The organism is Nocardioides sp. R-C-SC26 (genome assembly GCF_021246465.1).
In the GTDB taxonomy this organism is placed as follows: domain Bacteria; phylum Actinomycetota; class Actinomycetes; order Propionibacteriales; family Nocardioidaceae; genus Nocardioides.
On record NZ_JAHRHK010000005.1, the window covers coordinates 1 to 42,948 of the forward strand.

The 42,948-nt window shown below is 71.4% G+C and carries 42 protein-coding genes; 18 read left to right on the plus strand and 24 right to left on the minus strand.

The features are described from left to right. The first annotated feature begins 143 nt into the window (after positions 1 to 143). A complete protein-coding gene (locus tag KSO97_RS05925; RefSeq protein ID WP_232677135.1) occupies positions 144 to 1,652 on the plus strand; it encodes an SDR family NAD(P)-dependent oxidoreductase in 1,509 nt (502 codons plus the stop codon). A 76-nt stretch (positions 1,653 to 1,728) separates the two neighbouring features. After that, positions 1,729 to 2,061 (plus strand): hypothetical protein, encoded by a 333-nt coding sequence (locus tag KSO97_RS05930; protein WP_232677137.1) that lies wholly within the window; start codon positions 1,729 to 1,731, stop codon positions 2,059 to 2,061. A gap of 29 nt (positions 2,062 to 2,090) precedes the next feature. Here the strand turns inward: KSO97_RS05930 and KSO97_RS05935 are convergent, their stop codons facing one another. The 4 genes from KSO97_RS05935 to KSO97_RS18230 form a co-directional block, all read right to left on the minus strand. Further along, positions 2,091 to 3,803 (minus strand): DUF429 domain-containing protein, encoded by a 1,713-nt coding sequence (locus tag KSO97_RS05935; protein WP_232677138.1) that lies wholly within the window; start codon positions 3,801 to 3,803, stop codon positions 2,091 to 2,093. A gap of 377 nt (positions 3,804 to 4,180) precedes the next feature. Next, positions 4,181 to 5,599 (minus strand): metallophosphoesterase family protein, encoded by a 1,419-nt coding sequence (locus KSO97_RS05940; protein ID WP_232677140.1) that lies wholly within the window; start codon positions 5,597 to 5,599, stop codon positions 4,181 to 4,183. A 159-nt stretch (positions 5,600 to 5,758) separates the two neighbouring features. Next, a complete protein-coding gene (locus tag KSO97_RS05945) occupies positions 5,759 to 6,682 on the minus strand; it encodes a pseudouridine-5'-phosphate glycosidase (RefSeq protein WP_232677141.1) in 924 nt (307 codons plus the stop codon). Then, positions 6,679 to 7,548, minus strand: coding sequence for a PfkB family carbohydrate kinase (locus KSO97_RS18230; protein ID WP_232677143.1), 870 nt, complete (start codon positions 7,546 to 7,548; stop codon positions 6,679 to 6,681). Before KSO97_RS18230 ends, KSO97_RS05945 begins: the two co-directional genes overlap by 4 nt. A 156-nt stretch (positions 7,549 to 7,704) precedes the next feature. Here KSO97_RS18230 and KSO97_RS05955 point away from each other — a divergent pair, with 156 nt between their 5' ends. Both KSO97_RS05955 and KSO97_RS05960 read left to right on the plus strand, forming a co-directional pair. Next, positions 7,705 to 8,682, plus strand: coding sequence for an ATP-binding cassette domain-containing protein (locus KSO97_RS05955; protein WP_232677145.1), 978 nt, complete (start codon positions 7,705 to 7,707; stop codon positions 8,680 to 8,682). Beyond that, entirely contained in the window at positions 8,682 to 9,485 is an 804-nt protein-coding gene (locus KSO97_RS05960; RefSeq protein ID WP_232677147.1) for an ABC transporter permease, read from the plus strand. Before KSO97_RS05955 ends, KSO97_RS05960 begins: the two co-directional genes overlap by 1 nt. A gap of 213 nt (positions 9,486 to 9,698) precedes the next feature. Here the strand turns inward: KSO97_RS05960 and KSO97_RS05965 are convergent, their stop codons facing one another. From KSO97_RS05965 to KSO97_RS05990, 6 genes are all read right to left on the minus strand, one after another. Beyond that, complete coding sequence (locus tag KSO97_RS05965; RefSeq protein WP_232677149.1) at positions 9,699 to 10,268, minus strand: cytochrome P450; 570 nt, start codon at positions 10,266 to 10,268, stop codon at positions 9,699 to 9,701. 928 nt (positions 10,269 to 11,196) lie between these two features. Beyond that, positions 11,197 to 11,727, minus strand: a complete 531-nt coding sequence (locus KSO97_RS05970) for a Dps family protein (protein ID WP_232677150.1) — start codon at positions 11,725 to 11,727, stop codon at positions 11,197 to 11,199. Positions 11,728 to 11,856: 129 nt separating this feature from the next. Continuing rightward, on the minus strand, positions 11,857 to 12,885 hold the full coding sequence (gene tsaD / locus KSO97_RS05975; protein ID WP_232677151.1) for a tRNA (adenosine(37)-N6)-threonylcarbamoyltransferase complex transferase subunit TsaD: 1,029 nt from the start codon (positions 12,883 to 12,885) through the stop codon (positions 11,857 to 11,859). 113 nt (positions 12,886 to 12,998) lie between these two features. Continuing rightward, positions 12,999 to 13,298: a GNAT family N-acetyltransferase gene (locus tag KSO97_RS05980; protein ID WP_232677153.1), complete on the minus strand. Its 300-nt coding sequence runs from the start codon at positions 13,296 to 13,298 to the stop codon at positions 12,999 to 13,001. Continuing rightward, complete coding sequence (locus tag KSO97_RS05985; RefSeq protein WP_232677155.1) at positions 13,295 to 13,924, minus strand: CE1759 family FMN reductase; 630 nt, start codon at positions 13,922 to 13,924, stop codon at positions 13,295 to 13,297. Before KSO97_RS05985 ends, KSO97_RS05980 begins: the two co-directional genes overlap by 4 nt. Beyond that, a complete protein-coding gene (locus tag KSO97_RS05990; RefSeq protein ID WP_232677158.1) occupies positions 13,921 to 15,045 on the minus strand; it encodes an LLM class flavin-dependent oxidoreductase in 1,125 nt (374 codons plus the stop codon). The genes KSO97_RS05985 and KSO97_RS05990 overlap by 4 nt, the downstream gene beginning before the upstream one ends. A gap of 51 nt (positions 15,046 to 15,096) precedes the next feature. On the opposite strand from KSO97_RS05990, the gene KSO97_RS05995 reads away from it, so the two are divergent. After that, entirely contained in the window at positions 15,097 to 15,447 is a 351-nt protein-coding gene (locus KSO97_RS05995; RefSeq protein WP_232677161.1) for a helix-turn-helix domain-containing protein, read from the plus strand. 94 nt (positions 15,448 to 15,541) lie between these two features. After that, complete coding sequence (locus KSO97_RS06000) at positions 15,542 to 16,348, plus strand: sulfite exporter TauE/SafE family protein (RefSeq protein WP_232677165.1); 807 nt, start codon at positions 15,542 to 15,544, stop codon at positions 16,346 to 16,348. A 13-nt stretch (positions 16,349 to 16,361) separates the two neighbouring features. On the opposite strand, the gene KSO97_RS06005 is transcribed toward KSO97_RS06000, so the two are convergent. Beyond that, positions 16,362 to 16,994, minus strand: coding sequence for a TetR/AcrR family transcriptional regulator (locus tag KSO97_RS06005; protein ID WP_232677166.1), 633 nt, complete (start codon positions 16,992 to 16,994; stop codon positions 16,362 to 16,364). A 68-nt stretch (positions 16,995 to 17,062) separates the two neighbouring features. On the opposite strand from KSO97_RS06005, the gene KSO97_RS06010 reads away from it, so the two are divergent. The 3 genes from KSO97_RS06010 (at position 17,063) to leuE (ending at position 19,743) form a co-directional block, all read left to right on the plus strand. Beyond that, on the plus strand, positions 17,063 to 17,971 hold the full coding sequence (locus KSO97_RS06010) for a triacylglycerol lipase (RefSeq protein ID WP_232677168.1): 909 nt from the start codon (positions 17,063 to 17,065) through the stop codon (positions 17,969 to 17,971). Positions 17,972 to 18,014: 43 nt separating this feature from the next. Next, entirely contained in the window at positions 18,015 to 18,902 is an 888-nt protein-coding gene (locus tag KSO97_RS06015; protein ID WP_232677170.1) for a triacylglycerol lipase, read from the plus strand. A gap of 130 nt (positions 18,903 to 19,032) precedes the next feature. Then, entirely contained in the window at positions 19,033 to 19,743 is a 711-nt protein-coding gene (gene leuE, locus KSO97_RS06020; RefSeq protein WP_232677173.1) for a leucine efflux protein LeuE, read from the plus strand. Between the two features lie 13 nt (positions 19,744 to 19,756). On the opposite strand, the gene KSO97_RS06025 is transcribed toward leuE, so the two are convergent. After that, a complete protein-coding gene (locus KSO97_RS06025; RefSeq protein WP_232677175.1) occupies positions 19,757 to 20,092 on the minus strand; it encodes a YnfA family protein in 336 nt (111 codons plus the stop codon). A 56-nt stretch (positions 20,093 to 20,148) separates the two neighbouring features. Here KSO97_RS06025 and KSO97_RS06030 point away from each other — a divergent pair, with 56 nt between their 5' ends. Further along, the gene (locus KSO97_RS06030) at positions 20,149 to 20,934 is read left to right on the plus strand and encodes an SDR family oxidoreductase (RefSeq protein ID WP_232677178.1); all 786 of its coding nucleotides are present in this window, start codon (positions 20,149 to 20,151) and stop codon (positions 20,932 to 20,934) included. 34 nt (positions 20,935 to 20,968) lie between these two features. On the opposite strand, the gene KSO97_RS06035 is transcribed toward KSO97_RS06030, so the two are convergent. From KSO97_RS06035 to KSO97_RS06050, 4 genes are all read right to left on the minus strand, one after another. After that, positions 20,969 to 21,184, minus strand: coding sequence for an amphi-Trp domain-containing protein (locus KSO97_RS06035; protein ID WP_232677181.1), 216 nt, complete (start codon positions 21,182 to 21,184; stop codon positions 20,969 to 20,971). 83 nt (positions 21,185 to 21,267) lie between these two features. After that, a complete protein-coding gene (locus tag KSO97_RS06040; RefSeq protein WP_232677183.1) occupies positions 21,268 to 22,485 on the minus strand; it encodes an MFS transporter in 1,218 nt (405 codons plus the stop codon). Between the two features lie 51 nt (positions 22,486 to 22,536). Further along, positions 22,537 to 23,169, minus strand: coding sequence for a hypothetical protein (locus tag KSO97_RS06045; RefSeq protein WP_232677186.1), 633 nt, complete (start codon positions 23,167 to 23,169; stop codon positions 22,537 to 22,539). After that, positions 23,166 to 23,786: a TetR/AcrR family transcriptional regulator gene (locus KSO97_RS06050; protein WP_232677188.1), complete on the minus strand. Its 621-nt coding sequence runs from the start codon at positions 23,784 to 23,786 to the stop codon at positions 23,166 to 23,168. Before KSO97_RS06050 ends, KSO97_RS06045 begins: the two co-directional genes overlap by 4 nt. A 107-nt stretch (positions 23,787 to 23,893) precedes the next feature. On the opposite strand from KSO97_RS06050, the gene KSO97_RS06055 reads away from it, so the two are divergent. Then, entirely contained in the window at positions 23,894 to 24,748 is an 855-nt protein-coding gene (locus KSO97_RS06055) for an SDR family oxidoreductase (RefSeq protein ID WP_232677189.1), read from the plus strand. Positions 24,749 to 24,758: 10 nt separating this feature from the next. Here the strand turns inward: KSO97_RS06055 and dnaB are convergent, their stop codons facing one another. After that, positions 24,759 to 26,132, minus strand: a complete 1,374-nt coding sequence (gene dnaB, locus KSO97_RS06060; RefSeq protein WP_374198471.1) for a replicative DNA helicase — start codon at positions 26,130 to 26,132, stop codon at positions 24,759 to 24,761. A 719-nt stretch (positions 26,133 to 26,851) separates the two neighbouring features. On the opposite strand from dnaB, the gene KSO97_RS06065 reads away from it, so the two are divergent. Next, complete coding sequence (locus tag KSO97_RS06065) at positions 26,852 to 28,165, plus strand: MATE family efflux transporter (protein ID WP_232677371.1); 1,314 nt, start codon at positions 26,852 to 26,854, stop codon at positions 28,163 to 28,165. A 233-nt stretch (positions 28,166 to 28,398) separates the two neighbouring features. On the opposite strand, the gene rplI is transcribed toward KSO97_RS06065, so the two are convergent. The 4 genes from rplI to rpsF all read right to left on the minus strand — a co-directional run bounded on the left by rplI (position 28,399) and on the right by rpsF (position 30,189). Beyond that, a complete protein-coding gene (rplI, locus tag KSO97_RS06070) occupies positions 28,399 to 28,845 on the minus strand; it encodes a 50S ribosomal protein L9 (RefSeq protein ID WP_232677190.1) in 447 nt (148 codons plus the stop codon). A gap of 14 nt (positions 28,846 to 28,859) precedes the next feature. After that, on the minus strand, positions 28,860 to 29,096 hold the full coding sequence (gene rpsR / locus KSO97_RS06075; protein WP_232677191.1) for a 30S ribosomal protein S18: 237 nt from the start codon (positions 29,094 to 29,096) through the stop codon (positions 28,860 to 28,862). An 88-nt stretch (positions 29,097 to 29,184) separates the two neighbouring features. After that, entirely contained in the window at positions 29,185 to 29,742 is a 558-nt protein-coding gene (locus KSO97_RS06080) for a single-stranded DNA-binding protein (RefSeq protein ID WP_232677192.1), read from the minus strand. A gap of 156 nt (positions 29,743 to 29,898) precedes the next feature. Beyond that, entirely contained in the window at positions 29,899 to 30,189 is a 291-nt protein-coding gene (gene rpsF / locus KSO97_RS06085; protein ID WP_232677193.1) for a 30S ribosomal protein S6, read from the minus strand. A 253-nt stretch (positions 30,190 to 30,442) separates the two neighbouring features. Between rpsF and KSO97_RS06090 the strand changes: the two genes are divergently transcribed. Then, the gene (locus KSO97_RS06090; RefSeq protein WP_232677194.1) at positions 30,443 to 31,240 is read left to right on the plus strand and encodes a hypothetical protein; all 798 of its coding nucleotides are present in this window, start codon (positions 30,443 to 30,445) and stop codon (positions 31,238 to 31,240) included. Positions 31,241 to 31,394: 154 nt separating this feature from the next. On the opposite strand, the gene KSO97_RS06095 is transcribed toward KSO97_RS06090, so the two are convergent. Continuing rightward, positions 31,395 to 33,494 carry an FHA domain-containing protein gene (locus KSO97_RS06095; protein WP_232677195.1) on the minus strand — a complete coding sequence of 700 codons (2,100 nt, stop codon included), beginning with the start codon at positions 33,492 to 33,494 and terminating at the stop codon, positions 31,395 to 31,397. 294 nt (positions 33,495 to 33,788) lie between these two features. Between KSO97_RS06095 and KSO97_RS06100 the strand changes: the two genes are divergently transcribed. The 3 genes from KSO97_RS06100 (at position 33,789) to KSO97_RS06110 (ending at position 37,090) form a co-directional block, all read left to right on the plus strand. Beyond that, complete coding sequence (locus KSO97_RS06100; protein WP_232677196.1) at positions 33,789 to 34,589, plus strand: deoxyribonuclease IV; 801 nt, start codon at positions 33,789 to 33,791, stop codon at positions 34,587 to 34,589. 188 nt (positions 34,590 to 34,777) lie between these two features. Then, entirely contained in the window at positions 34,778 to 35,941 is a 1,164-nt protein-coding gene (locus tag KSO97_RS06105) for a peptidoglycan bridge formation glycyltransferase FemA/FemB family protein (protein ID WP_232677373.1), read from the plus strand. A 93-nt stretch (positions 35,942 to 36,034) separates the two neighbouring features. After that, positions 36,035 to 37,090: an alanine racemase gene (locus KSO97_RS06110; RefSeq protein WP_232677197.1), complete on the plus strand. Its 1,056-nt coding sequence runs from the start codon at positions 36,035 to 36,037 to the stop codon at positions 37,088 to 37,090. Here KSO97_RS06110 and KSO97_RS06115 read toward each other — a convergent pair. Beyond that, positions 37,080 to 38,582: a hypothetical protein gene (locus KSO97_RS06115; RefSeq protein ID WP_232677198.1), complete on the minus strand. Its 1,503-nt coding sequence runs from the start codon at positions 38,580 to 38,582 to the stop codon at positions 37,080 to 37,082. The genes KSO97_RS06110 and KSO97_RS06115 overlap by 11 nt on opposite strands. Beyond that, a complete protein-coding gene (locus KSO97_RS06120) occupies positions 38,579 to 40,960 on the minus strand; it encodes a transglycosylase domain-containing protein (protein ID WP_232677199.1) in 2,382 nt (793 codons plus the stop codon). Before KSO97_RS06120 ends, KSO97_RS06115 begins: the two co-directional genes overlap by 4 nt. Before the next feature lie 204 nt (positions 40,961 to 41,164). Between KSO97_RS06120 and KSO97_RS06125 the strand changes: the two genes are divergently transcribed. Together KSO97_RS06125 and KSO97_RS06130 are read left to right on the plus strand one after the other, a co-directional pair. Further along, positions 41,165 to 41,725 (plus strand): PadR family transcriptional regulator, encoded by a 561-nt coding sequence (locus tag KSO97_RS06125; protein ID WP_232677200.1) that lies wholly within the window; start codon positions 41,165 to 41,167, stop codon positions 41,723 to 41,725. Positions 41,726 to 41,788: 63 nt separating this feature from the next. Then, positions 41,789 to 42,874, plus strand: coding sequence for an inositol-3-phosphate synthase (locus tag KSO97_RS06130; RefSeq protein WP_232677201.1), 1,086 nt, complete (start codon positions 41,789 to 41,791; stop codon positions 42,872 to 42,874). Positions 42,875 to 42,948 lie beyond the last annotated feature (74 nt).

A 42,948-nucleotide genomic window follows, 5' to 3' on the forward strand; every position in this document is an offset into this window, starting at 1 on the left:
GGCGGTGAGCTGCTGAGGTTCCGGCTGCGGCGTTTCCTCAGCAGGTCACCGCGCCGCCCCGGCGTCGCCAGGGAATCCTCAGCAGGTCACCGCTCGCCCGGCCGCGAGCGGGACGACGGCGCACACGCGACTACGATCAGCCGGTGGCTGACGAGTTCCCCGGCATCGACCCCGCCGACCTCGCGACGACGATCCGGGTACTCGGGTCGCTGCACGAGGTGCCGGAGGACCACCCGGACCACATCGCCGTCAAGCGAGCCGCCTCGCACATGTACAAGGCGATCAAGCGCGACCGGCGCACCGCCAAGCGAGAGGCCGAACTGGCCCACGACCGGGCGATCACCGAGGCCACCGCGACCGGCTCGCCGATGCGCATCGACGACGAGACCGAGGGGATCCTGCTCTCCACCCCGACGTCCGGACATTTCGCCGGCGAGCTGATCAACCCGCGCGGCTGCTACATCTGCAAGCGCGACTACACCCTGGTCGACGCGTTCTACCACTGGCTGTGCCCCGAGTGCGCCGCGATGTCCCACGCCAAGCGCGACCAGGGCACCGACCTCTCGGGACGGCGCGCACTGCTCACCGGCGGTCGCGCCAAGATCGGCATGTACATCGCACTGCGTCTGCTGCGCGACGGCGCACACCTGACCATCACCACCCGCTTCCCCCATGACGCCGTGCGGCGGTTCTCCTCCCTGCCCGACAGCGAGGACTGGCTGCACCGCCTCAAGGTCGTCGGCATCGACCTGCGCGACCCCACCCAGGTCGTGGCGCTCGCCGACGACGTCGCGGCGGCCGGGCCACTCGACGTCCTGATCAACAACGCCTGCCAGACCGTCCGGCGCTCGCCGGGTGCGTACGCGCCGCTGGTGGCCGGGGAGTCCGAGCCCCTGCCCGACCAGATCTCCGGGCGCGACCTTCCCGAGATGGTGCGCTTCGACCGCATCTCCGAGGCCCACCCCGCCGCGATCGCCGGCGTCCTGCGCCAGGACGCCGTCGCTCGCCACGACGGCGAGACCCTCGAGCACGCGCGGGCCGAGCACACCGCTGCGACGCTCACCGCCCTCGCGCTGCGCGCGGGCAGCGCCAGCCTGGAGGCGCACCTCGACGGCACCGCCGTCGACGCCGGTGGCCTGCTGCCCGACCTGCAGACCACCAACTCCTGGACCCAGACCGTCTCCGAGGTCGACCCGCTGGAGCTGCTCGAGGTGCAGCTGTGCAACTCCGTAGCGCCGTTCCTGCTGGTCTCGCGGCTGCGGCCGGCGATGGCCGCCGCGGCCCGTCAGGCGCCGTCCGGGCGCGCGCACGTGGTGAACGTGTCGGCGATGGAGGGCCAGTTCGCGCGTCGCTACAAGGGTGCCGGGCACCCGCACACCAACATGGCGAAGGCCGCGCTCAACATGCTGACCCGCACGTCCGCGGGTGAGATGTTCGAGACCGACCGGATCCTGATGAACGCCGTCGACACCGGCTGGATCACCGACGAGCGTCCCCACCAGGACAAGCTCCGGATCGCCGCCGAGGGCTGGCACGCCCCGCTGGACCTCGTCGACGGCGCCGCGCGCGTCTACGACCCGGTGGTGCTCGGCGAGCGGGGCGAAGACCTGCACGGCCACTTCCTCAAGGACTACCGACCCAGCCCGTGGTGAGGCGGCGGGAGCACGTCGTCTAGTCCGCCTCGACGGTGAGTGCGCCCGCAACTCCGCGCGCTGTCAGGATGCGACCGTGTCCGAGACCTCCAGCACCGGCGACCGCGTCGTCTCGATCGTGCTGATCATCGGCCTGGTGCTCACCTGGGCGCTGGGCTCGTTCCTGGCCTTCTTCTTCCTGGTCTTCCTCGACTACTGCCCCGAGGCGACGTGCAGCGTGGACGGCGCAGTCACCGCATCGCTGGGCACGATCGCCGGCACGGCACCGGTCACGGTCGTGACGGTGGTCGCCACGATCGTGCAGCTCGCGCGCGGACGACGTGCCTGGCTGGTGGCGTTGCTCGGCGAGCTGGTGCTGATCGGCGGGTTCGTGGCGGGCTTCGTCGCCTACTCGGCCGCGGTCAGCTGACTCATCAGGCTCAGAGGTCGCGCGATCTCCTAGCGTGGCCCGACCTCACCGGCGGGTGCGAGTCGCTCCAACCGCGCGGCGAGCGCGTCCCTGCGGTGCGCGTTCCCGTGGAGCCGGACGTACCGCTCGCCGAAGACCCACAGCAGCGCGTCGTCCACCCGGCGCACGGCGCCCGGCGGATGCCGGTAGTCCATCCGGCTCGAGATGGCCGTGTGGTCGGCCCGGGCCAGCGCGTCGGCGACCTCGCCGAACGAGGTCAGGCCCAGCTCGAGGAGGAGCCCGGAGATCCAGCCGTAGTGGTCCCCGCGCGACCACGCCGCGTCGGGGAACTGCCCGGCCAGGAAGGCGCCTAGCTCGCGGGGGTCCAGACGCGGGTCGTCGTCGTCGGAGTCGGCGACGGTCGGCGCCAGGCCCTTGAGCCGGTCGCGGATGTGGGAGAACTCGCGGTCCGCGAGCTCGATCAGCCCGGCCGCGAGGGTGAAGCGGCGGTCGAACTCCGAGGCGTGCTCGGGCGGCACGCTGCCCTTGTAGCGGATGTCGTGCTCGAACTCGGCCCACGCATGCTGGAGAACGGTGCGCACCTGCACCGACACGGTCCGCCCGGGCAGGAGGTCGAACTCCTCGCGACCCTGGCGAGCGGGGTCCAGGCCGACGAGCAGGTGACGGCTGGCGTAGCCGAAACGACCCTCGCGCGCGGTGAGGCGGCCCAGGTCGCGGTCGAGCGTGACGACGACCTGGTCGGCCAGCAGATCGGCGACCATCGCGACGTCGTCGGTGGTGTAGGTGATGACCCGGACGCCGAGCTGGTCGGTGATTTCGCGCAGGGGGTCGGTGTAGAGCGGGACGCCGTCGCGGGTGCGCACGGCCTTCTCCGCGAACGAGGCGACCGACTTCGTCCGCCCGGTGACCGAGAGATAGTTGATGCCGGCGTCGTCGAGCAGGCCGCGCACCAGGTCGACGGCCTGGGGTCCGGCGAGGACGAGCTCGGTGTGCTGCTCGGAGTAGGCGCGCACCGCAGCCGCCGTCCGGTCGACGCCGCGGCCGAGGGTCGGCGTCACGATCTGGCCGGTCTCGGCATCGCCGTAGACCGTGACGTCGTCGGGACGGGTGGCGGCGAGGAAGGCGACGTAGGCGCAGACGACGGCGTCGACCTGGTCCTCCACGTGCCGGAGCGCAGCCTTGGTGGCGGCTGTCTCCACGCTCGCACGCTGCACCTGCCAGGTCTCGTCGACGACCACCAGGGTCTCGACCAGGCCCATCAGGATCAGCAGCTGCTCCCGCAGCAGCTCCAGGTCGCGGCCCGACTTGTGCTTGTAGCGCAGCACCTTCGGCAGCGCGAACAGCGCCACCGTGGCCGCGTGCGGGTAGACCTCGACTGCGCGCCGCCGTCCCTGCAGGGGCTGGTCGATGGGGAGGTCGAACCGTGCCGCGACGCGCGCGCCGCGCGAGCCCTCGCTGAACTCCGGCTTGTTCAGGTTGGTCGGGTGCGTGCCGGCGTTGAATCGACGGAAGTCCTTGCTGAGCGCCTTCTCCGCCGGCCGCGAACCGGTCTGGTTGCGCACGATCAGCGGCGCGTCGATGCCGACGACGCAGTCACCGGCAGTGTGCTCGCTCAGCGCGGCGACGATCTCGTCGTCGGTGCGGACCGCGCTGAGATGGATCAGTCGTGCGTCCTCATCAAGGACAGCGAGACCCGTGGGGTTGCGCTCACCCCAGGCCAGGTCGATCCCCACGTAGCGCACGTGCGCATGGTGTCAGCGATGGCAGCGGGCGGGAAGCAGGGTGCCCGACCCGTGGCGCCCGGCGGTGATGCACGGCGTCGGGTCGTCGGGTCGGATCTCGTCGGGTCTGGGCGAGTCCGGGTCGGGTCGGTCGGGTCCGGGCAGGCTCGTCGTCCGACTCGCTGGTCGCCGAGTGGGACCGACCCGACGTTTCTCCCGGCTGCGGCGCCGTCCGTCGGCGTGTCGCGGGAGCTTCGCCCCTCCGCCGAGGAGATTCACCGGGTAGCCGGTGGAACTCCTCACCGAGCGGACAAAACTGGACCTTGCCCGACGAAACTTCGCCCCCCGGGTCCAGTTTCACCGGGTAGCCGGTGAATCTCCCCCCGCCAGCCCACGCCTCATCCGCGCCGCAACGTCACCCTGTCGATCACGGCGCCGGAGCCGTCGAGGGCGACGAGCTTCATGGTGGCGACGCCGTTGCGGCGGGGCGTGACGTCGAGGAACGCGATGGAGTGGGTGTGGTCGACGACCGCGGAGTACGTCGTCAGCTCGGGCACGCGCAGTCCGCCCTCGACCGTCACGTAGGACGCCGGGAGGCCGCCGGTCGGGTAGACGGCCTGGCCGGCGCCACCCGCCGTCAGGTAGGTCGTGCCCCGGCGCGAGTCGACGACGGCACCGCGCGGAGCCTCCTTGACGGGCGCGCCGTCGCGCATCAGGTGGGTGCGCTCGTAGCAGTGGTTGTGGCCGTTGACGACGAGGTCGACGGTGTACCGGTCGAAGAGCCGCTCCCAGCGGTCGCGGTTGCCGCCGTCCGAGCCGTGCACGAGGTTGGTGCAGTACATGCAGTTGTGGAAGCCGACCACGATGAAGTCGAGGTCGGGGGTGGCACGCATCTGCTTGAGCGTCCGCTCCAGCCAGCGGTCCTGCGTCGCGCCGAGGTAGTTGCGGTTGCGGTCGATCTCGTAGCTGGCGTCGTTGCCGTCGAGCGCGATGAACCCGACGTTGCCGTAGACGAACGAGTACGTCGTGGGCGCGCCCTTCGCGCCGGTGCGGGGGGTGGCGAAGCGCGCGAGGTAGCCGTCGTAGCCGAGCTCGCCGTTGCCCTCCTCCATCTCGTGGTTGCCGACGGTGGTCATCCACGGCGAGCGGGCCGCGGTTCCCTGGATCATCGCCAGCCAGCGGTCCCACTCCGCGAAGTCCTGCGTCGCGCCGCCACCGAGCCCGGTGCCGCCCGCGGAGTCGGCGTAGCAGAGGTCCCCGACGATGAAGGAGAGGTCCGGGTCCATCTTCTGGATCAGTCGGGCGTTGCGGCTCGCCGCGGCGTTGACGCCCATGTCGCCGAACGCGGCGAACCGGAACGGCTTCGGCGTGCGGGGCGCGGTCGTGAACGTGCCGCTCTGCGCCGGGCCGCCGTCGTGGGTGATCCGATAGCGGTAGCGGGTGCCCGGCTTCAGGCCCGCGACGCGTCCGTGGTGGTAGACCGAGGCGACGCCGCGCGACGAGCGCGATCGCAGCGGGACGTCGAGCCCCAGACCGCGGTCGGGCCCGATCTCCAGCCGCGGACGACGCACCGACTTCGGCGTCGACCACGACACCGTCATCGACGTCCGGGGATCGTCGCCGTACATGAGGTGGACGCCGACGGGTCGCGCTGCCGAGGCGGCCGGCGGCACCCACAGCAGCGGGGAGGCTGCCCCTGCGAGGCCGGCGGTCACGCCTCCGGCCAGGACGCCGCGGCGGGTGGCTGACGACGGTGTGTTCGCGGCAGAGTCGACGGCGGCCGGCCCGGCGCCGATGCGAGCGGGAGAGGGAGTCACGCGCGGAGCGTGGCACGGATCGATGAACCGCGGGCGAACTCCGGACGATCCGGTGCCCGAACTGGGCGTACGAAACCGGACCTTGGACGAGGAAGTCTCGCCCGCCAGGGTCCGGTTCTCTCGGCCGGCCGACAAAACCGGACGACCGGCCGAACAGCCTCAGCTCCCGGCGAGCGACGCGGCGACGGCGGCCCCGAAGCGGGCGTTGCTCTTCACCAGCGCGATGTTGGCGCGCAGGCTCTCGCCGTCGGTGAGCTCCACGATGCGGCGCAGGAGATAGGGCGTGACGTCCTTGCCGGTGATGCCGAGACGGTCGAGATCGGCGAGCGCGTCGGCGATGACGACGCCGATCTGCTCGGCCGGGATCTCCTCGGCAGCGTCGATCGGGTTCGCCACCACGATGCCGCCGCGCAGCCCCAGCGCACGTGCCGCGCGCACGACGTCGGCGGCGGCCTCGGCGGAGTCGACGCGCGCCGGGGAGGCGAAGCCGCTGCTGCGGGAGTAGAAGGCGGGGAACTCGTCGCTGCCGTGCACGACCACCGGCACGCCACCGGTCTCGAGCACCTCCAGCGTCAGACCGATGTCGAGGATGCTCTTCACGCCTGCGCTGACGACGGTCACGGCGGTGGTGGAGAGCTCGGTCAGGTCTGCGGAGATGTCGAAGGTCTCCGCAGCGCCGCGGTGCACACCGCCGAGGCCGCCGGTCACGAACACCTCGATGCCGGCGAGCGCCGCCAACCGCATCGTCGCCGCGACGGTCGTCGCGCCGTGGGCGCCTCGCGCCATCAGCACGGGCAGATCACGCACGCTGGCCTTGCTCACTCCCGCGTCGCTGGCGAGGAGCTCGAGGGCATCGCCGTCCAGACCCACCCGCGGCACGCCGTCCAGGACGGCGATGGTGGCGGGCACAGCGCCCGCGTCGCGCACGATCTGCTCGACCTCGAGCGCCATCTCGACGTTGCGCGGGTAGGGCATGCCGTGGCTGATGATCGTGCTCTCCAGCGCCACCACCGGGCGGCCCTGCGCGAGCGCCTCCTGCACGGGCGGCGCCACCTGCACCGGCGGCGTCGTCGCAGCGTTCACAGCATGCTCCGCACGAGCTCGACGCTGAGGTCGGGGCGTACCGCCTGCGGGCAGGCGACGGTCAGCGCTGCGGCGCCGTGCGCGAATCGCACGGCCTCCTCGACGTCGGCGCCGGCCAGGCTGGCGTGACAGAACGCGGCCAGCATCGCGTCACCCGCACCCGTGACGTCGACGACGCCCGGCGGCGGCGGCGCGATCGCCGGCGACTCGTGCACGGACGAGCCGCGGATCAGCCTCGACCCGCCGGTACCGCGCCGCTCCCAGACCATGTCGGCACCGACCTCGCCGATCAGGCCGACTGCGGCGAGCTCGGCCGTGCCGGCCGAGAGCAGGCCCAGACGGCGTCCCGGGGCGAGCGAGGCGAGCACGGCGGTCTTCGGCACGCTCACCGGGTCGATCGCCACGGGCACGTCGCCGGCGGCGTCCCAGGCGGCCGCCATCACCTCCGGCGCGAGGTTGCCGTCGAGCACGACCCACGACGCCGTCGCGATCAGGTCGGCGGCCGCTGCGACGTCGTCGGTCGTGAGGTGGGCGCGCATGTCGGAGACTCCGCCGGCCAGTTCGCCGTCGTGGTCGAGCAGCGCGACATAGGTCCCCGTCGGCGCCTCGACCGTGCGGACGTGGCTCAGGTCGACGCCGGCCTGACCGGTCGCGGCGAGCGCGATCTCGGCGAACCGGTCGGCACCCACCGCACCGACGAGATGGGTCGCGGTGCCCAGGCGGGCCAGGTTCTCGGCGATGTTGCGACCCACGCCGCCGGGCGTCATCGTGACGCCGCCCGGGTTGCTGGTCGCCGGGACGCTCGGCGCGGACGGCCGCGCACAGACGTCGACGTTGATGCCGCCGACCACCACCACATGAGCCACGCCCCCAGCCTGCCACGTGGTGCCGACATGGTGGCGAGCCGGATCCGGTGCGTGACCGGATGTGGCTCACCGCGATGAATTCGGTTGTCGGCGGCCGTCTGTACCGTCACCGTTGCCCTGAACCGGGGCAGGCGGCGAGTGCGCGAAAGGGACGACATGGGTGTGGACACCTTCATGATCCGGGCCGAGGGCCTGGTCAAGCGATACAAGGAGGTCGAGGCGCTCAGCGGGCTCGACCTCGCGGTACCCGAGGGCACCGTGCTGGCGCTGCTCGGGCCGAACGGGGCGGGCAAGACGACGGCGGTGCGCTGCCTCACGACGCTGCTCCGTCCCGATGCCGGCCGCGCGGAGATCAACGGCATCGACGTCCTGGGCGACCCCCAGGCGGTGCGGCGCAACATCGGCCTGTCGGGGCAGTACGCCGCGGTCGATGAGCACCTGACCGGCTTCGAGAACCTCACCATGGTGGGTCGGCTCTACGGATTCGGAAAGCAGCGCGCCCGCGAGCGCGCGCGGCAGCTGCTCGAGCGGTTCGACCTGGCCGACGCCGGCGACCGGCCGTCGAAGACGTACTCCGGTGGCATGCGCCGGCGTCTCGACCTCGCCGGCGCGCTCGTCGCCGAGCCTCCCGTGCTGATCCTCGACGAGCCGACGACGGGCCTCGACCCGCGCAGCCGTCAGCAGATGTGGGACGTCATCCGCGAGCTAGTCGCCGGCGGCTCGACCCTGCTGCTCACCACCCAGTACCTGGAGGAGGCCGACCGCCTCGCCGACGACATCGTCGTCATCGACCACGGGCGGGCCATCGCCCGTGGCACCGCCGACCAGCTCAAGGCCCAGACCGGCGGCGAGCGGGTCGAGGTCGTGGTCGGCTCGGTCGACGACGTCGACCGCGTCCGCTCGATCGTCGCCGCCGTGGCCCACGGCGAGGTCGGCGTGGACGAGCGCACGGTGCTGGCCGCCGTCGACGGCGGGCCGGCGTCGCTCGCCCGTGTCCTGGAGGAGCTCCAGCGCGAGCAGATCCACGTGCTCGACATCGGGCTGCGGCGACCCACGCTCGACGACGTCTTCTTGACGCTCACCGGCCGTTCGGCCGAGGAGCAGTCGTCCACGACCACGGAGGAGGTGGCCTGATGGCGCTCCCACACGCCCTCACCGACGGCTGGGTCGTCGCCCAGCGCAACCTGATCAAGATCAAGCGGGTGCCCGAGGTGCTCGTCTTCGTGCTGATCAGCCCGATCATGTTCGTGCTGCTCTTCGCCTACGTCTTCGGCGGCGCGATCGACGTGCCCGGCAACGTGGACTACAAGGAGTTCCTGGTCGGCGGCATCTTCGCCCAGACCGTCGTGTTCGGCGCGACCTTCACCGGCGCCGGCCTCGCCGAGGACATGCAGAAGGGCATCATCGACCGATTCCGGTCCCTGCCGATGTCACCCGCCGCAGTGCTGGTCGGGCGCACGACGTCCGACGTGGTCTACAACGTGCTGTCGCTGATCATCATGGCGCTCACCGGGCTGATCGTCGGCTGGCGCGTGCGTGAAGGCGTCCTCGACATGCTGGCCGGCTTCGCACTCCTGCTGGTCTTCGCCTACGCGATCAGCTGGGTGATGGCCTGGGTGGGCCTGCTCGTGCCGAGTGTCGAGGTGATCAACAACGCCTCGTTCATCGTGATCATGCCGCTGACGTTCGTCTCGAACGCGTTCGTGCCGACCGAGTCGTTCGGTGGCGTGCTGCGCACGTTCGTGGAGTGGAACCCGGTCTCGACGCTCACGCAGGCCTGCCGCGAGCTGTTCGGCAACACCAACCCGGCCGTGCCCACCTCCGACGCCTGGTCCATGCAGAACCCGGTGGTCTACACCCTCGGCTGGATCGTCCTGATCCTGCTGGTGTTCGTGCCGCTCTCGGTGCGCCAGTACCGGCTCTCGACGTCGAAGTAGGAGGTCGCGCAGCCGGCACCTGCCCGATCCGTGCGATCTCTTGAAAGTCCCGGGGTTTCGAGACGCTCGCTGGCGCTCGCTCCTCAACCACCGGCGCGCCCGGTGGTTGAGGAGGTCGCCCCGACGAACGGGCGTGGGCCGTTCGAGACGGTGGTTGAGGAGGTCGCCCCCGAGGAACGAGGGGGCGGCCGTCTCGAAACCGATCCGCCGGCGTCAGCCCGCGGCCACCACGTCCCGGTCGCGGCCGTACAGGTGCACCGGCAGCTCCTCGACGCCGTACACGGCCGAGAGCTTGCGGAAGTCCAGGTCGGAGCGATCCGCGGTGACCTGGAGGTCGGGGAAGCGCTGAGCCAGACCGCGCAGCGCGATCCGCAGCTCCATCCGGGCCAGCTCTGCCCCGACGCAGCGGTGCATGCCGTGGCCGAAGGCCAGATGACGCGTGGGCTCGCGTGCAGGATCGAAGCGGTCGCCGTCGACGGCGATCTTCTCGTCGCGGTTCGCACCCAGCAGTGAGATGCCGACGGCGTCGCCGGTCTTGATCTGCTGGCCACCGAGCTCGTGGTCGCGGGTCGCGAACCGCAGGAAGGCCAGCTGGACGACGGTGAGGTGTCGCAGGAGCTCCTCGACCACCCGGTCGACCGACTCCGGCTCGTCGCGGAGCATCCGCACCGCCTCGGGGTTCTCGGCCAGCAGGTAGGCACCGAGCGCCAGCATCGAGGCCGAGGTCTCGTACCCCCCGAGGAAGACGCCGTCGGCGATGCCGCCGAGCACGAGGTCGCTCAACTCGTCGCCGTGCTCGGCGAGCAGTCCGCCGATCAGGCCGTCGCCGGGCTCGGCCCGCTGAGCGGCGACGGCCTTGATCAGGAAGTCGCGGGTGTGGGCGGGGGGGGCCGCGGGGGGGGGGCCCCCCCGCCGGCGCGCNGCGGGGCGAAGCCCGGGGCGGGAGGGGGGGGGGGGGGGGGGGCGCCGCCGGGGGCCCCGGCTCCGCCCTGAGTGAGATCGAAGCGGGCGACACCGAGCTCGAAGAAGCGCTCACGGTCCTCGACGGGGAGCCCCAGCAGTTCGCAGATGACCTGGAAAGGCACCGGGAAGGCGAACTCCTTGACCAGGTCGATCTCGGGCCCGGCCTCCACCATCGCGTCGAGCCGCTCGTTGACGACGCGCTCGATCTCCGGTTCGAGGCGAGCCAGCCGCCGCATGGTGAACTCCGGCGTGAGGTAGCGGCGCAGCTCGGTGTGCAGGGGCGGGTCGGTCATGCCGAGGCCGCCGATCTTCTCCTCGTCGCTGCGGCCCTCCTGCGAGACGAACTGACCCAGGTCGTTGGAGTAGGTGCTGTCGGCGAGTGCGGCGCGCGCCTCGTCATAGCCACTGACCAGCCAGATGTTGCGTCCGAAGAGGGTGGCGAGCTTCTTGACCGGCTCCTCCTCGCGGGCCTTGGCCATCGCGGGGAGAGGGTCGAGACCGTCGCGCTTGAGCGGCATCGTCACCGCGTCGGGGAGGAACCGCATCTTCCGGAGGTCGATGCCGTCCTTCATCGTGCGTTCGAGCAGCATCTTGCCCACGCGCGACTTGAGCGCGCTGAGGATCGCCATGCACGTATTGCACCAGATTCCGTCGGCGCCCCGACATCAGGAACGCCCCCGAGGTTCCTCTCGGGGGCGTTCGCGAGGTCGCGCCGTCCAGCGCGGGCCACCGGGGCCCGGGCCGTGGATCAGACGACGACCTGCGCCGGTGCGCTGGCGTTGGCGGTGCGGTTCTCGGCGTCGATCATCCAGGCGAACTTCTCCACGCTCTCCAGGATCGCGTGCAGCATGTCGGCCGTGGTGGGGTCCTCGGCATCGACGTCGTCGTGGATGCGGCGAGCGGTGGCTGCCACGCCGTAGAGCGCGGAGACGATCAGGTCGACGGTGTCGGCGGTGTCGACCTCGGTCGCGGGGAACTGCGGGAGGCTGGTCTGGTGCGCGACGGTCGCGGAGCGCGCGTCCGGAACGACGTAGACCGCCCGCATCCGCTCGGCGACGTCGTCGGCGAAGTCCCGCGCGGCGTCGATGACCTCGTCGAGTGCGAGGTGGAGGTCGCGGAAGTTCGTGCCCACGACGTTCCAGTGCGCCTGCTTGCCGGTCAGGTGCAGGTCGGTCAGGTCGACGAGGAGCTGCTGCAGATGAGCGGCGACCTGCTCGGACGCGCGATAGGCCGGGTGTGCGCTGTGCACGGTCCTGTGACGGGTGACGGTCTCGGTCATGTCGGATTCCTTTCCCTCGGTCCCCTCGACTCAACCACGTTTTCTTGAGTCGTTCCAGAAAGGGAAGGCTGGCCTCAGCGCCCTCCGCGTTGACCCGTCTTCAACTAGAGACGGGTCAACGCAGAGCGGTCATCCCAAGCGGGCGAGTTCGAGCGGGATCGAGGAGCGCGCACCCAGGTCGGGCACCGACGGCGTCGCGCCGTCGCGCACGAGGAGGTCGCCGATCGCGGCGATCATGGCGCCGTTGTCGGTGCACAGGCGCATCGGCGGCACCCGCAGCTCGATGCCGGCCGCCGCGCAGCGCTCCTCGGCCAGACTGCGCACCCGGCTGTTCGCGGCGACGCCACCGACGATCACCAGGGTGTCGACACCCTCCTGCCGGCAGGCGCGCAACGCCTTGGTGACGACGGTGTCGGCCACGCACTCCTGGAAGGAGGCGGCGATGTCGGCCGTGGTGATGCCCGGATCCTGCGGGCCGGCGACATACCGGGCGACCGCGGACTTCAGGCCGGAGAAGGAGAAGCCGAGCGCCGGATCGCGTTGGCCCATCAACGGGCGGGTGAAGCGGATCGCGCGCGGATCGCCGTCGCGGGAGGTGGCGTCGATCGACGGACCGCCGGGGTAGGGCAGCCCGAGGAGTCGCGCCACCTTGTCGAAGGCCTCGCCGGCGGCGTCGTCGAGGGTGTCGGAGAGGTGCACGATCGGGGTGCGCACCAGGTCGCGCACCGAGAGCAGCGAGGTGTGCCCGCCGCTGACAATCAGCACGATGCTCCGCTCGGGGAGCGGGCCGTGCACCAGGGTGTCGGCCGCGGCATGCCCCGCGAGATGGTGCACGCCGTACAGCGGGACGCCGAGCGCGAGCGCCGCCGCCTTGCCCGCCGCGACGCCGACGTGGAGCGCCGTGGCCAGTCCCGGCCCTGCGGTGACGGCCACGGCACCGACGTCGGACCAGTCGAGCCGGGCGGCGTCCAGAGCCTGTCGCATCGTCGGCACGATCGACTGCACGTGCGCGCGGGCCGCGATCTCGGGCACGACTCCGCCGAAGCGGACGTGCTCGTCGATGCTGGAGGCGAGCGCGTCGCCGAGCAGCACGCCGTCCTTGACGAAGCCGACACCGGTCTCGTCGCAGGAGGTCTCGATGCCCATCACGACGGTCATGGCGTCATCCTCCCAAAGCCCGGCCGGGGATACCGAACGTGTTTTGGCAGGCGACACGCCGACGACACGCCGGGAGGAACCTGCCAAAACCCGTTTGGTATCCCCTCTGAGCTCTACCCGAGGACGAGGTCGGCGTACTCGGGGTTCTTCTCGATGAAACCGGCGACGGCCGGGCACAGCGGCCGCACCATGGAGCCGGCGGCGCGGGTGGCGTCGAGAGCGTCGGCGATGACGCGCTTGGACAGCCCACGTCCGCCGAACTCCTCGGCGACCTCGGTGTGCGGGAAGGTCCGCACCGCGACGCCGTCCGCGACCGCGTCGGTGTACTCGGTGAAGCCGGCCAGGACGCCGTCGACATGGACCTCGAAGCGTCCCTGCTCGGCGTTGTCGGTGGTCGTGATCTGCTCGCTCATCGCGGCAACAGCTCCTCGAAGGGGGTGAAGGCCAGGCTGTCCGCCGCGACGGCGGACCGCGTGGGTCGGGACGTCGAGCCTGACACGGCCCGGGCCAGCTCCGCCGCACCCCGACGCACGCGCGCGCTGAGCGAGGCGGTGCCCGGGCCGCCGAAGTCGGCCGTCGCCGCGTAGATCGCCGTCGGCACCGGTACCGCCTTGAGGTAGGTGAACAGCGGCCGCAGGGCGTGCTCGAGCATCAGCGAGTGGCGCTCGGTGCCGCCGGTGGCCGCCAGCAGTACCGGTGTCTGATCGAGGGCCCCGAGCTCGAGCACGTCGAAGAACGACTTGAACAGCCCGCTGTAGGAGCCACTGAACGTCGGGGTCACCACCACGACCGCATCGGCCTCTGCCAGGGCGCGCTGATCCTCGGCCAGCGCGCCGGCCGCGAACCCGGTGAGCAGCGCGTCGGCGATGGCGTGGGCGTGCTCGCGCACCTCCACGATCCGCACCTCGGCGCTCCGACCGGCCGAGGCGAACTCCTCGACGACGGCGTCGGCCAGCTCGTCGGCCAGCAACCGGGTCGAGGACGGCGCGCGGAGCCCGGCCGTCACCACCACGACGCGGCTCGGGTCGATGTCGGTCATGCGAGGACCTCCTCCGTCTGCGTCTGGGTCGGGACCGTCGCGATCGCCGCGGCGAGGCGGTTGCCGTGGGTGGGGGCGTCCGGCACGTGCGCGGGCCGCAGTTTGGCGAACTCCTCGCGCAGCACCGGCACGACCTTCTCACCGAGCAGGTCGAGCTGCTCGAGCACGGTCTTCAGCGGCAGGCCTGCGTGGTCGAGCAGGAAGAGCTGACGCTGGTAGTCGCCCACGTAGTCGAGGAACCCGAGCGTGCGCTCGATGACCTGCTCGGGGCTGCCGACGGTCAGCGGGGTCTCGCGGGAGAACTCCTCCAACGACGGGCCGTGCCCGTACACCGGTGCGTTGTCGAAGTAGGGCCGGAACTCTCGCACGGCGTCCTGGCTGTTCTCCCGCATGAAGACCTGCCCGCCGAGACCGACGATGGCCTGGTCGTAGCTGCCGTGCCCGTAGTGCTCGTAGCGACGGCGGTACAGGTCGACCATCTGCTTGGTGTGCGACGGCGGCCAGAAGATGTGGTTGTGGAAGAAGCCGTCGCCGTAGTAGGCGGCCTGCTCGGCGATCTCGGGGCTGCGGATCGAGCCGTGCCACACGAACGGCGGCACGTCGTCCAGCGGCCGGGGGGTCGCGGTGAAACCGTGCAGCGGGGTACGGAAGCGACCCTCCCAGTTCACGACGTCCTCGCGCCAGAGCCGGTGCAGCAGGGCGTAGTTCTCGATGGCGAGGTTGACGCCCTCGCGGATGTCCTTGCCGAACCAGGGGTAGACCGGGCCGGTGTTGCCGCGGCCGAGCATGAGGTCCATCCGGCCGTCGAGCAGGTGCTGCAGCGTGCCGTAGTCCTCGGCGATGCGCACCGGGTCGGTGGTCGTGATGAGCGTGGTGGACGTCGAGAGCATGATCCGCTCGGTCTGCGCACCGATATAGGCCATCGTCGTGGTGGGCGAGGACGCGACGAACGGCGGGTTGTGGTGCTGGCCGACGGCGACGACGTCGAGTCCGACCTCCTCGGCCTTCTTCGCGATCTCGACCTGCGCCTTGATCCGCTCGTGCTCGGTCGGCGTGCGGCCCGTCGTCGGGTCGGGGGTGACGTCCCCGACGCTGAAGATGCCGAACTGCGTGCCAGACATGTGATCCGCTCCTTCGTTGCTCTGAACTCCGATGCTACTATTAACAACATAGTGACTGAGACATTCCCGACCGGCATGGGTTCGACCGGAGGCACCTGCGGCAGCGCCGAGAGCGCCCTGCGGTTGCTCGGGCGCGCGTGGGCGGGCGCCGTCGTCGAGGCGATGCTCGGCGGGGCGGAACGGTTCAGCGACATCCGGCGCGCGATTCCCGGCATCACCGACGCCGTGCTGACCGCACGGCTGCGCGAGCTGTGCGAGCGGGACTTCGCCGTCCGCGACGTCGAGGCCGGCCCGCCGACGGTGGTCACCTACCGGCTCACCGATGCCGGTCGCGACATCGGACCGGTGCTCGAGGCGCTCACCGTCTTCGCCGGGCGGCACGCCACCCTGCTGGCGCGCTGATCCCTGCCGAGGCGCCCGGGGTCGTGCGCCTGAGGACGGCACCCCGGTCGCCCTGGGGAACACGACCTCGCCTCGGGTCGGCAGGATGGGCGCCGTGGAGCTCCTCGACCTGGCCGCCTTCGCGGCCGGTCTCGTGCTGGCCACCGTGACAGCGCCGGTCGGCGTCTCCGGGGCCGTGTTCCTGCTGCCCTTCCAGGTCTCGGTGCTCCACGTGCCGAGCCCGCAGGTCACGCCGACGAATCTGCTCTACAACGTCGTGGCCGCGCCGGGAGCTCTCGCGCGCTATCTGCGCGGACGACGTGTGGATGCGCGGTTGGCCGCCCTTCTCACCGCCGGAGCGCTCCCCGCGATCGCGCTCGGCGCCACGATCCGGGTCTACCTGGTGCCGGACGCCGATCTCTTCCGCGTGATCGCCGCGGGCGTACTCGTGCCCATCGGCGTGCTGCTGCTCGGAGGGGCACAGCGTCGGCGACAGCGGACCGCGCCCCGCCACGTGCGGGCCCGCATCGTGCTGCTCATCGCCTTCGGAGCGGGTCTCGCCGGTGGCGTCTACGGCATCGGCGGCGGCAGCCTGGTCGGGCCGGCCCTGGTCGGGCTGGGCATGAGCATCACCCGCGTCGGACCGGCCGCGCTCACCTCGACCTGGCTGACGTCGCTCGGCGGGGTCGGCGTCTTCCTCCTGCTGGACGCCGTGGGCGCCGGGCGTGCCGACGCCGCCCTGGCCGCGCCCGACTGGTCGCTCGGGCTGGCCGCCGGACTCGGCGGCCTCATCGGCGGATGGCTGGGGGCACGCCTGCACGGCGTCCTGCCCGAGATCGCGCTCGAGCGGTTGCTCGGCGCGGCCGCGCTCTCCATCGGCGCTCTCTACCTGATGCAGGCGCTGGACGTCGTCGGCGGCTGACGCCGGGCGCACCTCACCTCGCGGCGACGCGAGCGCCCAGCCCACCCCACAGGACGCCGGTCGCCTGACGCACGACGTCGGCGCGCGCGACGTCGGGGTGGCGCACCCACCAGCGGCCGAGCTGCTCCAGCGCCCCGGACACCAGGTGTGCCATCACCTCGATCTCGGGCGTGCTGGCGTCCTCGGCCAGGTGCGTCCGCAGCAGGGAGGCGATCAGTGCGACGGTGTGGAACCGAGCCGCGCTCAACTGCTCTCCGAGGTCGCCGACCATCGGCGTCGAGGAGCCGTAGAGGATCCGCCAGCGTCGTGGCTCGGCCTCCAGGTAGGCGAAGAAGGCATCGATGCCGGCGCGCAGCTGCTCTTCGGGCGAGCTGTGGGCGAGGGCCGCGGCGCCGAACCGCTCCTCGAGCTGGTGTCTCACCCGCTCGACGACAGCGAGGTAGGTGCCCTCCTTGCCCCCGAGGCGGGCATACACGATCGGGCGGGTGACGCCGGCGATGCGGGCGATGTCCTCGATGGAGGTCTCGGCATAGCCGCGTTCGGCGAAGAGCCGCTCGGCGATGTCGAGGAGCTGTTCGGTGCGCTGCTCGGCCGAGAGTCGACGCCGGGGCGTCGCTCTCACGTCGGAATCGGCTGCAGCGGGCACGTTGACAACGTAACAGCACGTAACTTACGTTCCGTAACATTCATCGCCGACGTCGTCGAGGAGTTCGCATGCGCCGCCACGCCGTGCTCGCGCCCGCCCTCACCTGCCTGCTGGCCGCAGCGATGGGCCTCGCGGGCACCCTCCGCGCCGACGCGACGACGAGCGACACTGCCGTGACCTCTAGGCCCGCCGCCGCTGGCGCGCCGTCGGGCGGTCTCAACGACTGGTCCTGCCGGCCCTCCGTCGACCGCCCAAGGCCGGTGATCCTGCTGCACGGACTGGTGTCGAACAAGGATCAGAACTGGGTGATGCACGGGCCCGCGCTCGCGGACGCCGGGTACTGCGCGTTCTCCCTGACCTACGGAGCGACCCCACTCACCCGCCCCCGCAACGGCGGCGGATGGGCACCGGTCGAGCGCTCCTCCCGTGAGATCGGCCGGTTCATCGACCGGGTCATCGCCCGGACCGGAGCGCGCAAGGTCGACCTGGTCGGTCACTCCGAGGGCGGCTTCCAGGCGCTCTACGTCACCAAGGTGGTGGGCTACGCCCCCAAGGTCGGCCGCCTGGTCGCGCTCGCGCCGCCCACCCACGGCACGTCGTTCGCGCACATCGTCACGCTCGGCCGCGTGCTTGGCGGCCAGGAGACGGTCGACTTCTTCACCGACACCGCCGGGTGCTTCGCCTGCACCGACCTGGTCACGGGAAGCGAGACCGTGGCGCGCCTGACGCGAGGTCCGATCGCCCAGCGCGGCGTCGTCTACACCGTCATCGCCACCCGCAGGGACGCGCTGATCACGCCGACGTCGTCGAGCTTCATCCGTGAGCGCGGGGTGCGCAACTACTACGTGCAGGACGCCTGCCCGCTCGACCCGGTCGGTCACATCGGCATCGCGCAGGACCCTGGCCTGACCAGCATGATCCTCAACGGCCTCGACCCGACCCACCCCGTGACCTGCGGCTTCGGGCCGCCGATCTGACCTGCACCGACCCGTCCCGTCCGCTCGAACCGAAGGAGCCGCCATGGCCCGCAGGAACCACCTCACCGCACTCCTGACCTCCGTGGTCGTGGCACTCGCGACCGCCGTCGCGCTGCTCGGGCCCGCCGCGCCGTCACGCGCCGCAGACCCCGCCACGGTCAGCTCGGGGCTCGACGACTGGATGTGTCGGCCCTCGGCCGACCATCCGCGGCCCGTCGTCCTGATCCACGGCCTCGGCGCGAACGCCGAGTCCAACTGGGCGCTGCACGGGCCGGCCCTGGCCAAGGCCGGGTACTGCGCGTTCAGCCTCACCTACGGCCAGACGTCGGTCACCCGCTGGTGGGGCGGCGGCGGCTTCGCCCCGGTCGACGACTCCGCGCGTGAGATCGGCGCCTTCATCGACCGCGTGCTCGCCGAGACCGGTGCCGCCCAGGTCGACCTCGTCGGCCACTCCGAGGGCGCGTTCCAGTCGCTCTACGTCCCGAAGGTCACCGGCTACGCGGCGAAGGTCGGGCGGGTGGTCGCCCTCGCGCCTCCGACCCACGGCACGACGTTCGCCGGCATCGTCTCGCTGGGACGCCTGGTGGGCGGTCAGCGTCTGGTGAACTTCTTCACCGACGGCGCGGGCTGCTTCGCCTGCACCGATCTGATCAAGGGCGGCCCCGCGGTGGCACGGCTCGTCGACGGTCCGATCGCGCAGCCGGGCGTCACCTACACCATCATCTCGAGCAAGTACGACGCCATCGTCACTCCGGTCTCCACCGGCTTCGTGCGCGAGCCCGGCGTCACCAACTACTACGTGCAGGACAAGTGCCGCTTCGATCCGGTCGGGCACGTCGGCATCGCGGTCGACACCGGCGTCACCAGCATGATCCTCAACGGCCTGGACCCGAGCGTCCCCGTGCGCTGCGGCTTCGGACCGCCGTTCTGACCCGTCCCGAATCCCGACCTCCGCACCGCTCGCCGTCCCCGGAATCCCGGGGACGGCGAGCGGATCTGCGTNTCCCGCACCCCCGGGGTCGGGGGGGACGGCGAGCGGATCTGCGTGGGACGATCTCGGGGTGCTGGGCATCACCGACCTGTCGACCTATCTGGTCGGCCTCGTGCTGATCATCTTGCTGCCCGGACCGAACTCCCTCTACGTGCTGTCGGTGGCAGCGCGACGCGGCGTGCGCGACGGCTACACCGCCGCGCTCGGCGTCTTCACCGGCGACGCCGTGCTCATGATCCTCGCGGCCGGCGGCGCCGCATCGCTGCTGAAGACCAACGACGTGGCGTTCGCGGTCGTGAAGTTCCTCGGCGCCGGCTACCTCGGTTGGCTCGCGCTGTCGCTGCTCCGCGCAGCCCTCGCGACCTGGCGAGCGCGTCATACCGCCGTCGCCGATGTCGTCGACGCGATCGAGTCCGACGACGTCGTGGCGCAGGCTGCCGCGGCCGCGCGCGGCGCCGGCCGGTCGGCGCACGTGGACCGCGAGCGCCCCTACCGTCGGGCACTCGTGATCAGCCTGCTGAACCCGAAGGCGATCTTGTTCTTCATCGCGTTCTTCGTGCAGTTCGTCGATCCGGCCTACGCCCACCCCGCTCTGACATTCCTGGTGCTCGGCACGATGCTGCAGATCGCCAGCGCTCTCTACCTCAGCGCGCTGATCTTCGGGGGCACCCGCCTCGCGGCGGTGTTCCGACGTCGGCGCGGGCTCACCGCCGCCGCCACGGCCGGCGTCGGCGCGGTGTTCCTCGGGTTCGCCGTGAAGCTCTCCCTCTCCCACGCGTGACGAGGCGTCAGCCTCACGCGCCGCGCGGGGCGTACATGATCACCGCCACCCCGACCAGGCAGATCAACGCTCCCGTGACGTCGTAGCGGTCGGGCTTGAACCCGTCGGCGACCATGCCCCAGGCCAGAGACCCAACCACGAACACCCCGCCGTAGGCGGCGAGGATGCGCCCGAAGTTCGCGTCGGGCTGCAGCGTGGCGACGAAGCCGTAGATGCCGAGGGCGACCACACCGAGCCCGATCCAGAGCCAACCGCGGTGCTCCCGCACCCCCTGCCAGACCAGCCACGCGCCGCCGATCTCGGCGATCGCCGCCGCGACGAACAGGGCGATGGAGCGCGCGGTGTCCATGGCGGGATCATCGCAGTCGCGACGGGCGCCCCTCCTCTCGCCGTAGCGTCAGCCCCATGAGCTGCCCCTCCACCGACCCCTCCACCAGCGCCGGCCGACCCGTCGCCGTCGTCACCGGGGCGGCGGGGTCGATCGGGTCACGGCTCGTCGAGCGGTTCGGCGAAGCCGGTTACGACGTCGTCGGACTGGACCTCGCCGGCGCCGTCGAGGCCGTGGGAGACGCGGCGGCCCGCGCCCGCATGCTCGCGTGCGACATCACCGACGTCGCCTCCGTACGACAGGCGACCGATGCGGTGCTCGCGCGGCACGGCCGGATCGACGTGCTGGTCAACAACGCCGGCATCTCCGCGATCGGGGCGTTCACCGATCACGACGTCGCGGTGCACCGGCGGGTGATGGAGGTCGACTACCTCGCGGTCGTCGCCTGTACGCAGGCGATGTTGCCGGCGCTTCGCGAGGCCCACGGGCGGGTGGTGCTCATCGGCTCGGTGACCGGTTTCGCGCCGGTGCTCGGTCGGCCCGCCTACGTCGCCGCGAAGCACGCGGCGACCGGTCTCTTCGAGGCGCTGCGCCCCGAGCTGGCGCCCGACGTCGGTGTGACCGTCGTCCACCCGACGTTCGTGACCGGCGGCATGGGCGAGGCCGCGGACCGCGCGGCCGGCACCGCGCGGGCGACGACCGGCGCCGAGATCACGCCCGACGACGTCGCCCGCGCCGTCGTCGCGGGAGTGACGCGTGGCCGCGACCGCGTGCTCGTCGGGCGCACAGCTCGTCTGGCGTGGGTCATCTCGCGCCACGCGCCCGGTCTCTACGTGCGGATGATGAAGCGGCGCCTGCGCTGAACGGGCCTTCCGGCGGGTCGGGACCTGCCGGAGGTCACCAGGTCAGTTCGATCTCCAGCTCGTTCTCCTCGCCGAGTTCGATCTCGACCTTGAGCTCGACCTCGGCGGGGATGTCGACGGTGATGCGGTGGCCGTTGCGCTCGAACGCGACCTCGTTGTGGCGTGACAGCGCGTCGGCCAACGCCCGCAGCCTGGCGGCCGCCTGCTCCCGCGACATCCGCTGGGTGTCTGCGATCTCGAACAGTTCCATCGCACGCTCCTCGACGAGGTTTCGAGGACGGCCATGTCCGACCTCGCCCACAATCTAACGAGACGGGCCACGGGCGGCAGGTGCTACGGCCGGGCTCGGTCGACCAGGCGGGTGTGCGCGATGAGGGCCGCGACCAGTCCGGCGACGAACGGGATCAGCATCGCCGCGCGCAACGACGTCAGGTCGGAGAGCCAGCCCACGGCGGGTGAGGTGGCGAGGAAGCCGATCCGCATCAGCCAGCCGAGCAGCGCGATGCCGGTGCCCTCGGGGAGTCCGGGGACGGCGGCTGCCGCGGCGAAGGCGGCCGGCACGAGCGTCGCGCACCCGAAGCCCGCCAGAGCGAAGCCGGCCAGAGCGAGCGGGTAGACCGGCGCGGCGACGATCAGCAGCGCCCCCGCGGCGATGACCAACCCCCCGGCGCGGGCGATGCTGCCTCTGCCCCAGCGGTCGGTCATCGGGTCGCCGAGAAGCCGGCCGACGAACTGCGCGCCGAGCGCGACGGTGAGCCCCAGTCCGGCGACGACGGTGGGCGCGCCGGCCTCCCGGCCGAGATAGAGCGCGGCCCAGTTGTTGGCGACGTCCTCGACGAGGGTGCCGCAGATCGCCAGCAGCACGAGCGGCAGGAGGAGGCGCCATGCCAGTCCACGCCGTCGCGGGGCCACGCCGACGGCGTCGGCATGGCGGTGCTGCTGCTCCTCGGCAGCACGCAACTCCGCTCGGACCGGAGCCGGCACGATCGCGAGGCGGCAGGCGAGCAGTGCGACGACGGCCCACACCGCACCGTTGACGACCATCTGCAGGCCGAGGTCGACCTCAGCGGCAGCGGCGCCCGCCCCGATCGCGCCACCGGTGGCGGCGCCGACCGACCACAGGGCGTGGAAGGAGTTCATCACCGAGCGCCCTCGCCACTGCTCGACGACGACGGCCTGCACGTTCTGGGCGGCGTCCACGATCGCATCGAACGCACCGGCCAGCACGAGGGCCGCGGCGAAGAGCCACACGACGTCGCTGAGGCCGGCGAACGCCATGGCGAGGGCGAGCGCTGCCGAGCCGATCGCGTTGGTGCGCAGCGTTCCGAGGCGTCGGATGACGCGGCCCCCGAAGCCCGCGGCGAGCATCGCGCCGGCCGGGAAGGCCACCACCAGCAGCCCGAACTGGCTGTTGCTGAGCTCGAAGGCGGACTTGATCTCGGGATAGCGCGGCAGCAGCGTGCTGAACAGGACACCGTTGGTGAAGAACATCAGCGCCACACCCGCCCGCGCCCGGCCCGGCGTCGCGGAGGTGCGGGGCGCGCTGTCCACCACGGAAACCTACTCCGGCCGCGGTGCGTCCTCAGAGGCGCGAGCCCCTGCTCAGCCGTCGGGCCCGGTCGCGCGCGACGTCAGGCGGGCCACGACGTCGCGCGGCTCGTCGACCCACAGCCCGACGCGGCCCGCACTCAGCATTCCCCGCGAGGTGCTCACCACCTGAGCGCCGCCGAGGATCAGCTCGACGTTCGTGCGCACGTTCACCCCGACCAGGAGGAGGTCGTCCTCCTGGTGCAGCGACGTCATCAGGCCCTCGTACTCGTGCTCGACCGCGCGGGACCGGACGACGACGTCGAGCGGCACCCGCACCCAGGTGCGGCTTCCGTTGCGGATCAGGAGATAGTCGTCTGTCAGCAGATGCGGGCGCGCCCGCGAGGCCGCCAGCTGACCGAGCATCCAGAGCACGCCCCACACGCCCAGCACGAGCACCGGCACGCGGATCGCGTGCGCCCACCCGGCGTCGATCGAGCGGAGCACCACCTCGACGACGACCACCTCGGTGGCCGATCCGATGATCCAGAGCCAGAGCATCGGCCCGGAGAGCTGGGCGTAGCCGAGGGGGGTCGCCTCCGGCGGCACATCGGGGCGTCGCGCGATCCACCGCGCCAGGGAGCGGTAGAGCGCCAGTTCCTGGCCGATCTCGAAGGCCACCCGACTCGCCACCTGCCTCAGGTTCATCGCCGCCCCCTCCTCGGTGCCGGTGTCAGGTTCAGGTCGATCTGGCGCTGGAGCACACCGCGCGCCGTCGTCTCGTCGAGGTTGCCGCTGAGCATCTGGACGGCGAGGCCGTCGACCAGCGCGACCAACGCGGTCGCTACCTCCTCGCGCGTGGCGGTCGCCTCGGCCTCCGCGTCGAGGGCGGCGCGTGCCTGGTCGGCCACGAAGTCCCGGAGCGCGGCGTTGCTCGCCTCGAGCTCGCGGGCGACGTCGGGCCGCGAGGCGGCGTAGGCCATGAAGGCCAGCGCGACGCGCGCGTCGTCACCCGAGTCCTCCCCTGTCGAGGGCAGGAGGGTCGCCAGGACGGCGCCGACCATGTCGCGCGGGCCGGGGGCTTCGCCCAGGGCCGCCACCGCGGCCTCCATCCGCACCGCGATGCGCGCGCTCGCCGTCGCCATCGCGAAGCGCACCATGGCGTCCTTGGAGGGGAAGTAGTGCTGCACCAGTCCCGCGGTGACGCCTGCCTCGGCCGCGACGCGTCGCAGACTGATCGACTCGAGTCCGTCGCGGGCCGCCACGCGCAGCAGGGCTCCGGCGACGAGTTCGCGGCGTTCGTGCGCGTCGACCTGCTTGGGCATGACCCGACCGTGTGGCATTGCGACTGCAATGTCAAAAGGAGTCGGCGACGTCCATGCCATCTCGGGCACGATGAGGAGGTCGGGTCCGACTGATCGAAGGAGTGTCGATGACTGCCCAGAGCCCCCTCGCCGTGACGGGCTCCACCGGCGCGATCGGCGGCCTGGTGGCTCGAGGCCTCGCCGCGGCCGGGGTTCATCAGCGGCTCCTGGTGCGCGACGCCGCTCGCGCACCGCAGCTGGAGGGCGCCGACGTCGTCGAAGCGGCCTACGGCGACACCGCCGCAGCGCACCGGGCGCTGGAGGGCGTGAGCGTGTTGTTCATGGTCTCGGCGTCGGAGTCGGCCGACCGGGTGAAGCAGCACGTCGGGTTCGTGGACGCCGCGGCGGCCGCCGGCGTGGGGCACATCGTCTACACCTCGTTCGTGGGCGCGGCACCCGATGCGGTGTTCACCCTGGCGCGCGACCACTTCGCCACCGAGGAGCGGATCAGGGCCAGCGGCATGGCGTACACCCTCCTGCGCGACAACCTCTACCTCGACTTCCTCCCGAGCCTCGCCGGCGAGGACGGCGTGATCCGCGGCCCCGCCGGGAGCGGCCGTGTCGCCGCGGTCGCGCGCGCCGACGTCGGGCGCTGCGCGGCCGCCGTCCTGCTGGACCCCGCGGCTCACCGCGACGCCGCGTACGAGCTCACCGGCCCCGAGGCGCTCTCCATGGCCGACGTCGCCGCGATCGTGGGCGAGCAGCAGGGCCGCGCCGTCAGCTACCACGACGAGACGATCGAGGAGGCCTACGCCTCCCGCCTGCAGTGGCCCGCCCCCGACTGGCAGTACGACGCCTGGGTGTCGACCTACACCTCGATCGCCGCGGGCGAGCTCTCCGCCGTCAGCGACGACGTCCGGCGGCTGACGGGGCGGTCACCGGTCGGCCTCCGCGAGCTGCTGGTGGCGGAGGGCGGCGCCTGACGCCGTCCGCTCAGTGCGCCATGTCGACGAAGCGCGAGTAGTGGCCCTGGAAGGCCACGGTGATGTCGCGGGTGGCGCCGTTGCGGTGCTTGGCGACGATGAGGTCGGCCTCCCCGGGGCGGGTCGACTCCTTCTCGTAGACGTCCTCGCGGTGGAGCAGGATCACCATGTCGGCGTCCTGCTCGAGGGATCCCGATTCACGCAGGTCGCTCATCATCGGCTTCTTGTCGGCGCGCTGCTCGGGGCCACGGTTGAGCTGGGACAGGGCGATGATCGGCACCTCGAGCTCCTTGGCGAGCAGCTTGATCTGCCGGGAGAACTCCGAGACCTCGAGCTGGCGCGACTCGACCTTCTTGCCCGAGCTCATCAGCTGCATGTAGTCGATGACGATCAGGCGCAGGTCGTGGCGCTGCTTGAGGCGGCGGGCCTTGGCCCGGATCTCCATCATCGTCATGTTCGGGCTGTCGTCGATGAACATCGGCGCGCTGGACACCTTCGCCATGTGGCGGGCGAGCTTGTCCCAGTCCTCGTTCGACATGTTGCCGTTGCGGATGTGGTTGAGCGGCACCTTCGCCTCGGCCGAGAGCAGTCGCATCGCGATCTCCGAGCGCGACATCTCCAGGCTGAAGAAGACGCTCGACATGTTGTTGGCGATGGAGGCGGAACGGCAGAAGTCCAGAGCGAGCGTCGACTTACCCATCGCGGGGCGAGCCGCGACGATGATCATCTGACCCGCGTGCAGGCCGTTCGTGAGCTCGTCGAAGTCGGCGAAGCCGGTCGGGACGCCGTAGATGCCGGCCTCGCGGTTGCCGATCGCCTCGATCTCGTCGAGGACGCCCTCCATGATGTCGCTGAGCGGCGCGTAGTCCTCCGCCGCGCGGCGATCGGTGATCGCGAAGACCTCCGCCTGCGCGCGGTCGACGATGGCGTCGACCTGACCCTCGCCGGCGAAGCCGATCTGGGTGATCCGCATGCCCGCGTCGACCAGCCGTCGCAGGATCGCCTTCTCGCGCACGATCTCGGCGTAGAACTCGGCGTTCGCCGCGATCGGCACGTTGGCGGCGAGCGTGTGCAGGTAGGCCGCCCCGCCTACGCGCTGCAGCTGGCCCGTGCGCTGCAGCTCGGCGGAGACCGTGACCATGTCGACCGGCTCGCTGCGGCCGAAGAGGTCGATGATGGCGTCGAAGACGGTCTCGTGGCTCGGGCGATAGAAGTCGACCCCGCGCAGCACGTTGGAGACCTCGCCGATGGCGTCCTTGGAGATCAGCATCGCGCCGAGGACCGACTGCTCGGCGGCCATGTCCTGCGGGGGCGTACGGTCACCATCGCGGCGTGGCGCCGCACCCGGCTCGAAGGGAGACGGGCCGTCGCCCCAGGCCTGCATCTGGGCCTCGAACGGCGGCTCGAAGGGAGGCTCGGTGAATCCGTGTTGATCGGACTCGGTGACACTCACGGCTGCTCCCCGGGACGGGCGGTGGGTTCGGCTCGGGCACTGATGTGCTCGAGGCTAGGTCGGGCCACCGACAGAATCGCCGGCGGTTCTCGACCCCGCCAGGCGGCTCTCGACGACCCGGATGCCGGCGTCGTCGCACTCGCGCGATCGATCGATCCGACGCCGCAACGTACGAGGCGGGAGGGCCGCGACGAAAGGGGCCCATCCACAGCGCGCTCGAGGACCTGGGGATATTCGGCCCCGGACCGTGGACGACACGCCAAGCGGTGTGCACAGCCTGGGGAGTGGACTGTGGACGAGTGTCGTCCCACGCGTCACAGTAGACCGCTGACCTGGGGTTTTGTCGCTCCACACCTGTGGATAGAAAACTCCCGACAGGTTTCTCGGTTCTCGTGGCGTTCACGCGGGTGTTGCGTGCCGGTTTATCGACAAAGCGTGGTCCCCATCGGGTTCTCCACAGATGCAGAGCTTTGTCCACAGGGTGCCGCGCGTGACTCTTGCGTGACGTCGGCGCAAACGGGCCGGCCTCGATGACGGGTCCGGTGAGCGGCCGGCACGACCCGGTTCGGCGCAGGCCGGCGCGACCGGACGCCGGGCGCGCGGAACGACGGCGGTTCTGCCGGGCGCCCGACCGTGAGACCGACCGGGAGATCGGGCGGTTGGCGTTGCCGGCGTTCCTCGCGCTCGTCGCCGAGCCCCTGTTCCTCCTCAGCGATGCCGCCGTCGTCGGACATCTCGGCACGACCGAGCTCGCCGGCCTCGGCATCGCCGCCGTGGTGCTGCAGACCGTCGTCGGTCTCTGCGTGTTCCTCGCCTACGGCACGACCGCTGTCGTCGCCCGCCGCCTCGGCGCCGACGACCTGGCCGGCGCGCTACGGCAGGGCGTCGACGGACTCTGGCTCGCCGTCGTGATCGGGCTGGCCGCCACCGCCGCGACCATCGTGGCGGCGCCTCGCCTCACCGCCGCCTTCGGTGCGGAGGAGCCGGTACGGGCGGATGCCGAGCAGTACCTCGTCGTGGCGGCGCTCGGCTACATCCCGCTCCTGCTGATGCTCGCCGCGACCGGCGTCCTGCGCGGGCTCCAGGACACCCGGACCCCGTTGGTGGTCGCCGTCGCGGGCAACCTGCTGAACATCGTCTTGAACGTGGTGCTCGTCCACGGCGTCGGCGGCTTCGCCGGCATCGGGCTGGTGGGCTCCGCGCTGGGCTCCCTCGTCGCGCAGGTCGCGAGCGCTGCTGCCCTGGTCGTCGTCGTCGCGCGGGCAGCCCGACGCCACGCTGCGGCGCTTCGACCTCGGTGGAGCGGTGTGCGCGGCGCCGCCCGGGCGGGAGTGCCGCTCATCGTGCGCACCCTGACGCTGCGGGCCGCGATCGTGATCACGCTGTTCGCCGTCACGATCGGGGAGAGAGGCGACTCCACCGCCATCGCCACCCACCAGCTCGCCGTCACGATCTGGACATTCCTGGCGTTCGTGCTGGACGCCATCGCGATCGCCGGACAGGCGATCACCGGCCGCTCGCTCGGCGCGGGCGACCTGGTCGCCACGCGGCGCACCACGACGCGGATGACGCAATGGGGGCTCGCGGCAGGCGTGCTCACCGGTGTCGGGTTGGCGGCGTCGGCACCATGGGTCGGCGCACTTTTCACCACCGACGACGCCGTGCGCGCCGCGCTCGTGCCCGTGCTCGTCGTCGCGGCGCTCGGGCAGCCGATCGCGGGCGTGGTCTTCGTGCTCGACGGCGTGCTGATCGGTGCGGGCGACGGCCGCTACCTCGCCGTCGCCGGGCTGACGGTGCTCGGCCTCACCGCACCCGCCCTCGCAGCGACGGTCTGGCTCGGCGGCGGGCTGGTCGCGGTGTGGGGCGTGTTCGTCCTCGCGTTCATGGGCGGTCGGCTCGTCACGTTGGCCACGCGTGCTCGGAGCGAGACGTGGATGCGTGCCGGCGCGACGCTGGACGACTGAGCGTCGCGACCTGCTCTCCGGGTCTCGCGCCGGTCGCAGAGCGACCTCCTCGACCACCAGTGGACCGTGGGCGATTCCGGTGGTTGAGGAGCCTGGTCCTAAGGAACGAGGGGCCGGACGTCACGACCATCAGCGACGTGACGTGCGAGGCACCGGGTCGCCAGGCCGGGAAATGCGCCGACGACCGCCCCCGGTAGTCCGGGAGCGGCCGTCGTCAGCCGGAGGTCGAGACCTCAGGCAGGGATCACGTTGAGCGACACGGCGACGGAGACGTCGTCGTGCAGCTTCACCGAGACGGCGTGGACGCCGAGCGACTTGATCGGGTTCGCGACCACGACCGAGCGCTTGTCGATCGACTCGCCGGCCACCTCGCCGAGAGCATCGGCGATGTCGGTGACGGTGACGGAGCCGAACAGACGACCCTCGGCACCCGCGCGGACCTTCAGGTCGACCGGCGCGGACTCCAGCTTCGCCTTGATCTGGTCGGCGTGGGCCTGGTCGCGCACGGCCTTCTTGGTGCGCGAGGCCTTGATCGAGTCGACCTGCTTCTGGCCGCCGCGGGTCCAGCGGACCGCGACGCCACGGGGCACGAGGTAGTTACGGCCGTAGCCGTCCTTGACCTCGACGACGTCACCGGGCGAACCGAGGCCGTCGACCTCCTGGGTGAGGATGAGCTTCATCGTCGTATCCCCTCTCAGCGACCGGTCGAGGTGTAAGGGAGCAGCGCGAGCTCGCGCGCGTTCTTCACCGCGATGGCCACGTCGCGCTGGTGCTGGACGCAGTTGCCGGTGACCCGACGGGCGCGGATCTTGCCGCGGTCGGAGATGAACTTGCGGAGCAGCGTGGCGTCCTTGTAGTCGACGCCGGTCGCCTTCTCCTTGCAGAACTGGCAAACCTTCTTCTTCGGCTTGCGCATCACTGCCTTGGCCATTGTGGTGCTTCCTCTCTAGAAGCCCGGCCCCGAGTGGTTACGGAGCCGGAATGGTGCAGGTGGATGGATGGATGTGGAGCTGAACCGGTCAGAACGGGGGCTCGTCGCCGACCCCGGGAGCGCCCCACGGGTCACGAGCGGCACCGCCGCCCTGACCGCCGGGCTCGCCGCCGGACTGGCTCGGCGCCGGCGTGGCCCACGGGTCGTTGGCCGGGGCGGCGGAGTACCCACCGCCCTGACCTCCCTGGCCACCCTGGCCGCCGTACCCGCCGCCGCCCGAGCGCTGGGCACGCTGCACCTTGGCGGTGGCGTACTTCAGCGACGGGCCGACTTCCTCGACCTCGAGCTCGAAGACGGTGCGCTTCTCCCCCTGGGGGGTCTCGTACGAGCGCTGCTTCAAGCGGCCCTGGACGACGACACGCATGCCCTTCTGCAGCGACTCCGCCACATTCTCGGCCGCCTGGCGCCACACCGAGCAGGAGAGGAACAGCGCTTCGCCGTCCTTCCAGTCGTTGGTCTGGCGGTCGAAGGTGCGCGGCGTCGACGCGATGCGGAAGTTGGCCACCGCAGCCCCCGACGGCGTGAAACGCAGTTCGGGGTCGTCGACGAGGTTGCCGACCACGGTGATGACGGTCTCGCCTGCCATGTCGTCTCCTGGAGTTCTGATCCGGATATGTCGGACACCATGCTGTCGCGCGGTACCGACATTGGGACAGCGGCTGTCCACAGACGCCGCCCCGGGGACGGCGTCGGACGCCGTCGTGAGTCCTCAGGGGCTAGACGCCCTGAGCACCCCGGTCGCTCAGTGAGCGTCGGGGCGCAGCACCTTGGTGCGGAGCACGGACTCGTTGAGGGTGAGCTGGCGGTCGAACTCCTTGACCGTGGCCGGCTCGGCCGTGAGGTTGATGATGGCGTAGATGCCCTCGGCGTTCTTCTTGACCTCGTAGGCCAGGCGACGACGACCCCACACGTCGATGTTCTCGACGGTACCGCCGTCCTTGCGGATGACGTTGAGGTACTTGTCGAGCGACGGCTGAACCGTGCGCTCCTCCAGGCTGGGGTCGAGGATGACCACGACTTCGTATGCGCGCAAAGCGGTCTCCACCTCCTTCGGACTCGGCGGCCACGGTCTCTCCGTGGCAGGAGGGCCTTGCAGTTGCCCCCCGCCGGGATTCCATCGGCGGATCCGGCGTGGTGGGGACCCTTCAACCTACCAGCGTGCTAGGACACGCGGGGAATTCGCGTGACGGCCACCGCTGATCCCCAGACGACGCCGACCGCAGACCCCTCGGCCGACCTGGGGACGGCGGGCGCGGGGCGAGCGGTGGCGCTCCTACCGTGCCCGGATGCGAGGTCGCCGTGGCCTGCTCGAAGGCCGCTACCGGATCGGGCAGCCCGTCGGCGCCGGAGGTGGGGGCGTGGTCTGGCGGGCGCGCGAGGTCGGCGCCGGTGCGGGCTACGCCTTCGACGTGGCGATCACCGTGCGCGAACCGACGTCCACCGGGTTCGTGGCGCGGACGACACTCCCGCGGCACCCCCACGTGCTGACGCCGCGCTGGTGCTCTCCCGACGGCAGGTTCGAGGTGTGCGACCTGGTGCGGGGCGGCAGTCTCGCCGCCCTGCGCGCCCATGGCGCCCTGAGCGACCAGGTGGTGCGCTGTCTGCTCGACCAAGTACTGCAGGCGCTCGGTGCGCTGCACGCCGTCGGGCTGGTGCACGGCGACATCAAGCCGAGCAACCTGCTGCTCGATCCGACCGAGACCAGGCCACGGCTGCGTGTGGCCGACTTCGACACCCTGTGCTTCGCGGGCCCGTCGGCGCCGGGGCTCCCCGGCTCGTCAACCGCCGGCACGCGGGCCTTCCTCGCGCCGGAGCGACGCGCGGGACTGCCCGTGCTGCCGGCGCACGACGTCTACGCGGCGGGCGTGACCGCGCGGGCAGTCGGGCGCCGCCGGGCCGGGCCGCTCGACACCGTGCTCGACGCGATGACGCGGGTCGATGCCGCCCGCCGTCCGAGCCCCGTCGAAGCGCTCGACCGGCTCCGGTCGCTGCCCGCCGCACCGCCCGCGCCCTGGCCGGTCGTGCCCGACCGGTTCGCCGACCCAGGCGGCCGGCGGTGGCGGTGGCCGTGGCGGTGGCGGTGACCAAGCCCTCGCCTGGGCCGCGAGCCATCCACCCGGGTGAATCTCCCGGATTCGGGCCCGAATGCGGCCGGGTTCCGCCAGTTCCTCCCGGTCAATGGGGAGAAACACCGGGTACCCGGTGTTTCTCCTCCATCCCCGACGAAGCTCCCGCCACCTACTGGAACAACACCGGGTTCTGGGCGACCGGCTCGGCGACACCGCCGAGGGAGACGGCGGCGATCAGACCCTCGATGCTGTCCGCGATCGCGAAGCTGGCCCAGATGCAGGTGGCGTCGGGGCCGCTGGACCAGGTGTCGCTGAGGGAGTCGATCCGGGTCTGGCCGTCGAGGGTGTAGAAGTCGACCGTGAGCGTCACGCCGTCGGGCACGCCCTCGACGACGAACTCGGCCGACACGGTCTGACCGGGTGCGACGTTGGCGAGGATCATCGGCTCGTCGAGCGAGCTCGAACCCGCGCACTCGCCCTCGGTTCCCGATGGCACCCAGCCGGCCGAGGTGACCGCGCCACCCACCTGGCCCTCGGGCACCGACGGCACCTCGTCCACGTACGGCGAGACGTAGGAGGGATCGCCTCCGTCGTCGGCGATGTCGAGCACCGCCTCCGCCAGGTTCACCGGCACGATCAGCGCCGAGCCCTGGGTGATCGCCCCGGCGTCCTGCGACTGGGCGGTGATCACGCGCGTGTTCAGGCCGATGATCTCGCCGTCGTCGTTGATCGAGGGTCCGCCGGAGTTGCCCGAGCCGAGGCGGACGTCGCTGTCGATGGCACCGCGCTCGGTGCCGACGATCGGGTCGGCCTGGAAGGTCGAGACGACGCCCTCGGTCACGGTGAGCGGGCGGTCGCCGTCGGCGGCCACGTTGCCGATCGAGGGGTAGCCCAGCGCGACGATCCGGTCGCCGGTGCGCAGGTCGTCGCTGTCGCCGATCGGCAACGGCTCGGGCAGCTCGAGCTCGTCGGTGTCGACCTCGCCGCCGTCGATGTCGGCGTCGATCTGGAGCACGGCGATGTCGAGGTAGCCGTCGGAGACGATCGGGTGTGCGCGGTAGCGGGCCGCTGCCGGGGCGTCGTCGCTCCCCGAGGTGAAGGAGACGGTCAGGTACGCGGGGTCGGGATACTCCGAGCCCTGCCCGGGGGCGTTCGGGTCGCCGACGTGGGCGTTGGTGAGGATCCGCCCGTCCTCGGAGATCACGCTGCCCGAGCCGGTCCACATCGCCGAACCCGTCTCGTCGACGGCGGTCAGAAGCACGGTCGCCGCCTTGGCGCGGTCGAGCTCGGCCTCGCTGAGTCCGGCGACCTGCGTGGCCGCGGAGCCCGGCTCGTCGTCGTCGCCGCCGATCAGGGTGGCCGCCGCGATCCCGCCGCCGACCAGGGCGAGGACGCCGACCACGCCACCCACCAGCGCTGCCGAGCGCAGCCGCTTCTTGCGCACGATCGCGGCCGACGCCTCGCCCGCGGCCACGACCGGGACGACCTCGATCTCGTACCCCGCGGTCGGGTGCCCGAGGCTGATCTCGACCGGCTCGTCGATCTGCAGCGCGGTGATGCGCTCGCCGTCCACATAGGAGCCGCCGGTGGAGTGGTCCACGAACCACCAGCCGTCGGGCCGCGGCTCGACGACGGCGTGCTGCCGCGAGACGGCGGTGTCGTCGGCGACGACCTCGAATCCCGGGTCGCGTCCGATCCGCACGAGGGTGCCCGCGGCGAACCGCAGGTCGGTGTCGAGACGACGGCGGATCAGCAGGCCCGGCCCGGACGGCGCGCCCACGGGGGGAATGCCTCCCGGCGCCGTCGGGGCGCTGCCCGCCAGGACCGTGGTCTGCATCGGCGGCTGGTAGCCGGGCGCAGCGGGGACTGCCGGCCCGGGGTGCGGCGCCGACGTCGGCGCGGCGGGGCCGGGCGGGGCCGAGGCAGGGGGAGCGAACGGCTGACCGCCCGAGGTCGGCGGGGCCCCGTGAGCGGACGGCGTGACCGTGACGGTGAGCGTGAACCCGCGGCCCTGGTCGCCGAGGCCGATCGTCGTGGTGCCGACGAGTGCAGCGCCGGGCAGTCGGTGTCCGTTGACCCAGGTCCCGAGGGAGCTGCCGAGGTCGACGACCTCCCAGCCCTCGCCCACCGCGCGGATCTCGGCGTGCTGGCGCGAGACCGTCGGGTCGGGCACGACGATGTCGCACGTCTCCTCGCGGCCGATCCGGAAGGCCCGCGGCGAGTCCGCCGTCCAGGTCTGGGTCGGGGACTGGATCACGATGGTGCTCATGGCGCCTCCGTCGGTGTCTGCAGCGATCCGCAAGGCGACACGACCGGTCACCGAACGCCGAGCGTAGAACCTGCGTGGCCCTCCTGTCCGGTCTCTGGTCGGCCGGTCTGCACCGGTACGACGACGTGGGTTGCGTGGGCCGATCTCGAGGCAGGCGTCGGCCCGCACGTCTCCGACCCAGGTCCGCGCGCGCGGTCGGGTCGTGTGCCCCTCACCGACCCCGACGTCGGGCTCGGGCACACGACCCTGCCGGGCCGCGCAGCGGTGTCGGAGGCGCGCCGTAGGGTGCCGCTCATGAGCAGCTCCCTGGCGATCGGTGCCCACGTCGACCAGACCGACCCGATCGCCGAGGCGGCGGCTCGCCGGGCGCCGCTGGTGCAGTTCTTCCTCGGCGACCCGCAGGGTTACAAGGGCCCGGAGATCGCCTACGAGGGCGGTGCCGACAAGCTCCGCGCGGACGCCGAGGCGGCCGGGGTCGACCTCTACGTGCACGCGCCCTACATCATCAACATCGCCACCACCAACAACCGGATCCGGATCCCGAGCCGCAAGCTGCTCCAGCAGCACCTCGACGCGGCCGCCTCGATCGGCGCCAAGGGCCTGATCGTGCACGGCGGCCACGTGAACAAGGCCGACGACCCCGAGAAGGGCTTCGACAACTGGCGCAAGGCCATCGAGGCGACCGAGATCAGCATTCCGCTGCTGATCGAGAACACCGCGGGCGGGGAGAACGCGATGACCCGCTACCTCGATCGCATCGGTCGGGTCTGGGATGCGATCTCCTCTGCCGAGGGCTCCGACATGGTGGGGTTCTGCCTCGACACCTGCCACGCCCACGCGGGCGGCAACGCGCTCGAGACGGTGGTCAACGACGTCCGCGCCCTCACCGGCCGGATCGACCTGGTGCACTGCAACGACTCTCGCGACGCCTTCGACTCCGGCGCGGACCGGCACGCCAACTTCGGCGCCGGCCAGATCGACGCCGACCTGCTGGCCGCCGTCGTACGCGACGCCGGTGCGCCGGTCGTCTGCGAGACGCCGGGTGGCGCGGCCGAGCACGCAGCCGACTTCGCCTGGCTGCGCGAGCGCCTCTGACCCGCTTCCGTTCCGGACTCGCCTGGTTGAGTACCCGGTCAACCGGGGATTCCTCCACTCGCGCACCCAGTTCCTGATGTTGTCAGCCGAAGTTCCGGCCGACAACATCAGGAATCCCCGGCCAGCCGGGGACTCATCCCGGGGGCCGCAGGCGACCGGCCACGACCCCGGCTAGCCTCGACGTCGTGCTGAGCGTGCGACCCATCCCCGAGGCGACCCACCTCGCCTTCATCGCCGCGCAGCCCTCGGCGAGCTTCCTGCAGACGCCCGCGTGGGCGCAGGTGAAGAGCGAGTGGCGCGCGGAGTCACTGGGTTGGTTCGACGGCGAGGAACTGGTCGGTGCCGGTCTGGTCCTCTACCGCCAGCTGCCGAAGCTGCGCCGCTTCCTGGCCTACCTGCCCGAGGGGCCGGTCATCGACTGGCACGCCGACGACCTCGCCGCCGCGCTCACGCCGCTGGCGGTGCACGCGAAGAAGTCCGGCGCGTTCGGCGTCCGGATGGGTCCGCCGGTCGTCACCCGACGCTGGGATGCCGCCGCGATCAAGGGCGGCCTGGCCGATCCCGCCGTGCGCAAGCTCGACGACGTCGCCCCGACAGCGCGCGACGCGGCCGGCGCCCGGGTGGTCTCGCAGTTGCACGAGCTCGGCTGGCGTCCCCAAGGGCTGGACGGCGGGTTCGCGGCCGGTCAGCCGCGGCACGTGTTCCAGATCCCGCTGCGGGTCACCGAGGCAGACGGTCCGGGCGGGGCGGGCGGAGCCGTCACTCGTCAGCGCACCGAGGTCGAGGTGCTCGCGGGCATGAACCAGCTGTGGCGCCGCAACATCAAGCGCGCCGACCGCGACGGCGTCGAGGTGAGCCAGAGCAGCCTCGCCAGCCCCGACGACCTGGCCGCCTTCCACGCCCTCTACGTCCACACCGCCGAGCGCGACCACTTCACCCCACGCGGCATCGGCTATTTCCGCACGATGCTCGCGGCGCTGGGCGCGGAGAGTCCCGACCGTATCCGGCTCTGGCAGGCCCGTCACGAGGGCGACCTGGTCGCCGCGACGATCGCGATCCGGGTGGGCGACCACGCCTGGTACTCCTACGGCGCGTCGTCGACGGAGAAGCGCGAGGTGCGCGGCTCGAACGCGATCCAGTGGGCGATGATCCGCGACGCCCTTGCCGCGGGGGCGAGCGTCTACGACCTGCGCGGCATCACCGAGACCCTCGACGCCGACGACCCGCACGCGGGTCTGATCCAGTTCAAGGTCGGCACCGGCGGCGAGGCGGTCGAGTACGCGGGGGAGTGGGATCTCCCCCTCAACCGGCCCCTCTACCGCGCTTTCGACCTCTACATGCGGCGGCGGTGACCGACCGATGAGCGCGAGGAGCCCCCGCGGACGTAGCCCGAGGAACGAGGGCCGCCGGAGCGAGCCACCGCAGTGCTCGGCGAAGGAGGAGCGATGAGCCTCACCCTGACCGTCGACGGCGCGCGGTGGCGCGCCCATCTGCGTGACCTCGCGGACCGGACGCCGGGGCTGGTCCCCGTCGTCAAGGGCAACGGGTACGGGTTCACCCGCGGCCGGCTCGCTCGCCGCGCCGCCTGGCTCGGCGTCGACACCCTGGCCGTCGGCACCTACGCCGAGCTGCCCGACGTCGCCTCCCGTTTCGACGGCTCCCTGCTGGTGCTGACCCCGTGGCGCCCGTTCGTGCCCGACCTTGAACCCGCCCTCGCCAAGCGCGTGGTCCACACCCTGGGCCGGGTGGAGGACGTGGAGGCCCTGCTCGCCCGCCAGCCCGACGCCCGGTTCGTGCTCGAGCTGCTGACCAGCATGCAGCGACACGGATTCCGCGCCCGCGAGCTGTGGGCCGCCGCGGAGCGCCTCCGTTCACTGAACACCGGTCGGCTCGAGGGGGTGGCCCTGCACCTCCCGCTCGCCCAGGGGTCGCACCTGGGCGAGGTGCACCGGCTCGTGAACGACGCGATCGGCGCGGGGTTGCGCGGGCTCGACACGCTCTGGGTCAGCCACCTGACCTCCTCCGAGCTCGCCACGGTGCGACAGTCCTACGCCGATTTCGCCATCCGCCCGCGCATCGGCACCCAGCTCTGGCTCGGTGACCGCGATGCCCTGCGGGTGCGTGCGACCGTGCTCGACGTGCACGCCGTCGAGCGCGGCGACTCCTTCGGCTACCGCTCCCGGACGGCGCCCAAGGGCGGCCACCTCGTCGTCGTCAGCGGTGGTACCGCGCACGGCATCGGCTTGGAGGCTCCGACCGGCGATCACTCCTTGAAGTCGCGTGCGGCCACCGTCGCCCGCGGGGGCATGGACGCCGTCGGCTTCGTGCGCTCCCCCTTCAGCATCGACGGCAAGCAGCGGCTCTTCGCCGAGCCACCGCACATGCAGGCGTCGATGTTGTTCGTGCCGGCAGGCGCCCACGTGCCGCGGATCGGCGACGAGGTCGACGTCCGGGTCCGCTACACCGCGACGACCTTCGACCACATCGTCGTCACCGACTGAGAGACGGCGCCACCGCGTCGCTCCGGGGCGACCGAGCTGCGTCGGGTCGCAGCACCTGCCCGACCACCCGCGCGACCACCCACACCGTGGCTCCCGCGTGGGCGAGCACGCCGAACCATGCGAACGCGGGCGGGCCGTCCCGTCCGGGATCGAGGTAGCCGCCGGCGGCCCACGTCGTCAGCGCGAACATCAGCAGCACCGCGGCCTGCCAGGTCACGACATGGCGCCAGCGCACCGGAGCCAGGGCTGCCAGCGGCAGCAGCCAGAGCGCCTGCTGCGCCTCGACGTGCACGCTGAGCACCAGCACCCCGCCGACGACCAGCAGCACGACGTCGGCCAGCTCCGGACGGCGCGGCGCGAGCACCACCACGGCGGCCACGACCGCCACCCACGTCCCGATCAGGAGAAGCGAGATCGGCAGCAGCACGCCGTCGGGCACCCCGACGACCTGGTCGAGCAGCCACCAGATCGAGCCGTTGGACGGGCTGTCGACGCGCGCGTCGCCGACCTGGTCGCGCAACGATCCGGCCACGGCGGAGCGCCACTGGCCGCGATCGGAGGCGAATCCGGGCAGGTTGACCAGGAGCCAGGCGGACAGGCCGGTCGCACAGACCCGCAGCACGGTGTGCCAGGTGCGGGTGCGCACGGCCAGGAGGACGATCGCCACGACCACCCAGACCGCCCACCATGACGCCGCCACTCCCGCCCCGAGAAGCGCTCCCGCGACCAGCGCGGAGCGCGGTGCGCTCGACCGGGTGAGCACGCAGACGCCGGCGGTGACGAGCCCGACGGCGAGCAGCTCCCACGAGACCAGACCGAGCACCACCAGCAGCGGCGAGCCCGCGACGACGACGGCGTCCCACGGCGACCGACGGGCGCCTCGCCCACCGGACGTCTCCGACCCTCGGCTCGACACCGAGCCGAGGGCGCCGGCCAGGAGCACCACGATCAACAGCGCCACCGCCGCCAGCCCGACGGCGTTCACGGCCACGAAGAGGCTGCGTTCGTGCGTCACGTCGTCGGCCACGGCCACGTCCTCGACCGGCTGGTCGCCGCGCGCGCCGACGTCGGGACTGCCGCTGAGCAGGTGCGTCACCCGGGCGGCGGCGTAGCCCCACAGGGCCTCGAGGGCAGGGCGGTCGGCCGGCACGTACCGGCCCAGGGTCGCCGAGTCGGCGGTCCAGGGCCAGGTCAGCTCGACCAGGCCGTCGTCGAGGTAGGCGTCGGCGATCTGCGATCCGCACAGCCGCGAGGACGCCAACCCCGCGTCGTCCCAGTCGTCCTGCGCGCAGACGGTCTTGGTGAGCGCGCCGAGTGCCATCGCGCACGAGGTCACGATCAGCAGGACGGCGAGCACGCGACGCCAGCCGGCCCGGCTGCTGCCGTCCGACACGACGGCGCGTGTGCCGGTCGGGCCGGAGAGCAGCGCGAGCAGCGACTCGCCGAGACCCTCGCGTGACGCGGGCGAGCTCGGCGGCGGAACCTCGGTCACCGACGCTGTGGTCGCTGCTGGCTGCGCGCTGCCTGGGCCTGGCTCGGGCAACCGAGCAGGCCGCACGAGGTCGGCGACGATGTCGGCTCGGGACTCGACGGAGGGGTCGGAGGCGTGAACGTCGGCTCAGGATCCGGCGTCGGCTCCGGCGTCGGCTCGGGCGACGGAGGAGCCGTCTGCGTCGGCTCGGGATCGGGCGTCTTGGTCGGCTTGGGCGTGCGCGTGGGCCTGGGGGGCGGCGTGTACGGCTCGTGACCGGCCTCGGGCGGGTCGCCCTCGACGAAGGCCGGCTCCGGGAAGTCCTCCTCCGGGAGGCCCTCCATCGCGTAGCCCATCGCCGCGGTCCAGGTCCGCGCCGGGTAGGCCCCGCCGAAGTAGGAGGGCAGCCAGTCCTTGAGCTGCTCGTTGCCCTGACCGCGCACGTACATGACGGCGGTCGCCAGCTGCGGGGTGTATCCCACGAACCAGGCCGAGGAGACCCCGCCGGCGCCGTTCGTCGCGGTGCCCGTCTTCCCGGCCGCGGGGCGGCCGAGCTGGAGCGCCTCGAAGCCCGAGCCGGACGGCGTGACGACCTGCTGCAGCGCGTAGGAGACGTCGGAGGCGATGTCCTCGCCGATCGCGCGGTCGGTCTCGACCTTGTGGTCGTAGAGCACGTCGCCGTCAGCGTCCTCGACCCGCTCGATGACGTAGGGATGTGCGGCCATGCCGCCATTGGCGATGGTGGCGTAGGCGTTGGCCATGTTGATCGGGCTGACCGTCTGCGATCCGAGTGCGACGCCGGTGATCGGCTCGAGGCCCGGGGTCTGGTCGGGGATGCCCCACTCGTCGTTGCGGGCGGCCTCGGCCGGCGGGATGCCCAGCCGCTCGGACATGTCGATGATCTTCTGCGGACCGTTGCCCATGCTGTTGGTGAGATCGATGTAGGCGGTGTTCACCGACTTCTGGGTGGCCGTCAGCAGGCTCACCGCACTGCCGTAGTCCTCATTGCCCTGGTTCTCGAACTCCGTTCCGCCGATGTCGAGCGGAGAGTTGCCGTCGAAGGTCGAGCGCAGCGAGTAGCCGTCCTTGAGCGCCGCGGCGAGCGCGAACGGCTTGAAGGTGGAGCCGGCCTGCCCGCCGGACACGGCCCAGTTGATCTGGGAGCGCAGGAAGTCCTGACCGCCGTAGAAACCGCGCAGCGCCCCGGTGCCGGGCTCGACCGAGGCGACGGCGATGTGCAGCTTGCGGTCGCTGAAGCCCTCGGGTCGCTCGTCGCGCACCGCCTCCTCAGCCGCCGACATGTTCTTCTCGGTGAGCGTGGTGGTGATCCGCAGACCGCCCCCGTTGACCTCGTCGGGCGTGAACGGCGTGCCGTCGATCTTGGTCAGGCCCAGGACCTGGTTCTTCACCAGGGTCAGCGCGTGCCCGTTCTGGCCCCCGTAGGTGTTGCTGACCTTCTCGTCGACGAAACCGGGCAGCTTCTTGCTGGCCTTCTCGGCCTTCTCCGAGGTGATCGCACCGACCGAGGCCATGCTGGAGAGCACGTAGTCGTAACGGTCGCGCAGCGCCAGGCGCGCGTCGCGACCGTTGGCCGGGTCGAGGTCGTTCGGGTCGTTGAGGACGGCGGCCAGCACGGCCGACTGCCGCAGGTTGAGATCCGAGGCGTCGACGCCGAAGTAGGCCTGCGCCGCGGCCTGGGTGCCGTAGGCGCCGCGACCGAAGTAGATGAGGTTGAGGTATCCCTCGAGCACTTCCTGCTTGCTCAGCTCGCGCTGGATCTTCAGCGACAGGATCGCTTCCTTGATCTTGCGTCGGTAGCTGCGGTCCTGGCTGAGGTAGAGGATCTTGACGTACTGCTGGGTGATCGTCGAGGCACCCTGGCGCGAGTTGCCGGAGGCGTTGTTGAACGCCGCCCGGATGATGCCCTTGGGGTCGATCCCGCGGTCGGTCCAGAAGCTGCGGTTCTCGGCCGCGACGACGGCGTCCTTGAGCTCGTCGGCCATCTCGTCGAGCGGCACGAAATCACGCTTCTGCACCGAGAACGAGCCGATCGGCGTGCTGCCGTCGGCGTAGTAGACGTAGGTCGTCTCGGTGAGGAAGTCGGAGTTCGGCTCGGGGATGTCGATGGTCTTGTAGAAGTACACGAACGTGGCGACCGCGATCAGGGCCATCACCAGGGCGCCGATGCCACCCCACGCCAGGCCCTTGCGCACCCGCTGCTTCCACGTCAACGGCTGCTTCGGCCTCTTCGCGCCACGACCCTTGGCGGCCTTGGCGCGCCGCTGGGCGCGGGTCTCCTCCACGCCGGCGGTACGAGCGGCGGCCTTCTTGGCACCGACGACGGTACGGGCGGGACGTTTGCGCGCCGGACCTCGACCCGCGCTCCGGTTACCCGACATGTCACCCCTCGTATCGACCGACGTCTGCGGCGACGTCTCGTGGGGAGAGCGTCGTACCAGCGGTTCAGGGTACGCAGCCCACCAGCGCGGCCCCAACTGCGAGGAGCCCCCCGCTCCCCCGGTCAGGGGGTGTGAGCGACCTCATCGTCGCCGGCGATCCATCTGAAGTTCATATTCGACGGATATATCGCTACGATGCATCGCGTGGCACGCCGTACCGAGACCATCGAGCTCGCAGTCCTCGGACTGCTGCACGAGGGACCCATGCACGGCTACGAGTTGCGCAAGCGGCTCAACCTGATGCTCGGCTGGGGCCGGGTGCTCTCCTACGGATCGCTCTACCCCACGCTGAAGAAGATGCTGCGCAGCAGCCTCATCGAGGAGACCACGACGACGGCGCTGCCGACGTCGCGTCGTCCGCGCATCGTCTATCAGGTCACCGATCTGGGCACGGCCGAGTTCGAACGGCTGATGTCCGAGGTCGGGCCCGCCGCCTGGGAGGACGACAACTTCGACATCCGGTTCGCCTTCTTCGGGCGTACCGACATGGAGATCCGGCTGCGCGTGCTCGAGGGACGTCGCACCCGGTTGCAGGAGCGGCTCGATCGCGTCCAGCAGCAGTTGTCGCTCACCGAGAAGGAGGTCGACCGGTACTCGGCCGAACTCCAGCGGCACGGCGTGGAATCGGCGGAGCGCGAGGTCCAGTGGCTCTCCGACCTGATCAACGCCGAGCGCAACAGTGCCCGTGCCACCCCTCAGCAGTAGCTCCACCACCACCCCAGACCACCAACTCTCCGCACGACCGCGAGACATCAGGAAGGAATCCCCATGGGTTCGGTTCGAGTAGCAATCGTGGGAGTCGGCAACTGCGCCACCTCCCTGATCCAGGGCGCGCACTACTACCGCGACGCTGACGCCTCGGGCTCGGTGCCCGGCCTGATGCACGTCGCGTTCGGCGAGTACCACGTGCGCGACGTCGAGTTCGTCGCCGCGTTCGACGTCGACGACAAGAAGGTCGGCAAGGACCTCTCCGAGGCCATCAACGCCTCGGAGAACAACACGATCAAGATCTGCGACGTGCCCACGATGGGCGTCGAGGTGCAGCGCGGCCCGACCCTCGACGGTCTGGGCAAGTACTACCGGATGACGATCGAGGAGTCGGCCGCCGAGCCCGTGGACGTGGTCCAGACGCTCAAGGACGCCCAGGTCGACGTCATGGTCTCCTACCTGCCGGTCGGCTCGGAGGAGGCAGACAAGTTCTACGCCCAGTGCGCGATCGACGCCGGCGTCGCGTTCGTCAACGCGCTTCCCGTCTTCATCGCCTCCGACCCGGTCTGGGCCAAGAAGTTCGAGGACGCCGGCGTCCCGATCGTGGGCGACGACATCAAGAGCCAGGTCGGCGCCACCATCACCCACCGCGTGATGGCGAAGCTGTTCGAGGACCGCGGCGTGGTGCTGGATCGCACCTACCAGCTCAACGTCGGCGGCAACATGGACTTCAAGAACATGCTCGAGCGCGAGCGCCTGGAGTCGAAGAAGATCTCCAAGACCCAGGCGGTCACCTCGAACCTCACCGGTCCGCTGGCCGGTCTGGTCGACGACAAGAACGTGCACATCGGCCCGTCGGACTACGTCGCCTGGCTCGACGACCGCAAGTGGGCCTACGTGCGCCTCGAGGGTCGCGCGTTCGGCGACGTCCCGTTGAACCTGGAGTACAAGCTCGAGGTCTGGGACTCCCCGAACTCCGCCGGCATCATCATCGACGCCATCCGTGCGGCCAAGATCGCCAAGGACCGCGGCGTCGGCGGCCCGATCATCTCGGCCTCGTCCTACCTGATGAAGAGCCCGCCGGTGCAGATCCCCGACGAGGAGGGCCGTCGCCGCGTCGAGGCCTTCATCGCCGGCGAGGAGTGATCCGCCCTCTCGCTTGACACCCCTGACGCCCCGTCCGCTGCTGCGGACGGGGGGGGGGGCGGTTGCGGCGCGGC

What these genes read in the sequence shown, in the direction of transcription:
- KSO97_RS05955 (WP_232677145.1), top strand. Translation starts at nt 7,705, where the DNA reads ATGGGTGTGGACACCTTCATGATCCGGGCCGAGGGCCTGGTCAAGCGA.
- KSO97_RS05960 (WP_232677147.1), top strand. Translation starts at nt 8,682, where the DNA reads ATGGCGCTCCCACACGCCCTCACCGACGGCTGGGTCGTCGCCCAGCGC.
- KSO97_RS05970 (WP_232677150.1), bottom strand. Translation starts at nt 11,727, where the DNA reads ATGACCGAGACCGTCACCCGTCACAGGACCGTGCACAGCGCACACCCG.
- tsaD (WP_232677151.1), bottom strand. Translation starts at nt 12,885, where the DNA reads ATGACCGTCGTGATGGGCATCGAGACCTCCTGCGACGAGACCGGTGTC.
- KSO97_RS05980 (WP_232677153.1), bottom strand. Translation starts at nt 13,298, where the DNA reads ATGAGCGAGCAGATCACGACCACCGACAACGCCGAGCAGGGACGCTTC.
- KSO97_RS05985 (WP_232677155.1), bottom strand. Translation starts at nt 13,924, where the DNA reads ATGACCGACATCGACCCGAGCCGCGTCGTGGTGGTGACGGCCGGGCTC.
- KSO97_RS05990 (WP_232677158.1), bottom strand. Translation starts at nt 15,045, where the DNA reads ATGTCTGGCACGCAGTTCGGCATCTTCAGCGTCGGGGACGTCACCCCC.
- KSO97_RS06010 (WP_232677168.1), top strand. Translation starts at nt 17,063, where the DNA reads ATGCGCCGCCACGCCGTGCTCGCGCCCGCCCTCACCTGCCTGCTGGCC.
- KSO97_RS06015 (WP_232677170.1), top strand. Translation starts at nt 18,015, where the DNA reads ATGGCCCGCAGGAACCACCTCACCGCACTCCTGACCTCCGTGGTCGTG.
- KSO97_RS06025 (WP_232677175.1), bottom strand. Translation starts at nt 20,092, where the DNA reads ATGGACACCGCGCGCTCCATCGCCCTGTTCGTCGCGGCGGCGATCGCC.
- KSO97_RS06030 (WP_232677178.1), top strand. Translation starts at nt 20,149, where the DNA reads ATGAGCTGCCCCTCCACCGACCCCTCCACCAGCGCCGGCCGACCCGTC.
- KSO97_RS06035 (WP_232677181.1), bottom strand. Translation starts at nt 21,184, where the DNA reads ATGGAACTGTTCGAGATCGCAGACACCCAGCGGATGTCGCGGGAGCAG.
- KSO97_RS06045 (WP_232677186.1), bottom strand. Translation starts at nt 23,169, where the DNA reads ATGAACCTGAGGCAGGTGGCGAGTCGGGTGGCCTTCGAGATCGGCCAG.
- KSO97_RS06050 (WP_232677188.1), bottom strand. Translation starts at nt 23,786, where the DNA reads ATGCCCAAGCAGGTCGACGCGCACGAACGCCGCGAACTCGTCGCCGGA.
- KSO97_RS06055 (WP_232677189.1), top strand. Translation starts at nt 23,894, where the DNA reads ATGACTGCCCAGAGCCCCCTCGCCGTGACGGGCTCCACCGGCGCGATC.
- dnaB (WP_374198471.1), bottom strand. Translation starts at nt 26,132, where the DNA reads ATGCAGGCCTGGGGCGACGGCCCGTCTCCCTTCGAGCCGGGTGCGGCG.
- rplI (WP_232677190.1), bottom strand. Translation starts at nt 28,845, where the DNA reads ATGAAGCTCATCCTCACCCAGGAGGTCGACGGCCTCGGTTCGCCCGGT.
- rpsR (WP_232677191.1), bottom strand. Translation starts at nt 29,096, where the DNA reads ATGGCCAAGGCAGTGATGCGCAAGCCGAAGAAGAAGGTTTGCCAGTTC.
- KSO97_RS06080 (WP_232677192.1), bottom strand. Translation starts at nt 29,742, where the DNA reads ATGGCAGGCGAGACCGTCATCACCGTGGTCGGCAACCTCGTCGACGAC.
- KSO97_RS06090 (WP_232677194.1), top strand. Translation starts at nt 30,443, where the DNA reads ATGCGAGGTCGCCGTGGCCTGCTCGAAGGCCGCTACCGGATCGGGCAG.
- KSO97_RS06095 (WP_232677195.1), bottom strand. Translation starts at nt 33,494, where the DNA reads ATGAGCACCATCGTGATCCAGTCCCCGACCCAGACCTGGACGGCGGAC.
- KSO97_RS06100 (WP_232677196.1), top strand. Translation starts at nt 33,789, where the DNA reads ATGAGCAGCTCCCTGGCGATCGGTGCCCACGTCGACCAGACCGACCCG.
- KSO97_RS06110 (WP_232677197.1), top strand. Translation starts at nt 36,035, where the DNA reads ATGAGCCTCACCCTGACCGTCGACGGCGCGCGGTGGCGCGCCCATCTG.
- KSO97_RS06120 (WP_232677199.1), bottom strand. Translation starts at nt 40,960, where the DNA reads ATGTCGGGTAACCGGAGCGCGGGTCGAGGTCCGGCGCGCAAACGTCCC.
- KSO97_RS06130 (WP_232677201.1), top strand. Translation starts at nt 41,789, where the DNA reads ATGGGTTCGGTTCGAGTAGCAATCGTGGGAGTCGGCAACTGCGCCACC.